This is a genomic window from Serratia sp. (in: enterobacteria) (genome assembly GCF_051654945.1).
GTDB lineage: Bacteria > Pseudomonadota > Gammaproteobacteria > Enterobacterales > Enterobacteriaceae > Chania.
Genome location: NZ_JBOFZA010000037.1, coordinates 173,014 through 222,517 on the forward strand (window position 1 = coordinate 173,014; position 49,504 = coordinate 222,517).

49 protein-coding genes (1 of these 49 cut by a window edge) are annotated in these 49,504 nt (G+C 55.7%); 36 read left to right on the forward strand and 13 right to left on the reverse strand.

Annotated features, from left to right (window positions below):
- Window positions 1-805: the 5' portion of a nitrite reductase large subunit NirB gene (nirB, locus tag ACRDCA_RS04400; RefSeq protein WP_438688455.1), read on the reverse strand. The gene continues 1,745 nt to the left of window position 1, outside the view; only the first 805 of its 2,550 coding nucleotides appear in the window; the start codon lies at window positions 803-805; the stop codon falls past the left edge of the window.
- Window positions 806-1,092: 287 nt separating this feature from the next.
- On the opposite strand from nirB, the gene ACRDCA_RS04405 reads away from it, so the two are divergent.
- Window positions 1,093-2,376 (forward strand): cytosine deaminase, encoded by a 1,284-nt coding sequence (locus tag ACRDCA_RS04405; RefSeq protein ID WP_438688456.1) that lies wholly within the window; start codon window positions 1,093-1,095, stop codon window positions 2,374-2,376.
- 54 nt (window positions 2,377-2,430) lie between these two features.
- Here the strand turns inward: ACRDCA_RS04405 and tsgA are convergent, their stop codons facing one another.
- Both tsgA and ACRDCA_RS04415 read right to left on the reverse strand, forming a co-directional pair.
- A complete protein-coding gene (gene tsgA, locus ACRDCA_RS04410) occupies window positions 2,431-3,615 on the reverse strand; it encodes an MFS transporter TsgA (RefSeq protein WP_438688457.1) in 1,185 nt (394 codons plus the stop codon).
- Between the two features lie 231 nt (window positions 3,616-3,846).
- Window positions 3,847-4,827, reverse strand: coding sequence for a LacI family DNA-binding transcriptional regulator (locus ACRDCA_RS04415; RefSeq protein ID WP_438688458.1), 981 nt, complete (start codon window positions 4,825-4,827; stop codon window positions 3,847-3,849).
- Between the two features lie 284 nt (window positions 4,828-5,111).
- Here ACRDCA_RS04415 and ppiA point away from each other — a divergent pair, with 284 nt between their 5' ends.
- The 6 genes from ppiA (at window position 5,112) to argD (ending at window position 12,241) form a co-directional block, all read left to right on the forward strand.
- Window positions 5,112-5,681: a peptidylprolyl isomerase A gene (gene ppiA / locus ACRDCA_RS04420; RefSeq protein ID WP_021181682.1), complete on the forward strand. Its 570-nt coding sequence runs from the start codon at window positions 5,112-5,114 to the stop codon at window positions 5,679-5,681.
- 166 nt (window positions 5,682-5,847) lie between these two features.
- Entirely contained in the window at window positions 5,848-7,533 is a 1,686-nt protein-coding gene (locus ACRDCA_RS04425; protein ID WP_438688459.1) for a LytS/YhcK type 5TM receptor domain-containing protein, read from the forward strand.
- The gene (btsR, locus tag ACRDCA_RS04430) at window positions 7,533-8,258 is read left to right on the forward strand and encodes a two-component system response regulator BtsR (protein ID WP_438688460.1); all 726 of its coding nucleotides are present in this window, start codon (window positions 7,533-7,535) and stop codon (window positions 8,256-8,258) included. The genes ACRDCA_RS04425 and btsR overlap by 1 nt, the downstream gene beginning before the upstream one ends.
- 175 nt (window positions 8,259-8,433) lie before the next feature.
- Window positions 8,434-9,963: a helicase HerA-like domain-containing protein gene (locus ACRDCA_RS04435; RefSeq protein ID WP_438688461.1), complete on the forward strand. Its 1,530-nt coding sequence runs from the start codon at window positions 8,434-8,436 to the stop codon at window positions 9,961-9,963.
- 390 nt (window positions 9,964-10,353) lie between these two features.
- Window positions 10,354-10,929 carry an aminodeoxychorismate synthase component II gene (locus ACRDCA_RS04440; protein ID WP_438688462.1) on the forward strand — a complete coding sequence of 192 codons (576 nt, stop codon included), beginning with the start codon at window positions 10,354-10,356 and terminating at the stop codon, window positions 10,927-10,929.
- A 94-nt stretch (window positions 10,930-11,023) separates the two neighbouring features.
- Window positions 11,024-12,241, forward strand: a complete 1,218-nt coding sequence (gene argD, locus ACRDCA_RS04445) for a bifunctional acetylornithine/succinyldiaminopimelate transaminase (protein WP_438688463.1) — start codon at window positions 11,024-11,026, stop codon at window positions 12,239-12,241.
- 32 nt (window positions 12,242-12,273) lie between these two features.
- Here the strand turns inward: argD and ACRDCA_RS04450 are convergent, their stop codons facing one another.
- Window positions 12,274-14,349 carry a YccS/YhfK family putative transporter gene (locus tag ACRDCA_RS04450; protein WP_438688464.1) on the reverse strand — a complete coding sequence of 692 codons (2,076 nt, stop codon included), beginning with the start codon at window positions 14,347-14,349 and terminating at the stop codon, window positions 12,274-12,276.
- A gap of 59 nt (window positions 14,350-14,408) precedes the next feature.
- Window positions 14,409-15,041: a cAMP-activated global transcriptional regulator CRP gene (crp, locus tag ACRDCA_RS04455; protein ID WP_005969523.1), complete on the reverse strand. Its 633-nt coding sequence runs from the start codon at window positions 15,039-15,041 to the stop codon at window positions 14,409-14,411.
- A 381-nt stretch (window positions 15,042-15,422) separates the two neighbouring features.
- Here crp and ACRDCA_RS04460 point away from each other — a divergent pair, with 381 nt between their 5' ends.
- The gene (locus ACRDCA_RS04460; protein WP_025122361.1) at window positions 15,423-15,830 is read left to right on the forward strand and encodes an OsmC family protein; all 408 of its coding nucleotides are present in this window, start codon (window positions 15,423-15,425) and stop codon (window positions 15,828-15,830) included.
- A gap of 2 nt (window positions 15,831-15,832) precedes the next feature.
- Here the strand turns inward: ACRDCA_RS04460 and ACRDCA_RS04465 are convergent, their stop codons facing one another.
- Window positions 15,833-16,741, reverse strand: coding sequence for a LysR substrate-binding domain-containing protein (locus ACRDCA_RS04465; protein WP_438688465.1), 909 nt, complete (start codon window positions 16,739-16,741; stop codon window positions 15,833-15,835).
- Window positions 16,742-16,933: 192 nt separating this feature from the next.
- Between ACRDCA_RS04465 and ACRDCA_RS04470 the strand changes: the two genes are divergently transcribed.
- A complete protein-coding gene (locus tag ACRDCA_RS04470; RefSeq protein ID WP_438688466.1) occupies window positions 16,934-18,124 on the forward strand; it encodes an MFS transporter in 1,191 nt (396 codons plus the stop codon).
- Window positions 18,125-18,135: 11 nt separating this feature from the next.
- A complete protein-coding gene (locus tag ACRDCA_RS04475) occupies window positions 18,136-19,308 on the forward strand; it encodes an amidohydrolase (RefSeq protein WP_438688467.1) in 1,173 nt (390 codons plus the stop codon).
- 39 nt (window positions 19,309-19,347) lie between these two features.
- Here ACRDCA_RS04475 and ACRDCA_RS04480 read toward each other — a convergent pair whose 3' ends face one another.
- From ACRDCA_RS04480 to ACRDCA_RS04490, 3 genes are all read right to left on the reverse strand, one after another.
- The gene (locus tag ACRDCA_RS04480; RefSeq protein ID WP_438688468.1) at window positions 19,348-20,217 is read right to left on the reverse strand and encodes a phosphoribulokinase; all 870 of its coding nucleotides are present in this window, start codon (window positions 20,215-20,217) and stop codon (window positions 19,348-19,350) included.
- A gap of 151 nt (window positions 20,218-20,368) precedes the next feature.
- Window positions 20,369-20,602, reverse strand: a complete 234-nt coding sequence (locus tag ACRDCA_RS04485) for a YheU family protein (RefSeq protein ID WP_024530813.1) — start codon at window positions 20,600-20,602, stop codon at window positions 20,369-20,371.
- Window positions 20,599-21,579: a hydrolase gene (locus ACRDCA_RS04490; RefSeq protein WP_438688469.1), complete on the reverse strand. Its 981-nt coding sequence runs from the start codon at window positions 21,577-21,579 to the stop codon at window positions 20,599-20,601. The genes ACRDCA_RS04485 and ACRDCA_RS04490 overlap by 4 nt, the downstream gene beginning before the upstream one ends.
- 117 nt (window positions 21,580-21,696) lie before the next feature.
- On the opposite strand from ACRDCA_RS04490, the gene ACRDCA_RS04495 reads away from it, so the two are divergent.
- The gene (locus ACRDCA_RS04495) at window positions 21,697-22,299 is read left to right on the forward strand and encodes a LysE family translocator (protein ID WP_438688470.1); all 603 of its coding nucleotides are present in this window, start codon (window positions 21,697-21,699) and stop codon (window positions 22,297-22,299) included.
- Between the two features lie 10 nt (window positions 22,300-22,309).
- Window positions 22,310-23,092, forward strand: coding sequence for a PhzF family phenazine biosynthesis protein (locus ACRDCA_RS04500; protein WP_438688471.1), 783 nt, complete (start codon window positions 22,310-22,312; stop codon window positions 23,090-23,092).
- Here the strand turns inward: ACRDCA_RS04500 and ACRDCA_RS04505 are convergent.
- Window positions 23,084-24,064, reverse strand: coding sequence for a LacI family DNA-binding transcriptional regulator (locus ACRDCA_RS04505; protein ID WP_438688472.1), 981 nt, complete (start codon window positions 24,062-24,064; stop codon window positions 23,084-23,086). The genes ACRDCA_RS04500 and ACRDCA_RS04505 overlap by 9 nt on opposite strands.
- 340 nt (window positions 24,065-24,404) lie before the next feature.
- On the opposite strand from ACRDCA_RS04505, the gene ACRDCA_RS04510 reads away from it, so the two are divergent.
- From ACRDCA_RS04510 to tauD, 9 genes are all read left to right on the forward strand, one after another.
- Window positions 24,405-25,322: a GNAT family N-acetyltransferase gene (locus ACRDCA_RS04510; protein ID WP_438688473.1), complete on the forward strand. Its 918-nt coding sequence runs from the start codon at window positions 24,405-24,407 to the stop codon at window positions 25,320-25,322.
- Window positions 25,323-25,369: 47 nt separating this feature from the next.
- Complete coding sequence (locus ACRDCA_RS04515) at window positions 25,370-26,632, forward strand: MFS transporter (RefSeq protein WP_438688474.1); 1,263 nt, start codon at window positions 25,370-25,372, stop codon at window positions 26,630-26,632.
- Window positions 26,625-27,701 (forward strand): Gfo/Idh/MocA family protein, encoded by a 1,077-nt coding sequence (locus ACRDCA_RS04520; RefSeq protein WP_438688475.1) that lies wholly within the window; start codon window positions 26,625-26,627, stop codon window positions 27,699-27,701. Before ACRDCA_RS04515 ends, ACRDCA_RS04520 begins: the two co-directional genes overlap by 8 nt.
- On the forward strand, window positions 27,698-28,762 hold the full coding sequence (locus ACRDCA_RS04525; RefSeq protein ID WP_438688476.1) for a sugar phosphate isomerase/epimerase family protein: 1,065 nt from the start codon (window positions 27,698-27,700) through the stop codon (window positions 28,760-28,762). Before ACRDCA_RS04520 ends, ACRDCA_RS04525 begins: the two co-directional genes overlap by 4 nt.
- Window positions 28,759-29,886 (forward strand): Gfo/Idh/MocA family protein, encoded by a 1,128-nt coding sequence (locus ACRDCA_RS04530; RefSeq protein ID WP_438688477.1) that lies wholly within the window; start codon window positions 28,759-28,761, stop codon window positions 29,884-29,886. The genes ACRDCA_RS04525 and ACRDCA_RS04530 overlap by 4 nt, the downstream gene beginning before the upstream one ends.
- 93 nt (window positions 29,887-29,979) lie before the next feature.
- Entirely contained in the window at window positions 29,980-30,975 is a 996-nt protein-coding gene (tauA, locus tag ACRDCA_RS04535) for a taurine ABC transporter substrate-binding protein (RefSeq protein ID WP_438688478.1), read from the forward strand.
- 10 nt (window positions 30,976-30,985) lie between these two features.
- Window positions 30,986-31,753, forward strand: coding sequence for a taurine ABC transporter ATP-binding subunit (gene tauB / locus ACRDCA_RS04540; protein WP_438688479.1), 768 nt, complete (start codon window positions 30,986-30,988; stop codon window positions 31,751-31,753).
- Window positions 31,750-32,583, forward strand: coding sequence for a taurine ABC transporter permease TauC (tauC, locus tag ACRDCA_RS04545; RefSeq protein WP_025122345.1), 834 nt, complete (start codon window positions 31,750-31,752; stop codon window positions 32,581-32,583). Before tauB ends, tauC begins: the two co-directional genes overlap by 4 nt.
- Window positions 32,580-33,428, forward strand: a complete 849-nt coding sequence (gene tauD, locus ACRDCA_RS04550; RefSeq protein WP_438688480.1) for a taurine dioxygenase — start codon at window positions 32,580-32,582, stop codon at window positions 33,426-33,428. Before tauC ends, tauD begins: the two co-directional genes overlap by 4 nt.
- A 3-nt stretch (window positions 33,429-33,431) precedes the next feature.
- Here tauD and ACRDCA_RS04555 read toward each other — a convergent pair whose 3' ends face one another.
- Entirely contained in the window at window positions 33,432-34,151 is a 720-nt protein-coding gene (locus tag ACRDCA_RS04555) for an NUDIX hydrolase (RefSeq protein ID WP_438688481.1), read from the reverse strand.
- 225 nt (window positions 34,152-34,376) lie between these two features.
- On the opposite strand from ACRDCA_RS04555, the gene prs reads away from it, so the two are divergent.
- Entirely contained in the window at window positions 34,377-35,237 is an 861-nt protein-coding gene (prs, locus tag ACRDCA_RS04560; RefSeq protein WP_438688482.1) for a ribose-phosphate diphosphokinase, read from the forward strand.
- A gap of 136 nt (window positions 35,238-35,373) precedes the next feature.
- Entirely contained in the window at window positions 35,374-36,861 is a 1,488-nt protein-coding gene (locus tag ACRDCA_RS04565; protein WP_438688483.1) for a nicotinate phosphoribosyltransferase, read from the forward strand.
- Between the two features lie 154 nt (window positions 36,862-37,015).
- Here ACRDCA_RS04565 and ACRDCA_RS04570 read toward each other — a convergent pair whose 3' ends face one another.
- Window positions 37,016-38,935, reverse strand: coding sequence for an ABC transporter ATP-binding protein (locus ACRDCA_RS04570; protein WP_438688484.1), 1,920 nt, complete (start codon window positions 38,933-38,935; stop codon window positions 37,016-37,018).
- Window positions 38,936-39,069: 134 nt separating this feature from the next.
- Between ACRDCA_RS04570 and kefG the strand changes: the two genes are divergently transcribed.
- From kefG to slyD, 4 genes are all read left to right on the forward strand, one after another.
- The gene (kefG, locus tag ACRDCA_RS04575) at window positions 39,070-39,624 is read left to right on the forward strand and encodes a glutathione-regulated potassium-efflux system ancillary protein KefG (protein WP_025122339.1); all 555 of its coding nucleotides are present in this window, start codon (window positions 39,070-39,072) and stop codon (window positions 39,622-39,624) included.
- Window positions 39,624-41,432: a glutathione-regulated potassium-efflux system protein KefB gene (gene kefB / locus ACRDCA_RS04580; RefSeq protein ID WP_438688485.1), complete on the forward strand. Its 1,809-nt coding sequence runs from the start codon at window positions 39,624-39,626 to the stop codon at window positions 41,430-41,432. Before kefG ends, kefB begins: the two co-directional genes overlap by 1 nt.
- Window positions 41,433-41,446: 14 nt before the next feature.
- A complete protein-coding gene (locus ACRDCA_RS04585) occupies window positions 41,447-41,650 on the forward strand; it encodes a YheV family putative zinc ribbon protein (RefSeq protein WP_438688497.1) in 204 nt (67 codons plus the stop codon).
- A 94-nt stretch (window positions 41,651-41,744) separates the two neighbouring features.
- The gene (slyD, locus tag ACRDCA_RS04590; protein ID WP_438688486.1) at window positions 41,745-42,332 is read left to right on the forward strand and encodes a peptidylprolyl isomerase; all 588 of its coding nucleotides are present in this window, start codon (window positions 41,745-41,747) and stop codon (window positions 42,330-42,332) included.
- Between the two features lie 45 nt (window positions 42,333-42,377).
- On the opposite strand, the gene ACRDCA_RS04595 is transcribed toward slyD, so the two are convergent.
- Window positions 42,378-42,605, reverse strand: coding sequence for a protein SlyX (locus ACRDCA_RS04595; RefSeq protein ID WP_438688487.1), 228 nt, complete (start codon window positions 42,603-42,605; stop codon window positions 42,378-42,380).
- A 317-nt stretch (window positions 42,606-42,922) separates the two neighbouring features.
- On the opposite strand from ACRDCA_RS04595, the gene fkpA reads away from it, so the two are divergent.
- The 9 genes from fkpA to ACRDCA_RS04640 form a co-directional block, all read left to right on the forward strand.
- Complete coding sequence (gene fkpA / locus ACRDCA_RS04600) at window positions 42,923-43,804, forward strand: FKBP-type peptidyl-prolyl cis-trans isomerase (RefSeq protein WP_438688488.1); 882 nt, start codon at window positions 42,923-42,925, stop codon at window positions 43,802-43,804.
- A gap of 326 nt (window positions 43,805-44,130) precedes the next feature.
- A complete protein-coding gene (locus ACRDCA_RS04605) occupies window positions 44,131-44,853 on the forward strand; it encodes a helix-turn-helix transcriptional regulator (RefSeq protein WP_025122333.1) in 723 nt (240 codons plus the stop codon).
- On the forward strand, window positions 44,853-45,242 hold the full coding sequence (tusD, locus tag ACRDCA_RS04610; RefSeq protein WP_438688489.1) for a sulfurtransferase complex subunit TusD: 390 nt from the start codon (window positions 44,853-44,855) through the stop codon (window positions 45,240-45,242). Before ACRDCA_RS04605 ends, tusD begins: the two co-directional genes overlap by 1 nt.
- A gap of 9 nt (window positions 45,243-45,251) precedes the next feature.
- Window positions 45,252-45,611: a sulfurtransferase complex subunit TusC gene (tusC, locus tag ACRDCA_RS04615; RefSeq protein WP_438688490.1), complete on the forward strand. Its 360-nt coding sequence runs from the start codon at window positions 45,252-45,254 to the stop codon at window positions 45,609-45,611.
- Between the two features lie 9 nt (window positions 45,612-45,620).
- Window positions 45,621-45,908: a sulfurtransferase complex subunit TusB gene (gene tusB, locus ACRDCA_RS04620; protein WP_438688491.1), complete on the forward strand. Its 288-nt coding sequence runs from the start codon at window positions 45,621-45,623 to the stop codon at window positions 45,906-45,908.
- Window positions 45,909-46,052: 144 nt separating this feature from the next.
- On the forward strand, window positions 46,053-46,427 hold the full coding sequence (gene rpsL, locus ACRDCA_RS04625) for a 30S ribosomal protein S12 (RefSeq protein WP_025122329.1): 375 nt from the start codon (window positions 46,053-46,055) through the stop codon (window positions 46,425-46,427).
- A gap of 97 nt (window positions 46,428-46,524) precedes the next feature.
- A complete protein-coding gene (rpsG, locus tag ACRDCA_RS04630; protein WP_021181637.1) occupies window positions 46,525-46,995 on the forward strand; it encodes a 30S ribosomal protein S7 in 471 nt (156 codons plus the stop codon).
- 95 nt (window positions 46,996-47,090) lie between these two features.
- The gene (gene fusA / locus ACRDCA_RS04635) at window positions 47,091-49,205 is read left to right on the forward strand and encodes an elongation factor G (RefSeq protein WP_218520202.1); all 2,115 of its coding nucleotides are present in this window, start codon (window positions 47,091-47,093) and stop codon (window positions 49,203-49,205) included.
- A 70-nt stretch (window positions 49,206-49,275) separates the two neighbouring features.
- On the forward strand, window positions 49,276-49,504 hold a 229-nt coding region (locus ACRDCA_RS04640), incomplete at its 3' end, for a GTP-binding protein (protein WP_239553314.1).

The following is a 49,504-nucleotide window of genomic DNA, read 5'->3' on the forward strand; positions in this document are numbered from 1 at the left end:
AGTTATCGTTAATGGCAATACCGCCGCGAGGGGCAGTTGCCAGCCCGCATTGGTGAGCCAGTTTGTCCTGCGGGCGGATGCCGGTAGAGAAGACGATGAAATCAACTTCCAGCTCGCTGCCATCGGCAAAGTGCATCGTTTTACGCGCGCTTTTGCCACCGTTGACGATCTCGGTGGTGTTTTTGCCAGTGTGGACTTTGACGCCCATGCGTTCGATCTTGCGGCGCAGCTGGTCGCCACCCATCGGATCGAGCTGTTCTGCCATCAGCATCGGTGCAAACTCAATAACGTGGGTTTCCACGCCCAGGCTTTTCAGTGCGCCAGCCGCCTCCAGGCCGAGCAGGCCACCGCCCACCACCGCGCCGCGTTTACTGCGACGGGCGCAGGATTCGATGGCGTTGAGATCTTCTATGGTGCGATAAACGAAGCAGTCCTGGGTTTCTGAGCCTTTGATTGGCGGGATCCACGGATAGGACCCGGTTGCCATAATCAGCTTGTCGTAATACACCGTGCGGCCGGTATTGGAGTGGATCACTTTCTCGGCGCGGTTAATGGTGATTGCGCGTTCACCTACCAGCACTTTTACGCCCTGTTTTTCGTAGAAGCCTTCGCGAACCAGCGAAAGCTCTTCGGCAGTGTGGTGTGAGAAATAGGAGGAGAGATGCACGCGGTCATAGGCGATGCGCGGTTCTTCGCAAAAGATGGTGATCTCAAACTGATCTTTGTCTGCCTTTTCCAGCAGATCTTCGATAAAGCGGTGGCCGACCATACCATTGCCGATGACCGCGAGTTGGACTCTGCTCATTATTGCCTCAAAATTCTGATTTCCTGCCTGTACCTTATTCCTCCCGGAAGGCAGTTTATTGATACAGGTCAAGCTAGCCCCTATATACCTCTAAGGTGGTATATATATGATTTTTATCGATATTTGATAAGTTGCGGTTTTTACTCAACTTTAGCTGAATCGAGCCAGTTTTTGAAAAAAGTACGCCTTGCGGAGTAGTGAGAGGGAGGAAAGCCGAGCGGTGACTTTGTCTGCCCACCGTTGCCCAGTATGATGAACAAAATGGTGAGCCGAACAGAGGTAAAGCAATGGCGAACAATCCGGTCAAGTTTATCGATAACCTGCGCCTGAGCGGGCATGAAGGGCGATGGCAGATGGCCATTGAGCAGGGGCGGATCGCGCATCTTATTCCACAGCCGGAGGGGCTGGAGTGGCGTAGCGACGTGTTGGATGCCGAGGGGGGCCTGGCGTTGCCGCCGTTTATCGAGCCACATATCCACCTGGATACCACGCAAACCGCTGGTCAACCCGCCTGGAACCAGTCCGGTACGCTGTTTGAAGGCATTGAACGTTGGGCGGAGCGCAAGGCACTGCTCACACATGAAGACGTCAAGCAACGCGCCTGGCAGACGCTGAAATGGCAAATCGCCAACGGCGTACAGCATGTGCGCACCCACGTCGACGTGTCCGATCCCACACTGACGGCGCTGCGTGCCATGCTGGAGGTCAGGCAGGAGGTTGCTCCCTGGATCACGCTACAGATCGTGGCCTTCCCACAGGAAGGGATCATGTCGTATCCCAATGGGGAAGCCTTGCTGGAGGAGGCGTTACGGCTCGGAGCCGATGTGGTTGGTGCTATCCCGCATTTTGAATTCACCCGTGAATATGGCGTGGAATCGTTGCACAAGGCCTTCGCCTTGGCGCAGAAATATGATCGGCTGGTGGATGTTCACTGTGACGAGATTGACGATGAGCAATCCCGCTTTGTGGAAACCGTAGCCGCGTTGGCGCTGAAGCTGGAGATGGGTACCAAGGTTACCGCCAGCCACACCACCGCAATGCATTCCTACAACGGGGCTTATACTTCGCGGCTGTTCCGCCTGTTGAAAATGTCTGGTATCAACTTCGTTGCCAACCCGTTGGTGAATATTCACCTGCAAGGGCGTTTTGATACTTACCCTAAACGACGCGGAATCACCCGGGTGAAGGAGATGCTGGCGGCGGACATTAACGTCTGTTTCGGCCATGACGACGTCTTCGACCCTTGGTATCCGCTGGGCACCGCCAATATGTTGCAGGTACTGCATATGGGGCTTCACGTCTGCCAACTGATGGGGTATGGCCAGATTGATGACGGCTTGAAGCTGATCACTACCCACAGTGCACGAACCCTGGACCTGACGGATTACGGTTTACGCGCAGGTAATAGCGCCGACTTGGTTATTCTCCCGGCAGACAGCGGCTTTGATGCGGTGCGCCGTCAGACACCGGTGCGTTATTCAATCCGAGCGGGGGCGGTCATCGCCGCAACTCAACCTGCGCAAACCACGCTGTATCTGACGCAGGAAGAACAGGTCGATTTCCGGCGCTAGGTATAAAAAAAGGGTTCTGCATTGGCAGAACCCTGATGTTGCCGCTATCAGCAATTAGTGCGTAGCATGCCCGTGGCTGCGGTGCTTGGTAACAAAACCGAGCAGCAGACACATCACAAATACCGCCAGATACAGGCCGTTGGCCGTAGTCAGTGCAGCATGAACTCCGCTGTTGGCCACGATCGGGCCGGTGACCACGAAGGTCAGCATGGTACCGATGGTGCCGCAGGTCAGGATAAAGTTGACCAGTTTCGGTGAGGAAACCTTGGTCTGCTGCGAACCGAGCGTGATCAGCGTGGTGTAGATCGCGCTGGAGACAAAGCCCAGAGCCATGATGTAGTAGCTCAGCAGCGCTGGGTTGTTGGTGCTGATAAACAGATACATGGCAAGGGTTGCCAGCGCGGCCAGCACGGTGACGATGCGTTGCAGGTCAAAGAAACGCAGCACGAAGCTGAACACCCACATGCCGATCATGTATGAAGTCCAGAAATTACTGACTACGCTGCCTGCCTGGTCGATATTCATGCCGAAGGTTTTGGTGGCGTATTCCGGCACCCATTGGATAAAGCCCAACTGGCCAAGGATGTAGCACAGCGCGGCGATGGCCAGGAACAGCACGCCGATGCCCCATTTCTCTTTCACTACCGGCTCGTTGCTTTCTTTCCCTTTTTTGCCCAGTACCGGGAATTCGGAGCACAGCGTCAGCACGAAGATGGCCAGGTACAGCACCCCGATACAGGCGTAAACCCAGTACCAGCCGATGCTGCGCGCCAGCAGCATTGCGGCGACGATCGGGAAGATCATTCCGGCCATGCTAAAGAAGGAGTCGGTAAACAGCAGGCGTGAACCACGTTGGCGGCCCGCATACATATGGGTGATCAGGAAGGTACCGATCGACATGGTGATACCGCTGACCACGCCGAGCACAAACATGCACAACGAGAACAGAGTCAGGCTTTTGCCTACCATCAGCCCGGCGATCGCCAGCAGCATCAGGATAAAGCCAAAGATCAGCTGACGTTTCAGCGGAATGATTTCCATCAACCAGGCGTTGAGGAAAATTGAAATCAAAATACCCGCGTTAAGGAAGGTAAAGGTATTGCTCATACTGGAAACCGGCAGATTGAAATACTCTGCGATGTTTCCCATCACCATCCCTGTGACGATCACTAATGCACCGGTCAGCGCATAAGCGAAGAAGCTGATCCAGGTTAGCCGGATGCGGTTGCTGTCATTCATGTATAAGGCCTGATTATCGTCGTTGTGGTTTATACCCTTGGGATCCCGGCCGAAACCTGAATAGCCGTAGGGTTTAAAGTTGGCATAAGGCCGCCGATCCTTCCTGTGGTAAACATGGAAAAATCGTGTTCAGGCCACCAGGAGGCGGATCCTAGCATAGACAACGGGAGTTTTTGTGATGTATATCGACATTTTGATGCAAGGAGTGAGAGGTTGTTAGATTTTATGTGATCAGTTACCAGGTGTGGCGATCGAATCGCGTTGGACGATGGTGGGATCAAAGCTCACCGGAGCAGTAAGCGGATCGATTAGCAAACGTGCGGCATGTTGCGCCATCTCGGTAATCGGGAAATGCAAGCTGGTGAGCGCCGGGCGGACAAAAGGCGCTCGCTCGCCGCTGTCATAACAGATCAACGAAATATCCTGTGGTACGCGCAGATGGCGTTCATTAATCGCCAGCAAGGCACCTATCGCCATTTCCTCGTTGCAGCAGTAAATCGCCGTAGGCAGCGCTTTGCTGCGTAACAGCTGGTCAGCGCACTGGTAGCCGCTCTCCAGGTCATAAACTCCTTCCGGGCAGCCTACCGGTTGCAGGTTGGCGGTCTGCATGGCATTGAGGAATCCTTGTAATCGCAGTTGGCTGGAGGCACGCTGGGTTGGGCCGCTGATACAGGCAATGCGCCGATGGCCGGCATCGATCAACCGCCGGGTGGCGAGCTGGCTGGCGTAAACGTGATCGAAGGTGACGCAACGATCTTCCAGGCCGGGAACCAGGCGATCCAGCAGCACAAAGGGGCGCGGTTCGGCGGCCAACTGACGCAGACGATCGTCGCTGAGGCAGCGCACGTGCAGGATCAAACCGTCGCAACGCAGGCTGAACAGACGTTGGATGGCTAGCAGTTCGTTCTCTGCGCTGTTACGGCCTTGGGTCACCAGCAGCTGTTTACCGTTGGACTCGGCTTCGGTTTGAATGCAATCCATCAGGGCACCAAAGAAGCCGCCACGGTACGAGGTGGTGACCAGGCCCAGGGTATTGCTTTGGCTGGATGCCAATGCCCTGGCTGCCGGGTTGGGGGTGTAGCCCAGTTCGGCCACCGCCCGTTTGACCTTTTCACGGGTGGCCGCTTTGACCTTGTTGTCGCCGTTGACCACGCGTGACACAGTCGCGCGGGATACGCCCGCGATGGCCGCAACATCTTCCAGTGTCACCATTTTCCTGCTCCTTATTCCGGGCCGATCCCCAAACTTGCCCAGATTACAGGGAATAAGCGAGTCCGGCGAGCCGAACCCGGCGATCCGTGAAACTGTGGTAAATAATGCGTGATCGGCTTGGCAAAAATAAGCTCGGGGATCATACTGTCGACAGGAAAAAGTCGGGCGCAGTAAGAAACGTCCGGCAATTGAGTAAATATAGGTAAATGGCTGGCGCTACCGGGCACAGCTCTTTAGAATCAAAGCGCTTTCCGTTGTTTGTATCTCAAAGAAAGGACCCGTTCATGTTCAAACGTACTTTAGTGACCTTCGTAGCGCTGTGTTCCCTGACAGCCATGGCACCTGCTGCATTAGCCGCCGGTGAAACCCACGTCATGCTGACCACCTCGGCAGGGAATATCGAATTGGCGCTCGACAGTCAGAAGGCACCGGTCTCAACCAAGAACTTTATTGACTACGTGAACAGCGGTTACTACAACAACACCGTTTTCCACCGCGTGATCCCGGGTTTCATGGTTCAGGGCGGCGGTTTCACTGCGGATATGCAGCAGAAAACCACCAATGCACCGATCAAGAACGAAGCCGACAACGGCTTGCGTAACCTGCGTGGCACCATTTCCATGGCGCGTACCGCCGATAAAGACAGCGCCACCAGCCAGTTCTTCCTGAACGTGGCAGACAATGCTTTCCTCGATCACGGCCAACGTGATTTTGGTTACGCGGTATTTGGCAAGATCGTCAAAGGGATGGACGTGGTAGATAAAATCTCTCAGGTACCTACCGGCAACGTCGGTCCTTACCAGAATGTCCCGAGCAAGCCGATCGTGATCCTGTCAGCCAAAGTGCTGCCTTAATGCGATCGAGCCGGTCCCTGCCTGGGGGCCGGTCTGCTTTTCCCTCTCGAAGCTTTGCCTGCATCACTGTTTTTTTCGCCCCCACGTGATTTAATTGCCCGCCTATAACCAGACCGGATACCCGGCACTTTTCGATCGCCCTTGTTGTTCAGGATGAGCTGCTGTTATGTACGAATTTAACCAGGTGTTACTGCTGCTACAGCAGATGTGCGTGTATCTCGTCATTGCCTATCTGCTGAGCAAGACGCCGCTGTTTATTCCGCTGATGCAGGTGACTATTCGCCTGCCGCACAAGCTGTTGTGCTACGTCATTTTCTCGGTGTTCTGCATTATGGGCACCTACTTTGGCCTGCATATTCAAGACTCCATTGCCAATACCCGTGCTATCGGTGCCGTCTTGGGCGGGCTGCTGGGCGGGCCTTCCGTCGGTTTCCTGGTTGGCCTGACGGGAGGGCTGCATCGCTATACTCTGGGTGGCATGACCGATGTGGCCTGCGCGATTTCAACCGTGGCCGAAGGGCTGGTCGGGGGCATCGTACATAGCATTGCCATGCGGCGTGGGCGTATCGATCTGCTGTTCAACCCGCTGTTTGTTGCCGGCATTGCGCTGGTGGCCGAAGTGCTGCAAATGGCGATTATCCTGATCGTTGCGCGCCCGTTCCCTGAGGCGGTGCTGCTGGTGGAGCATATCGTCCTGCCGATGCTGATCGCCAATACCATTGGGGCCGCCATGTTTATGCAGATCCTGTTGGATCGGCGGGCAATGTTTGAGAAATACACCAGCGCCTTCTCCTCCAAGGCGCTGAAGATCGCCGAACGCACCGAAGGTATCCTGCGCCAGGGCTTTGACCAGGAAAACAGCATGAAGGTGGCGCGGGTGATCTATCAGGAACTGGGCATTGGTGCCGTGGCGATCACCGACCGCGACAAGCTACTGGCCTTTATCGGCATCGGAGACGATCACCATCTGGCGGGCACGCCGATTTCCTCAGTCCACTCCCATCGCGCCATTGACAACAACGAGGTGGTGTATGCCGATGGCAACGAACTTTCCTACTGTTGTTCCATTAATGCCAACTGCAAGCTTGGTTCCACGTTGGTGATCCCTTTGCGTGGCGAGAATCAGCGGGTGATCGGCACCATCAAGCTGTACGAACCCAAAACCAAACTGTTCAGCACCATCAACCGTACGCTGGGCGAAGGGATCGCCAGCCTGCTGTCGGCGCAAATCATGGCTGGGCAATACGAGCGCCATAAACAGTTGCTGGCACAGTCGGAAATCAAGCTGCTGCATGCCCAGGTGAATCCACATTTTCTGTTCAATGCACTGAATACGCTGGTGGCGGTGATCCGTCGCGATGGCGATCGGGCCTGCGAACTGGTGCAGTATCTATCGACCTTTTTCCGCAAAAACCTCAAGCGCTCCGACGATGAGGTGAGCTTGGCGGATGAGATCGAGCACGTGAACGCCTATCTGCAAATCGAGAAGGCCCGCTTTGCCGATCGGCTGGAGATTACGGTTTCACTGCCGGAAGAGCTGCTGTCGGTGCGTTTACCGGCTTTCTCACTACAGCCGATTGTGGAAAATGCCATTAAGCACGGTACTTCACATCTGTTGGGGATTGGCCGTGTCGATATTGGTGCGCGGCTGGAAGGCGATCATTTGCTGTTGCAGGTGACGGATAATGCCGGACTGTTTCGCCAACAGACCGGTGGCAGTGGCTTGGGGATGAACCTGGTCGATCGGCGGATCCGTGTGCGCTATGGTGAGGATTATGGCGTGCAGGTCACCTGTGAGCCTGAAGCCTATACTTGCATCACCCTTAATGTTCCTCTGGCGAGGGCTGCCTGATGTTGCGCGTACTGATTGTTGATGACGAACCCTTTGCCCGCGATAACCTGCGCCACCTGCTGGAAGAGGAACAGGGCGTCACCATTATTGGTGAATGTGCCAACGCCATTGAGGCCATCAGCCAAATCCACCGTCTGCAACCGGACGTGGTGTTTCTGGATATCCAGATGCCGCGCATCAGCGGGTTGGAGATGGTCGGTATGCTCGACCCGAACCGGATGCCCTATATCGTGTTTCTGACGGCTTATGACGAATACGCGGTGCAGGCCTTCGAACAGCATGCGTTCGATTACCTGTTGAAACCGGCAGAGCCAAACCGGCTGAATAAAACCCTGCAACGCCTGCATCAGCGCCGTGCCCCGCAGAATATTGCGGCCCTGGAAGAAAGTGCGGGTTACCTGAAATACATTCCCTGTACCGGCCATAGCCGGATTTACCTGCTGCGCTTTGATGAGGTGATCGCCATTCGCTCACGCTCAACCGGGGTATATGTCGTACGCAATAACGGCATGGAGTGCTTTACCGAGCTCACGCTGCGTACGCTGGAAAGCCGTACCCCGCTGGTGCGCTGCCATCGGCAATATCTGGTTAACCTTGAGCAGGTCAAAGAGATCCGTTTTGAGGAAAGTGGCACGGCGGAAATGATTATGTCGGTGGGCGAACCGGTGCCGGTCAGCCGCCGTTATCTGAAATCGTTGAAAGAAGAGCTGGGGTTACGCGGTTAAGGTTACGCCACAGATTGACTCCCATGTCTGATATCGGCTCCGCATCAGCTCCCTCCCCGTGGAGAGGGTTGGGGTGAAGGGGCTTTTTGTTTGTCCTTGACGGGCTTTCATGGCGCTTATAGCCTTGTTGATATCAACGGGCGCATTCGCGCCGTACAGGGTTATAGGAACTCAGATGAGCGAAGCACGGATTATTGCCAAAGCGATGAAAGACGGGAAACCGGTGCAGGATCTGGTTATTTTGCCTGCCTTGGCCAACCGCCACGGTTTGATCACCGGGGCAACCGGTACGGGTAAAACGGTTACCCTGCAAAAGATGGCCGAGCAGTTCTCGCGCATCGGCGTTCCGGTATTCCTGGCAGATGTTAAAGGCGACCTATCGGGCATTGCGACCGAAGGGATTCCTTCCGAGAAATTGCAGGCCCGGCTAGCCGCCATTGGCGTTACCGACTGGCAACCCCAGGCCTGTTCCATGATCCCCTGGGATATTTTTGGCGAAAAAGGTCATCCCATCCGCGCCACTATTTCCGATCTTGGCCCGCTGCTGCTTGGCCGCTTGCTGGATCTGAACGAGGTGCAGAGCGGTGTGCTGCAACTGGTGTTCAAAATCGCCGATGACAACGCGTTACTGCTGTTGGATATGAAAGACCTGCGGGCGATGGTGCAGTTCGTCGGGGATAACGCCAAACAGTTCCAAACCCAGTACGGCAACATCTCCTCGGCTTCGGTCGGGGCGATCCAGCGCGGCTTGCTGACGCTGGAACAGCAGGGTGCCAACCAGTTCTTTGGCGAGCCGATGCTGGATATTCATGATTTGATGAAAACCGACGCCAACGGGCATGGCATCATCAACCTGCTGGCGGCGGATAAGTTGATCAATCAGCCGAAGCTGTATGCAGTATTTTTGCTGTGGTTGCTGGCGGAGTTGTTTGAACACCTACCGGAAGTCGGTGACCCGGAACAGCCTAAGCTGGTGTTTTTCTTTGACGAGGCGCACCTGCTGTTTAACGATGCCCCACCGGCCTTGCTGACCAAAATTGAACAGGTGGTACGCCTGATCCGCTCCAAAGGGGTGGGTATCTACTTTGTTACCCAGAACCCATTGGACATTCCTGACAGTGTTCTAGGTCAGTTGGGTAACCGTGTCCAGCACGCGCTGCGGGCCTTTACGCCTCGCGATCAGAAAGCGGTGAAGGCGGCGGCACAAACCATGCGCGCCAATCCAGACTTTGATGCGGAAACGGCAATCACCGAATTAGGCGTGGGCGAGGCGCTGGTTTCCTTCCTCGATGAGAAAGGACGGCCGAACGTGGTGGAGCGTGCGATGGTGATCGCACCGGAATCGAAAATGGGTATGTTGGGGGCCGAAGGGATGAACAGCGCCATCAATAAATCCCCGCTCTATGGCCGCTACGAAGATATGGTGGATCGCGAATCTGCCTATGAAAAGCTGGCCGCAGGTGGTTTTGCTACCGTGGGGACGCCACAGCCTGGGCAACCGGCGCAGAAACCGGCCGCAGGGCAAGAGAGCGGCGGTGGTGGTTTGCTGGGCGGATTGAACGAGATCCTGTTCGGCTCTACCGGCCCGCGCGGTGGCAAGCACGACGGCATTGTACAGACCGCTGCCAAGAGCATGGCTCGCGACCTGGGCCGCCAGATCCTGCGTGGCGTGTTAGGCTCAATCATGGGTGGCCGCAAGAAGTAGGCCTGCGATTCATCATGTGGGGTTCAGTTCACGTGCAGCGCCCACTTAGCTACACCGCCAATTTCGCAGACAGTGTCTGCGAAATTGGTTTTGAACTCGTTTATTGAATGACTCTCGTGAAGCCCTCGTGCTTCACCCAGCAGCTGAATATCATGAAGTGTCGAGCAAGGCTTTCTAGCAATCGCCCCCTCACCCCAGCCCTCTCCCACTGTAACGACTGGAGTCTCATGGGCATTTGCTTGAGGGAGAGGGAGCGAGCCCAGAGGCGAAGTCGGGTGCTGGGGGGAATCTGTAGCACGGTATGCCTAGGGGTATTGCTTATTTCATCGCTTAACTCAAGATCCTGGCTCTTTATCGCTATTTTAATAATATCAATATATTAGGTTTTTCATGCTGCTGCTGATCGATAACTACGACTCTTTTACCTATAACCTCTATCAGTACTTCTGCGAACTGGGTGCCGAAGTGCTGGTGAAGCGTAACGATGAACTGCAACTGGCCGATATCGAGCGGCTGGCACCGCAACATCTGGTGATCTCCCCCGGCCCCTGCACGCCGAATGAGGCGGGTATCTCATTGGCCGCCATTCGCCATTTTGCTGGCAAGCTGCCGATCCTTGGGGTCTGCCTCGGGCATCAGGCGTTGGGTCAGGCGTTTGGTGCCGACGTGGTTCGTGCCCGCGAGGTGATGCACGGCAAAACCTCGGCCATTCGACATAACAATCTTGGCGTGTTCAATGGATTGAATAATCCGCTGACCGTCACTCGCTATCATTCCCTGATCCTGGACGCCGCTACCTTACCGGATTGCTTTGAGGTAACGGCCTGGAGCGAGCGTGACGGCCAGCGCGATGAGATCATGGGCATCCGCCACCGGACGCTGGCGCTGGAAGGCGTGCAGTTCCACCCGGAAAGCATTCTCAGCGAGCAAGGGCATCAGTTGCTGGATAATTTCCTGCGAAGTTAGCCATTAGCGGCTATTTAGGCTTGCTCTTGATTGGTTTTTTATGCATATTTTGTGATTATATTTTCACTTGATAGCTAGCCGTCTGGAGCCACTAATGACCGAAAAAACCGCAGTCACCCGCAGCACTTTTGATCAGGTTATCCTGCCTGTTTATGCACCCGCTCAGTTTGTGCCGGTGAAGGGCAAGGGGAGCCGCGTATGGGATCAGCAAGGGAAAGAATATATCGACTTCTCTGGTGGCATCGCGGTGACTGCGTTAGGGCACTGCCATCCGGCCCTGGTCGAGGCGTTAAAGCAGCAAGGTGAAACCTTATGGCATACCAGCAACGTGTTCACCAATGAGCCCGCGCTGCGTTTGGCCAGCAAACTGATCGACGCCACCTTCGCCGACCGGGTGTTTTTCGCCAACTCGGGTGCGGAGGCCAACGAAGCGGCTTTCAAGCTGGCTCGTCATTACGCCATCACCCGTCATAGCCCGTATAAAACCAAGATCATCGCGTTTAATAACGCCTTCCATGGTCGCACGTTGTTCACCGTCTCCGTGGGCGGGCAGCCAAAATACTCCGACGGTTTTGGGCCGAAACCGGCTGACATCGTACACGTCCCCTTCAACGACCTGGCCGCAGTGAAAGCAGTAATGGACGATCACACCTGTGCGGTGGTGATGGAACCTATTCAGGGTGAAGGGGGCATTACCGCCGCCGATCCTGTTTTCCTCAAGGGCGTACGTGAGCTCTGTGATCAACATCAGGCGCTGCTGGTGTTTGATGAAGTACAAAGCGGCATGGGCCGCAGCGGCAAGCTGTTTGCCTATATGCATTACGGCATTACGCCAGACATCCTCACCACTGCCAAAGCGTTGGGCGGCGGTTTCCCGGTGAGTGCCATGCTGACTACCGAAGAGATCGCTTCGGTGATGCAGGTCGGCACTCACGGCACCACTTACGGCGGCAACCCACTGGCCTGTGCGGTGGCAGAGGCGGCGTTGGACGTGATCAATACGCCGGAGGTGCTAAGCGGTATTGAGCAGCGCCGCGGGCTGTTTGTTCAGGCTTTGCAGGCAATCGCTCAGAAATACGATGTTTTCAGCGATATTCGCGGCATGGGGCTGCTGATTGGTGCGGAGCTCAAGGCTGGTTATCACGGCAAAGCGCGCGATTTCCTTACTGCCGCCGCCGCGCGCGGTTTGATGATCCTCAACGCCGGGCCGAACGTGATCCGCTTTGCCCCTTCACTGGTGGTGGAGTTGAAAGATATCGAAGAGGGGATGGCGTTGTTCGAGCTGGCCGTACAGGACGTGATTAACGGCTAATCAAGCTGGCGGGGCTGCGGCCCTGCCAAGCTTCAGCTATCCCGCAGTTTGCGCTTGAGCCAGATGCCGTGATGCGGGCGCTGGCGCCAGGCCAGTGAAGAGATGGTATGCATCACTGCCAGATGGGAAAGAATACGCCGCAGGTGGCGCTCCATCTCGGTGACCGGCATATCCGGGTGCAGATCCGGTGGCTGCATGATGCTGTTGCTGGTACTCGGGCCGTCATATTCCAACCGCTGCTGACAGCTCTGCAAGGCGATTTCACAGGTTTGCAGATACTCCTGAGCCAGCTTCGGCGTCAACATATAGTGCTCGCGGGCCAGAATAGTCATCGCGTTCAGGTGTTCAACCACAAACTGGTTGTGGGTGATCCACAGCCGCATATCCGCCAGATAATTCGATTCAAACCCCGGTTCCTGCATCGCCTGATTAAATGAGGTAAACAGGGCGTTATGCGCCTGATTGACCTGCATACGTGCGTAGGCCAGTTCACTGGGGTCCGGTTCCTGCTCTTCCAGCAATAAGCGCAAGGCCGTCTGATCGTTCTCCAGCGCCTGATGGGCGTTTTTACGTAGCAGACCGCTCTGCCACTGTGGCCATAGCCAGATCGTGCCGCCAAACACCAGTACGCAGCCAATTAGGGTATCGATCAGGCGTGGGACCAGGAAGTGGGTGCCATTCAGCGCCAGAAGTTGCAAGGTGTAGACGGCCGTCACGGTAAAGCCCATCACCGCCAGCCCGTAGTTTTTGCGCAGGATCAGATAGGCCGCCAGGGTAATCGCCAACATGATGCTCAGCGTCACGTTCTCTGGCATCTGTAGTTGCAACAGCCCGGCGGCAATCACCAATCCCGCCAGGGTGCCAAGGGCACGGTGCTGGATCCGCACCCGCGTAGCGTTATAGCCGTTCTGGCTGACCAGCATGATGGTCAGCAGGATCCAATAGGGCTTCGGCAGATTGAACAGCATCCCCAGGCTGCTGCCTGCCGCCAAAATGACGCCCAATCTGGCGGCGTTGCGCAGGGCGTTGGATTTGAACGACAGATAGCTGACCACCGCAGGCCAGAACGGCAGCCGAGACTGATTAGCCATCAGGTTGCGGCGGTACAGCGGGTGCTGGGTACGCAGCAGGCGTGCGATGCGGCTGAAGTGGTAATAACAGAATTGCCCGACCGGGTTATCGGCATGCTGGGAGGCAACTTTTTCCAGCGCCGCCAGCTCATTCTTCATGCTGAAACGCGCAGAGTGCCGGTGATAGAGAATATCGTCGGCCACCACCCGCAGTCGCGTGGCGATCACCTGAGCGTTACGGCGGATAATCGCTTCGGCCTGGCTTTGCTCCACCAGCTTCTGCACTTCTTCCGGTAAATGCAGGCTGACGGTGATGTGTTCTTGTAGGTCGAGCGCCACCTGAAATATGCGCTGCAGGCGCTTTTGCTCCAGATTATCGGCATGGGGCAGGAAATTCAGCTGTTGGTATAGCAGGCTGATCAGATCCATCACTTTTTGTTGGCGTTGCAACAGCGGCGGCAGGGCGGTTTCGGGATCGGTATGCTGGGTCAGCAAGGTATATTTGGCTTCAAAATAGTCGGCTAACTGCAGATACAGTTGGCTCAGGGATTCGCGCATCGGCTGCTCTTTCCACAGCTTGAACCAGAACCAGGTAAATAGCCCGTACCAGGCCGTGCCGACGATATACAGCAACGGGGCATGCCAAATGGGTACGGTGCCTACCATGCTGAGGGAAAAGATGGCGGCCACCAGAGCGGCTGGCAGCAGGCGCGCATGTAGCGGGCTGATCTCACCGCTAACGCCAAGCAGCAGCGCCATACCCAGCATCAGCAAGGGTAGCGGCAGATCCCACAGCAGGGCTTGTTGCAGCAGCAGGCTGCTGAGGGCAAATAAGGAACCGCCCACGACCAGGCGTTTGAAAAAGCGTTTGTGTGGCGTATCCAGCCCGGCGATGTTGCAGCAGGCAGGGACCAACGAGAACAGCATACCGAGTTGCAGGTTGCCAATCAGCAGGCCAAACGCCACCGGCAGGCACAACACCAGCGTCTGCCGCAGTGCGTAGTTGACTTCCGGGTGGTAGATCAGGCGGCGCCACATGGTTGTTGGCTGTTCAGTTGGTAAAGAAACGGCGCATGGCTGCGCCGTTTCTTAGGGGATTAACGCGTACCGTACACGACAATGGTTTTGCCGTGCGCGGAGATCAAATTCTGATCTTCGAGCATTTTCAAAATACGACCGACGGTTTCACGTGAGCAACCGACGATTTGGCCAATTTCCTGGCGGGTGATTTTGATCTGCATGCCGTCAGGGTGAGTCATGGCATCAGGCTGTTTTGCCAGGTTCAGCAAGGTCTGTGCAATGCGGCCGGTAACGTCAAGGAAGGCGAGGTTACCCACTTTCTCTGAGGTGACTTGCAGGCGGTTGGCCATCTGTGCGGACAGGCGCATCAGGATATCCGGATTAACCTGGATCAACTGGCGGAATTTCTTGTAGGAAATTTCAGCCACTTCACAGGCAGTTTTGGCCCGAACCCAGGCGCTACGCTCCTGGCCTTCTTCAAATAATCCAAGCTCGCCGATGAAATCCCCCTGGTTAAGGTAGGACAGGATCATCTCTTTGCCTTCTTCATCTTTAATCAGCACCGCGACGGAGCCTTTAACGATGTAGTAAAGCGTTTCGGCTTTTTCACCTTGGTGAATCAGCGTACTCTTCGATGGATATTTGTGGATATGGCAATGAGACAGGAACCATTCGAGAGTCGGGTCTGTTTGCGGTTTGCCGAGAACCATTCGCTATTATCCTCTGTTGTTATCGCTGCCTTGTATCACAGGGGTCAGAGTTCCCTGTAAAACGTGCTTATAGCCTGGTGTTTTAATTGTGGCTATCAACAGGTTTTGAGGCGTGTTATAGAAATACGCTTGTGCTCTAGCATATTAACTTGCGGGGAGTGCTGCAAGCTACATTCTGTTAACATACCAATATAGGGGCCTTTCCTTGGACGTATCCCTGAAATCGGTGACCTGGAAAGAGTTATTGCGGCTCTGTTTGTAGCACAGAGTGAGGCGGGTGTCTTGTGTTGTCTCGCTTCAGCATGATTAGCGTCAGGTTCCGTTGCCAGAATGTATGCGAAAGCGTACCCTGTTTTTAAGAAATTAACCGGAGTATGTAAAATGCAGGCAAGAGTTAAGTGGGTAGAAGGGCTGACTTTCCTGGGTGAGTCTGCGTCCGGCCATCAGGTGTTGATGGATGGCAATGCGGGCGATAAAGCGCCAAGCCCGATGGAAATGGTGTTGATGTCCGTCGGCGGCTGTAGTGCCATCGATGTGGTGTCGATCCTGCAAAAAGGGCGTAACGATGTGCGTGATTGCGAGGTGAAGTTAACCTCGGAGCGTCGTGAAGAAGCGCCACGTCTGTTTACCCATATCAACCTGCATTTTATCGTCACCGGTAAAGGGCTTACCGATAAGATCGTGGAACGCGCGGTCGACCTTTCTGCCGAGAAATACTGTTCCGTTTCCCTGATGCTGAGCAAGGCCGCCAGCGTCACCCACAGCTTTGAAATCCGCGAAGTCGCCTGATCCTACCAAGGGTAGCGCAGGCAGTGGGCGCGCAACAAATCAAGAAATCGCCGCGCCGTCACGGTTAGCGGCGATTTTTGTGAATACAGCACGCAATATTGCGCCTGCGGCAGCGTATCGATAGGCAAGGTCACCAGCCGATGCTGTAAATGGAATGGAGCACTCATCGCTCGTGCCACAATAGTCAGATAATCCGCCTCCAGAACCATATTCAACCCGCAGGTCACCGAATCCGAGCGAATGGGCGAACGGCTCAATTGCTGATAGAAGGTGCCTAACACCGCGCGCAGTTGCTGGTAATAACCCATATCGGTTTCCGGTAACAGCCACTTGGCCTCACGCAACTCGTCCAATGAGGTTGCCTGCGCCAAGGGATGTCCCTGACGCGCGATAATGCAAAAAGAGGCGCTGAACAGCGGCTCACGCACCAAATCCTCCAGCGGCAGCTCCGGGCTGACGGTTCCCACGGCAAAATCCAGGCGGCCTTCGCGTAAGGCTGGCAGCAGGGTAGAAAGCTGCGCTTCGCGGATCAGCAGGTTGGCCTGCGGAAACGGCTGTTTAAAGGCTTCGACCAGTTCGGGTAAGACCGTCAGTGCCAGTAACGAAGAGCAGCCGATGGCGACGTTGCCTTGCGAATGTTGATTCAACTGCTGGATCTCGTCGGCGGCACGTTGCAACTCTTCCAGGATCAACTGCATGCGCAGGGCGAAGGTACGGCCGGTTTCGGTGAGCGTCATCCCCTGGCTGCTGCGAATGATCAACTGGGTTTCCAGGATCTGCTCCAGTTCGCGGATGGTGCGGCTCACCGCTGGCTGAGACTGCTCCAGAGCGCGTGCGGCCCCACGAATACTGCCGCTGCGGATCACCTGCTGGAAGACCTTCAGCTGTTGTAACTTCGGTAAATAGCGCATCCCTACCCCTATCAGTAAAAAGTATCACCCCTTACAAAATTGTATCTTATGCCGCCCGGCAAAAGGCGATAATTTCAGCATGTTGTTATAAGTGACTGTTATTAAAACTATAAAGTGACCTGGATCACATTATTCAATTACGCCTGCCAGGTGGGTAGGCAACCTGGGTGATAACTTAAAGGAATATCGGCGATGAAAAATCGTTCACTAATGATTTTTTTGCTGTTTGTGGGTTATGTCGTGGTGTACATCGATAAAACCGTAATGGGTTTTGCACTGTTGCCGATCGAACGCGAGTTCAATCTACAGCCTGAACAACTGGGTTACATTACCGGGATGTTTTTCCTGGCGTACTCTCTGTTCCAGATCCCCGCAGGCTGGCTCAACGACCGCTTTGGGTTCAAGAAAGTCTTGTGCAGTTCGTTACTGCTGCTGGGGGGATTTGCCCTGTGCTTCGGCATTCTGGGGTTCGGCCTGGGCCTGCTGGTGACGTTCCGCTTCCTGTCCGGTATTGGTCACTCCGGCTATCCGTGTTCCTGCGCCAAGGCCGTGGTGGCGAATTTCCCTCTGGAACAACGCACCTTCGCACAGTCAATTCTGCTGTCTTCCGCCGGGTTGGCGATGACCGTCGGGCCGTTGGTCACGGTTTACTGCCTGGATCACATCGGCTGGCGCGGTTCGTTCTCTGCGCTTGGCCTGTTGGCCTTCGCCATTGCCGCCTGCATCCTGTGGCTGGTACCCAATCCGCCACAGGCGGCGCCCGCTAAAGCCGGGGCAGCAGCGGCGAACTATAAGGCTCTGCTGAAGAATCCAATCGTGCTGCTGCTGTTTGTGGCGATCTTTTGCATCAACATCCCGTCGTACGGCCTGATGGCCTGGCTGCCGAAGTTCCTGGTGCAGCAGCGGGGGATGCCGATTGACGTTTCCAGCATGGTGGTCGCCGCAGGCGGGCTAGGTATCTGGATCTCCTCACTCGGTACCGGCTGGCTGGTGGGGCGCTACCTGCAAGGGCGTGAGCCGCTGGTGATCTTTTTCAGCTCCTTGCTGAGCGCACTGTGCATCTGGTTGGTATTTACCAGCGAATCGGCGCTGGCGGCCAGCCTGTTCCTGTTCCTCGGCTACATCTTCCTGATGGCGTCGTTCGTCACGGTGTTTACCCTGCCGATGAAGCGCCTGCCTACAGAAGTGATGGGGGCAGCGATGGGGTTGATTAACACCGGCGGCACCTTGGGCGGCTTTGTGGCCCCTATCGCCATGGGGTATCTGATCACTATCAGTCACGACTATATGACGACGTTTATCTTTTTGGCACTGGCTATGGTGGTTTCCGGGCTGGTGATCCTGCCATTGGCGGCTAAAGCACGCCAACCGGCACTGAATTAAGGAGTAGGAAAATGAACATTGAACAACTGATCGCCGGTGTGGAACAGCAGGTCTTAGAGTGGCGCCGCCATCTGCATGCCAATCCAGAGTTGTCATTTCAAGAAGCGCAGACGGCAGATTACATTGCTGCACAACTGGCTAACCTTGGCCCATTAACGATTTCCCGCCCTACGCCAAATAGCGTTGTCGCCGATTTGCAGGGGGCAGCGCCAGGGCCGTGCTACGCATTGCGCGCTGATATCGACGCCTTGCCGATCCAGGAAGAAAGCGACGAGCCGTTCTGTTCGACCCGGCCAGGGGTGATGCATGCCTGCGGTCATGATGCCCACAGTGCGATGCTGTTAGGCGCGGCCAGCGTGTTGTGCCAGCTTCAGGCGCAGTTGCAGGGCTCCGTACGTTTTATCTTCCAGCATGCCGAAGAAGTGCCACCGGGCGGTGCCCAGCAGTTGGTCGATCTGGATGTTCTGAATGGCGTGAAGATGATCTTTGGCCTGCATGTCATGCCCAACTTTCCTACCGGCGAGGTAGGGATGAAGCAAGGGGTGTTCAGCGGCTCCAGCGATAACTTCGATATCGTGTTGCAAGGCAAGGGTGGGCACGGCTCGATGCCGCATTTGTGCATCGATCCCGTACCGATTGGTGCAGAGATCGTCAGTGCATTGCAGCAGGTGGTCGCGCGTAAGCTGGATCCGTTAAATGCCCCGGTACTGACGGTGGCAACTTTCCAGGCGGGCGACAGCTATAACGTCATCCCGGACAGCGCGCGGTTAGCAGGAACACTGCGCACTCATAATCAGGAAGTCCGCGAGCGGGTGCCCCTGCTGGTGGAGCAAACCGTCGCCGGCATCAGTCAGGCGCACGGGGCCAGCTACAAGGTTGACTGGACGCGTGGCTATACCATTGGCAATAACCATCCCGATGCCTGCGCCATTGCGCGCGAGGTCGTGGCCGAGGCCGTGGGGCCACAGGCACTGCGGGAGTTAACTAGCGCGATGTTTGGCAGCGAGGATTTCTCTTCCTATCAGGAGAAGGTGCCGGGGTGCTTCCTGTTTATCGGCAGCGGTAACGAGGCGATCGGTGCCACCTATGGCGTGCACAACCCCCGCTTTAAACTGGATGAGGCGGCAATGCAGATCGGGGTGAAACTGCATGTTGGTTTTATCCGCCACCTGTTGATGCGCTAACCCATACCGGGGCGCGGTTGATTGCCGCGCCCAATTGCTTTACTCGATCTTCTTGCCTTCCATCAGCCGCTGCACCAGAGGTGCCATGATCAACTCCATCGCCAGCCCCATCTTGCCGCCCGGCACTACCAGCGTATTGATATGCGAGATAAACGATCCTTGCAGCATCGCCAGCAAATAGGGGAAATCGATCTGATCCAGACCACGGAAGTGGATCACCACCAGGCTTTCGTCCAGCGAGGGGATCGCCTTGGCGGCAAACGGATTGGAAGTGTCCACCGTTGGGACGCGCTGGAAGTTGATATGGGTGCGTGAGAACTGTGGCGTGATGTAGCTGATATAGTCCTCCATCGAACGCACCACCGAGTCCATCACCGCCTCGCGGGAATGGCCACGCTCGCCGGTATCGCGAACCAGTTTCTGGATCCACTCCAGGTTGACGATCGGCACCACGCCAACCAGCAGATCGACATGTTTGGCCACATCGATCTGGTCGGCCACGACGCCACCGTGCAGCCCTTCGTAGAACAGCACGTCGGTGGGGGCGGGCAATGGTTCCCAAGGCGTGAACGTGCCAGGTACCTGGTTGTAAGGCACTGCCTCGTCGTAAGTATGCAGATATTTACGCGAGCGGCCGGTGCCATTTTTACCGTATTCGATAAAGCTTTGCTCCAGCAGGCCAAAATCGTTGGCCTCCGGGCCGAAGTAGCTGATATGGCGGCCCATATCGCGAGCCTTACGGATTGCCGCATCCATTTCCGGCCGGGTGTAACGGTGGAAGCTGTCGCCTTCCAACTGGGCCGATCGCAGGTTCAACTGCTGAAAAATCTTGCGGAATGCCAGGCTGGTGGTGGTGGTGCCGGCTCCGCTGGAACCGGTCACCGCGATAACGGGATGTTTGGCAGACATGATCGAGGGTCACTCCGTATTAAATGCGCAGACTCAGAATGTGATTTTTAGTGTGACTGATGCCCTTTCGCCCAAGGCGAAATTGTGCGCGTTGGTTTGCAATACTGCATTGTTACCTGATTTTTTCCCTCAGTCATAGCGCGAAATAACGCTAAATTTCTTCCTGCCCGGCGCGGATCTGCCCGCGTGGCATGATGTTGACGGTTTCATGTAACTCTGACCACACCAGCACCACCTCACCGCTTTTCAACTGGCGGCGCACGTCGTCGACCTTCTGTTCCAGCGAACGTTCGTGCTCGCCGTAGTCGGTGCCTTCGCGTAACACAAAGGATTCGATCAGGCTGTTGAGGGTCTCTTGTTCAATGTCTTGCCAGGGAATAATCACTTGGTGGGTTCCAAAAAAGGAGAAAGCCAGGCTGGGATACGTTGCTCCAGCCACATTTGTGGTTTTTTCAAGGTGCCGCCGACAAAGCCGACGTGGCCACCGCACTCCGTCAGCTGGTATTCGATATTTGACGGCAGGCTGCTGAGATCGGGGATCACCGCGTCGGTCATAAACGGATCGTCTTTGGCGTGAATGATCAGCAACGGCGTCGTGATCTGCGGCAACAGCGGCAGGGCACTGCAACGGCGATAATAATCGACTGCATCGCTGAAGCCGTGAATGCGCGAGGTGATCACATCATCAAACTCACGGATACGGCGCAGCTTGCTCAATTGCAACAGATCCAGCGGTAACGAGCCAGGGTAATACAGCAATTTACGAGTGGCATTTTGCTTGAGTTGGCCCAGCAGATAACGTTGATAAACGCGTGAGAATCCTTGCTCCATGCGCAGCGAGCAAGGCTCTAACATTAGCGGGGCGGAAACGACCACCGCCGCCTGTAGCAGGCTATCATTGCCCTGCTGGGCCAGATAATAGGCCAACATGTTGCCGCCAAGGGAAATGCCCACCGCTGCCGTTGGCACCTCGCCAAAGCTGTCACGCAGCCAACGCAGGAAAAAGCGGGCATCTTCCGTTTCGCCGGAGTGATAGATGCGCTGCTTGCGATTGGGCACGCCGCTGCAACCCCGGAAATGCATCACTACGCCTAACCAGCCTTGCTCGCGCCAGGCATTGAGCAACCCATGTGCATAAGGGCTGTAGAAATTGCCCTCTAACCCATGAAACAGCACTACGCGGGGTTTATCGCGCGCCAGTTGCGGATCTTCACTCCAGGCCAGATCGACAAAATCGCCGTCGGGCAACTCCAGCCGCTGCCAATGCGGTTGCAGTAGCACGCGGCGGCGTACCAGCCGAGGCAGCAAGGTTTGCAGGTGCGGATTGCTGGCCCCGGTCAGGGGGCGAAAAGATTCATACATAGTGAATAAAATTCTTGTTGGTGGCTATTGTGTGATCGGAACCGCACTGTTAGCTTCAAACTCATGTATTAGCAATCATACTGCAAAAAAGTCATTTGGGTGAGGAGCACCCGCTTCATGGAACTGAGTTTATTTCTTTCAATGCTAGGCTTCCTGTGGGTGGCCGCGATCACCCCTGGCCCCAACAATATGTTGCTCACCACTTCCGGTGCCAATTTTGGCTTTATGCGCTCGTTGTGGTTGATGATTGGCATCATGCTGGGTATGCAGAGTATTTTGGTGCTGGTGGCGTTTGGCGTTGGCGGGTTGATCCTGATTTATCCTTCCTTGCACCTGATCCTGAAAATCCTTGGTAGCCTCTATCTGCTGTGGCTGGCGTGGAAAGTGGCGACGGCCGCTTATGAAAAGCTGGAAACCGACGCAGCGCCGCCGAAGCCGGTACGCCTGCATCAAGGCTGGCTGTTGCAGTTCCTCAACCCCAAGGCCTGGCTGATGGCGCTGGGGGCCGTGGCGAGTTTTAGCCTGGCGGGGGATAAATACAACCACTCCATTCTGGCAATCGCCTTCGGTATTTTTGCCGTCAATATTGTGGCCGGGATCATCTGGCTGGGTTTTGGTACGGTGATTGGCCGCTTGCTGCGCAGCAAGCGGGCCTGGATTATCTTTAACGTATCAATGGGGCTGTTAACCGCAGCCTGTGTATTACTGATTTGGCATTAAGGGAACGCTAATGGCCGAGAACTATTTTCACGTTGATGCCTTCATTGGTGAAGGGCTACGGGGCAATCCGGCGGGAGTGTATCTGCTGAAACTGCCGTTGGAGACGGCGCAGATGCAGGCCATTGCCAACGAGCTGAACCTGCCGGAAACCAGCTTTGTCTGGCCGGATGGCGATATGTATGCGATCCGCTGGTTCACGCCTACGCGCGAAGTGGATCTCTGCGGGCATGCTACCTTGGCTGCGGCGCATGTGCTGTTAAACGTGGTGAATCCGGCCCTGAGCGATATCCGTTTTCGTTCCGCCAGCGGTGAACTGTACGTCAAACGCGATGCGGCCGATGGTGAACGGCTGATCCTGGATTTCCCTTCCCGTCCGGCGCAGAAAGTCGCTGAGCCGGCGCAGTTGGCCGCTTTGCTTGGGGTGCAACCGCTGGAAGTGTGGCAGGCCCAGTCGCTGATGGTGGTATTGGCGGATGAGGCACAGGTCAGGGCGGTACAGCCGGCGATTGCCGAGCTGATCGACCACCTCGGCTACGGCGTGATCGTCACGGCACCGGGTGATGAAGTGGATTTTGTCTCGCGCTACTTCTCACTGGATCGCAGCGAAGATCCGGTAACCGGCTCAACTCACTGCATAATGATGCCTTACTGGACGGCACGTCTTGGCCGTCAGGCGTTACATGCCAAACAGCTGTCAGCACGCGGTGGTGAGTTGTTCTGCGAGCTGCAAGGGGAACGCACGTTGCTGGGCGGCTACGCACGTATCTTCCTGCGCGGCACGCTTTCAGGTTGAGCTCCGTTCCAGCAGTTGCCAATCCAGCACGTCGTGGCAGGGGGGCAACTGCTGGCCCTGAATTTTCTCCAGCAGCAGTTGCACGCTGCGGGTGCCGAACTGATGCATCGGTTGTACGATGGTGGTCAGTGGCGGCGTGGTGATGCTGCCAAACGGCACGCCGTCAAACCCCATTACCGCGATATCTTCTGGAATGCGCAGCCCTTGCTGGTGCAAGGTGCTCATCGCGCCGCCGGCGATCACGTCCGAAATGGCAAATACCGCATCTGGCCGTGTCCCTGCTGCCAACAAATTGCTCATGGCCTGTGCGCCAGCGGCATAGTCCAGCCCTTCGACGTATTCCACCTGGCAATACACCAACCCTAAATCGGCCAGCGCCTGCCGGTAGCCCTGTTCACGTTGTTGTGAGTACAGATAACGCATGTCGCCGTTAATCAACGCGATGCGTTGGCGGCCCTTGGCGGCCAGATGATGCACCCCAGCCATGGCGGCCTGATGGTTATCGATGGTAACGGAAGAGGCGCGGAATTCGGTATCCCCCTCGCCGCATTGCACCCAGGGGAAATCACCGATCATGGCGGTCAGCCCTGGTAAGCAACTGATGGCATCCATGGTGATCACCCCATCAACCACTTTGCCACTTAACAGGCTGAGATAGGCGGATTCGCGGGTCGGGTTAGATTCCGAATTGCACAACAGAATATGGTAGCCGTGGCGTTCGGCTTCTTCTTCAATACCGCGTACCACCATGGAGCAGAAGGGGTTGGTGATATTGGATACCAGCACCAGCAACATCCCGCTGCGGGCAGTACGCAACTGGCGGGCCAGCAGGTTGGGTTGATAGTCACAGGCGCGGATCGCCGCCAGGACTTTATCGCGAGTGGCCGGTTTGACGATCTGTTGGTCATTTAATACCCGTGAGACGGTGGCCGCTGAGACGCCAGCGATCTTTGCCACCTTTGCTATCGACATGGTTTGCTTTTCCTTCTGCTCGTTTGCCTCGCCGTGGGGCGCTGCATGCTGTGCCCGTTTCACCGCATATTGTATCAACCCAGACAATCAATAGATTAGCGTAGGTTGAACATGTTTAACCCCGGCACATTTAGCATCATAACCAATTTGGCATCAATTTGATCCCGGCGGACAATTTGTGACGCCGATTACAAATTCATCTTCTGCCTGCTTTTATCTACCTTAATCCGGTTGCTGAAAAAAAGAAATCGATTACATTTTATTCATTGCTGAAATGTAATCGATTTCATTTTGCTTTTTCACGGAAATCCTCAAGTAGTGATGTGATTGGAGGTGGCAGATGGAAATACAACTTCAGGTAGCCCAGGCGCAGGATCGCAGCGAGATTGCCGCCCTGATCCATGGCTCAACCAATGCCTGGTATCGGCAGCACGGAATGGGGGACATCTTCTCCGCCGGAGCGGAAAGCTGTGGCCTGTTTGTCGATGTTTACCAGCAGTTGGATGCCGGCCACCACTGGATTGCGCGTGATGAACAAGGGGCGATCTGCGGTTCCTGCTTTTTCCACCCGCGTGAAACCCATCTGGGGCTGGGCATCATGAATGTGCATCCCGATTATTTTGGCCGGGGGATTGCCCGCCGTCTGTTGGCCAAGGCCGACGAACTGGCTGGCGATTTACCGGTTCGATTGCTGTCCAGCGCGCTGAATCTGGATTCCTATTCGCTCTACCAGCGCGGGGGATTTACCCCGTATGCCCTCTATCAGGATATGGCGATCCCGGTGCCGAGCCAGGGATTGGAATTGCCACGGCTGACGCGCGGCCAGGTGCGGGCCGCCCGGCTCGACGATCTGCCCGCCATCCTACAACTGGAACGCGAGTTGCTGGGCATCGAACGCCAACGCGATATCGCTTATTTCCTCAATGACACCAGCGGACTGTGGCGGGTGGCCGTCTGGGAGTTGGACGGTCGCATCGGCGGTTATCTGGCCTCGGTGGCACACCCGGCTTCCCGCATGTTGGGGCCGGGCTGCTGCCATGGCGAGGAGATCGCCCTCGAACTGCTCGGCTGGATGTTGGATCACCATCATCGAGGTGCCACACCAGTGGTCTTGGTGCCGACACCATGCTCCGCGCTTAGCCAGGCTGTGCTGCGGTGGGGGGGCCGAATTTGTGAATTACATATCGCGCAGGTGAAAGGCCAGGCGCAACCACCCGGCGGCGTAGTGATGCCGTCCTTTTTGCCGGAAAGCGGTTAGCACCGGCGTCGTTGCTGTATCCAACCACCAACACCGATGGGGGAGTTATGCAAACAGATAGCCTGGCCCTGGGGGCCAAAAGCACCACGTTTAAATGGGTGGTGCCGCGGCTGGCACTGATGATGTTCCTGCAATTTTTTGTCTGGGGAGCCTGGTATGTCACGCTCGGGGTGGTGATGGGTAAGTACGGGCTGAGCGCAATCATTGGCGATGCCTATTCCACCGGGCCAATCGCTTCGATCCTGTCGCCATTTGTGTTGGGGATGGTAGTCGACCGCTTCTTTGCCTCGCAGAAGGTGTTGGCCGTGCTGCACCTGGTTGGGGCCGGTCTGCTGTGGATGATGCCCGGCTTTTTTGCCGAGGGGCAGGGCAGCGGGCTGTTGTGGATCATCTTTGGCTATATGCTGTGCTACATGCCCACCATTGCCCTGAGCAACAACGTGGCATTTTACAGCCTGAGCAATAGCGAGAAAGCCTTCCCCGTCGTGCGGGCGTTCGGCACCTTTGGCTGGATTGTCGCCGGCCTGATCGTCGGCAGTAGCGGCATGTCGGACAGTACCGATATCTTCACCCTGGCGGCGGTGGCCTCGTTGGTATTGGCTATTTACAGTTTTACGCTGCCTCATACCCCGGCTCCGGAACGCGGCAAGCCAGTAAAAATGCGCGATCTACTGTGTGCCGACGCCTTCGCGATGCTCAAACAGCGGCATTTCCTGGTGTTTATCATCTGCGCAATGCTGATCTCGATCCCGCTGGCGGCTTATTACGCCTATGCCGCGCCGTTCGTTGCCGCAGCCGGTTTCACCAACGTAGGTGGCGTGATGTCGTTGGGGCAGATGTCCGAGCTGTTCTTCATGCTGTTGATCCCGTTCCTGTTTGCCCGTCTGGGTATCAAGTACATGCTGATGATCGGCATGCTTTCCTGGTTCTTGCGTTACGTGATGTTCGCGCTGGGCATTACCGAAGAAATGCGCTGGATGATCTACCTCGGCATCATCTTGCATGGCATGTGTTATGACTTCTTCTTCGTCATCGGCTTTATCTATACCGATAAGGTGGCGGGTGACAAGGTGAAGGGTCAGGCACAAAGCCTGCTGGTGCTGTTCACCTACGGCATAGGGATGCTGATCGGCTCACAAATCAGCGGTGCACTGTTTAACCAGATGGTGACAGGGGAAGGGGCTGCGGCGTTGCCGCAATGGCAGCACTTCTGGTGGTACCCGGCGTTCGGTGCATTAGCGATCGCCGCGCTGTTCTTCTTCACCTTCAACTACCGGGATACGCCAGCAGGGGAGAAACGCGATGGCTGATTTACGCGTGCTGGTGGTGGGCTGCGGCAATATGGGGGCGTCCCATGCCGAGGCTTACCACGCTATGGAAGGGGTAGAAATTTGTGGGCTGGTAGCACGGGGGGAGTCGCGTGAGGTGCTTAATCAACGCTTGGGCGGCGGTTATCCCACCTTCAGTGATTTTGAGCTGGCGCTGGCGCAAACCCGGCCAGATGCCGTTTGCCTGACCACCTATCCAGATACCCATGAAGCATACGCCTTGGCGGCTTTGGCTGCGGGATGTCACCTGTTTATCGAGAAACCGCTCGCTACCACGGTCGCCGGGGCCGTACGGGTGATCGCCGCAGCCAGGCAGGCACAGCGGCAGGTAGTGGTGGGCTATATTCTGCGCCATCACCCTTCCTGGCAGCAGTTTGTCGAACTGGCTCGGGGCCTGGGTAAACCCTTGGTGATGCGGATGAACCTCAACCAGCAAAGCCATGGGCAGATGTGGAATGTGCATCGCAACCTGATGCAGTCATTGTCACCCATCGTCGATTGCGGCGTACATTATCTGGATGTGATGTGCCAGATGGCCCAGGCCGAACCGATCAGCGTCAGCGCTATCGGCGCCCGGCTGACCGACGACTTGCCCCAGGGCATGTATAACTACGGCCAGCTACAGGTGCGCTTTGCCGATGGGTCGGTCGGTTGGTATGAAGCGGGCTGGGGGCCGATGATCAGTGAAACGGCCTACTTTGTGAAAGACGTCATCGGGCCACGCGGGGCGGTTTCGATCGTAGCCCGCCATCAGGAAAGGGCTTCCGACGATGTCGGAGGGCATACCAAAACCGAATCATTGCGCGTGCATTACGCCGATCTGGACGATGAGAACCGCTTTAGGCGGCCAGATCGCTGGATCGATTGCCAGGATGAACCGGACCATTTAGCGCTGTGCCTGAGTGAGCAGCGTTACTTTTTACAGGCCATCCGTGAAGAGTTGGACCTCCATCAGCATCTTCAGGATGCGTTGAACAGCTTGCGGGTGGTTTTGGCGGCGGACGAAGCGGTGCGCAGCCAACGCACAGTGGTATTAGGGAGAGACGAATGAAGACGATGCAGGGGCCGGGACTATTTTTAGCGCAGTTTATCGCCGAGCAGGCCCCGTTTAATACTTTGGATGATCTGGCGGAGTGGGCCGCCGGGCTGGGCTTCACCAGCGTACAGATCCCCACGCTGGCACCGGCTATCTTCGATCTGGCACTGGCAGCACGCAGTCAGGATTATTGCGATGAGATTATCGCCCGGCTTGGGCGGCACGGTATTACCCTCAGCGAGCTGTCGACGCATCTGCAAGGGCAGTTGGTCGCCGTCCATCCGGCCTACGATCTAGCCTTCGATGGGTTTGCTCCGCCAGAAGTCCGGGGCAAACCTCAGCTGCGGCAAGCCTGGGCAACGGAACAATTGTTGTTGGCGGCACAGGCTTCGCAGCACTTGGGGCTAACGGCGCATGCGACTTTCTCCGGGGCGTTGGCGTGGCCCTACTTCTACCCGTGGCCACCGCATAATGCGTTACTGCTGGAAGAGGCTTTCGAACAGTTGGCTCTGCGCTGGCTGCCGATCCTGGACGCCTTTGATCGGGCTGGCGTAGATCTGTGCTATGAACTGCATCCGGGAGAGGACCTACATGACGGCGTGACCTTTGAGCGCTTCCTGGGCAAGGTCGGCAATCATCCCCGCTGCCATATTCTCTACGATCCCAGCCATCTGCATTTGCAGCAGATGGATTATCTGGGCTTTATCGATTGCTATCACCAACGTATCCGCGCGTTTCACGTCAAGGATGCGGAGTATCGTCCCAGCGCGCGCAGCGGAGTGTATGGCGGATACCAGCCGTGGCCAGAAAGGCCGGGGCGTTTTCGTTCACTGGGGGATGGGCAAATCGACTTCCCGGCTATTTTCAGCAAGCTGACGCAGTACGGTTTCCCCGGCGTCGCCACGTTGGAATGGGAATGCTGTATCAAGTCACCGGAGGCTGGGGCACGTGAAGGGGCGGCGTTTATCGCCCGCCATATTATTCCGGTGGCGGACCGGGCCTTTGATGATTTTGCCGTCGTGGCTACCGACCGGGCGCAGGTGAGAGCGATGTTGGGCGTGGAGGACGCATTATGAGATTGAAGCTGGGAATGGTGGGCGGCGGTGAAGGCGCGTTTATCGGTGCCGTGCATCGGCTGGCGGCGCGGATGGATGATGAGTTCGAACTGGTCGCCGGCGCGTTTTCTTCCGATCGGCAAAACTGCCTACGCACCGGGGCGTTACTGCATTTGCAGCCGGAGCGTTGTTACGCCGATTTCAACCAGATGGCACTGGCTGAAGCGGCGCGTGAAGATGGAATTGATGTTGTCGCGATCGTGACCCCGAATTATTTGCATGCTCCGGTAGCCAGCGCCTTTCTCAACGCCGGGATTGATGTGATCTGCGATAAGCCGCTATGCAATTCTTATACGGAAGCGTTGCAGTTGGCCGAGACCGTGCGCCAAAGCGGCAGACAACTGATCCTGACCCATAACTACAGCGCTTACCCGTTGGTGCGTGAGGCGCGCAGCCGGGTGTTGGCGGGGGAGTTGGGCGAGGTTCGCTTCGTCGAGGTGGAGTATTTGCAGCAATGGTTGGCAAAACCCCTGGAACTGACCGACAACAAGCAGGCGGGTTGGCGTGCCCAGCCGGAAAAGGCCGGTGCAGGCTGCATCGGTGATGTGGGCACTCACGCCTGGCAACTGGCAGAGTTTGTCTGCGGCATGTTGCCTGAGGCGATCAGCGCTGAGCTGTCGTCATTTATCGCGGGGCGCAGGCTGGACGACGACGTACGGGTGCAGATGCGTTATGCCAATGGGGCCAAAGGTCGCCTCTGGGCCAGTCAGGTGGCCTGTGGGCATGAGAATGGCCTGAAACTACGGGTCTACGGCAGTGAGGGCAGCCTGGAGTTCTGCCAGGAAAACCCCAACCAGCTTTGGATACGGCCCTTCGACGCACCTGCTTATTGCATTACCCGCGCCTCGGCATTTCAGCACGTAGAAAATCGCCTGCTGGCCCGCGTGCCTGCGGGGCATCCGGAAGGTTATCTGGAAGGGTTCGGTCAGATTTACCGTGAAGCGGCCCGCTGTTTACGTGATGGCCCTGCGGCGGCACCGCTGTTACCGGGGATTGAAACCGGCGTGCAAGGGATGGCGTTTATTGATGCCGCCCAGCGCAGCAGTGCCGCAGGGGGCGAGTGGGTGGCGTTTATATCGCCATAAGTAATAAAGAAGATTTTTTTATTCTTTTATTGCCGAGCACCGCTCAGATAAAACTGTAGCTCACAGCACAGAATTTTATCAACGGAGCGGATCATGGCGAGCAAACTTTTCTCTTTACGCAGTGCAGTCTTGTTGGCTTTAGCGCTCGGTGCGGCCAGTGCCCAGGCAGTGGACGTTACCGTGGCGTACCAGACCTCCGCCGAACCGGCCAAGGTGGCGCAGGCGGAAAACAGCTTTGCCAAACAATCTGGCGCGACCGTGGACTGGCGCAAGTTTGACAGCGGTTCCAGCGTGCTACGTGCGTTGGCCTCTGGCGACGTGCAGATTGGTAATATCGGCTCCAGCCCGCTGGCCGTGGCGGCCAGTCAGAAGCTCCCTATCGAAGTATTCCTGATTGCCTCGCAGCTCGGCAGTTCCGAAGCGCTGGTGGTGAAAAAGGATATCAAGTCTCCGCAGGATCTGATCGGTAAGCGCATTGCCGTGCCGTTTATTTCCACCACTCACTACAGCCTGCTGGCCTCCCTGAAACACTGGGGCATCAAACCTGAACAGGTACAAATCCTCAACCTGCAACCGCCAGCCATTGCGGCGGCCTGGCAGCGTGGGGATATCGACGGGGCATACGTCTGGGCACCGGTGGTCAATGAGCTAGCCAAGCAAGGCAAGGTGTTGACCGACTCCGAGCAGGTTGGCCAGTGGGGTTCACCAACGCTGGACGTATGGGTCGTGCGTAAAGACTTTGCCGAGAAGCATCCAGACGTGGTCACCGCGTTTGCCGCCAGCGCCCTGAAAGCGCAGAAAGCCTATCTGGCGCAGCCGGAGCAGTGGCTGAAAGACTCAAGCAATCTCAGCACCCTGGCTCGTCTGAGTGGAGTGCCGCCGGAGCAGGTGCCGGAACTGGTGAAGGGTAACCGTTATCTGCCGGTCGCCGATCAGATCACCCAATTAGGCCAGCCGGTGGATAAAGCCATTCGCGATACCGCCGAGTTCCTTAAGCAACAAGGCAAGATCCCGCAGGTAGACAATGACTACAGCGCCTATGTGACCGACCGCTTTGTCAAACAGGTGCAGGCTGCGCCGCAGTCGTAAGGGGGCCGCAATGCTAAACGTTAACCATCTATCGGCTGAGTATCAGGGGCGTGCGGCGCTGCGCGACGTGTCGTTCCAGATCGCCAGCGGGCAATTGGTGGTGGTGCTGGGGCCTTCGGGCTGCGGCAAAACCACGCTGCTGAATCTGATCGCCGGATTTATTGAGCCAACGGCAGGCCGCATTACGCTGGATGACGTCCCCGTTAAAGGCCCGGGCGCCGAACGGGGCGTGGTGTTCCAGCACGAAGGTTTGCTGCCGTGGCGCAACGTGGTGGATAACGTGGAGTTTGGCTTGCAGCTGGCTGGGGTGGCGAAGGCGCAACGCCGCAAGGTCGCGCAGCAGATGTTGCAACGCGTTGGGCTGACCGGCTATGAGCAACATTTTATCTGGCAGCTTTCTGGCGGGATGCGTCAACGGGTGGGCATTGCTCGCGCCTTGGCTGCTGACCCTCGGTTGTTGCTGCTGGATGAGCCTTTTGGCGCACTGGACGCGTTTACTCGCGAGCAGATGCAGGAACTGCTGTTAAACATCTGGCGCGATACCGGCAAGCAGGTGTTGCTGATCACCCATGACATTGAAGAAGCGGTGTTCCTGGCCAGTGAGCTATTACTGCTTTCCCCAGGGCCAGGGCAGGTGGTAGAGCGGTTATCGCTGAACTTTGGCCAGCGTTATGCCGCCGGCGAGCCTTGCCGCTCGATCAAATCCGATCCTGAGTTTATCGCTCAGCGTGAATACGTGTTGGGCCGGGTATTCCAACAGCGCGAGGCCTTGCTATGAGCCTGCATTCCGTTCTGAAAGCCGCAGTGCCCTCCGCAGTGCGGCAGTCTCGCTTTACGTTGCCGCGTAGTCTTAAGCTGAGCGCTGCAACCTTACTGACCTTGTTGGCGATCTGGTGGGCGGTAACCGCATTAAACCTGATCAGCCCGCTGTTCTTGCCTGCACCGCAGCAGGTATTGCATCAGCTACTCGTGATTTCCAGCCCGCAAGGCTTTATGGACGCTACGTTATGGCAGCACCTGGCCGCCAGTTTGGGCCGCATTCTGGTGGCATTGCTGGCCGCGGTAGTGATTGGTGTCCCGGTAGGTATTGCGATGGGGTTGAGTGAGACGGTACGTGGCTTGCTCGATCCGCTGATTGAAATTTATCGCCCGGTGCCGCCGTTGGCCTACCTGCCGTTGATGGTGATCTGGTTTGGCATTGGTGAAACCTCGAAAATCCTGCTGATCTATCTGGCGATTTTTGCTCCGGTAACGCTTTCGACCGTAGCGGGTGTACGCAGTGTGGCGCAGGTGCGCATTCGTGCCGCACAGGCTTTGGGCGCCAACCGCTGGCAGCTGTTGCGCTTTGTGGTGTTGCCAAGCGCACTGCCGGAAATCCTGACCGGCATCCGCATTGGGCTGGGTGTCGGTTGGTCTACGCTGGTGGCCGCCGAACTGATTGCCGCTACGCGCGGTCTGGGATTTATGGTGCAGTCCGCCGGTGAGTTTTTGGCGACCGACGTGGTGATCGCCGGTATCAGCGTGATTGCGATAATCGCATTTGGTCTGGAGCTGGGGCTACGTGCCCTGCAGCGCCGGTTGACCCCTTGGCATGGAGTTCAGCAATGAACGAACGTTTAGCAATTACCCCGTTGGGGCCTTTTATCGGCGCGCTGGTGGAGAACGTCAATCTGGCGCGGCCACTGGGCGATGGCCAGTTTGAGCAGCTTTATCACGCCTTGCTCAAGCATCAGGTGCTGTTCCTGCGCGATCAGCCGATCACGCCGTTACAGCAGCGCGAGCTGGCAGGACGCTTTGGCGATCTGCATATTCACCCGGTGTATCCGCATGCTCCCGATGTGGAGGAGATCATCGTGCTGGATACCCATGACGATAATCCGCCGGATAACGATAACTGGCATACCGACGTGACCTTTATTGAAAACCCGCCGCAGGGGGCGATTTTAGCCGCCAAGCAACTGCCGACGACCGGTGGCGATACGCTGTGGGCCAGCGGGATTGCCGCTTATGAGGCGTTGTCCGACCCCTTCAAACGGCTGCTGGCCGGGTTGCAGGCGGAACATGACTTCACCAAGTCATTCCCCGAATATAAACATCGCGGTAGTGAGGAAGAGCATCAGCGCTGGCAGTTGGCCGTGCAGAAGAATCCGCCGTTGTTGCACCCGGTGATCCGCACCCATCCGGTGACCGGCAAGCAGGCGCTGTTCGTCAATGAAGGATTTACTACGCGAATTGTGGGGCTGGCAGCGAAAGAGAGCGATGCCCTGCTAGGCTTCCTGTTTGCACATATCACCAAGCCGGAGTTTCAGGTGCGCTGGCGCTGGCAGGCCAACGATATCGCCATCTGGGATAACCGCGTGACGCAGCATTACGCCAATGCGGATTACCTGCCGCAGCGGCGCATTATGCACCGTGCGACCATTCTGGGGGATAAGCCGTTTTATCGCGCCTGAGGATCACTCCACCATCAGGTTTCTGGAAAAGTTGATCATATCCACACCCGCTTTCTTGCGATACAGGCGTGCCTTGCGTGCGCCTGTTGCCACTCTCTCGCCGGTTTCTTCAAACATCTCCGAAGCGTCGAAACGCCGCATCAGGCTTTTGCGCTGCACGCTATGCGACAAGATGATCTCAATCACTTCCTGTAACTGGGAAAGTGTGAACTCCGCTGGCAGGCAATAGACCGGCAGCATGGAGTAAGCGGTTTTTTGCCGTAATCGCTGCAGCGCCGCTGCCACGATCGTTTGATGATCGAAAGCCAGCTGTTGCGTTTGCAGGCTGTCCATCGGCATCCAGGCTACGTCATTCACATCGGCGATATGCGGCTGGCAATCGGCATGGGCGATCAGGGCAAAGTAGACCGTCGTCAGGCTCCAGCCGCGCGGATCCCTTTCCGGGCCAGAAAAGCTTTCCAACTGCGCCAGATAAGGCGGCACCACGCCAGTTTTTTCCCTCAGTTTGCGTTCGGCGGTTGCTTGCGTTGAGGCATCGCGCTGCAAATCGATAAATCCGCCGGGCAATCCCCATTGATCGCGGAAAGGGTGGTTGGCGCGCTTGGCTAACAGCACGCACAGCCGCCCGTTGTGCACGGTAAACAGCACGCTGTCGACGGTGACGATCGGGGAGGGGAAGAGGCGCGGATCGTAATTTTTGAGGTACTCGGCTTGGGTGGTCATGCAGGCGCTCGGCTAAAAAGGTCTTTGAGACAATATAACAACTGACGCTAGCGAATGATAATGATTAAACGGCCCGCCGCGAAGGGGCGCTGCATGCTGCGCCCGTTCAGATAAACAAGGAGTTAAACGGTTTGTTTGCGATTGATGCATGTTTCGCTTGCTAATAAATGTCTCTTGGACAATTATACAAATGTCTTAGGGACATTAATTGATGGGGAGAGGAGTATGAGCGCACAGTTGCAGTTGTTTTTGAACGACATGGAAGTGAAGGTTGCAACCGGCAAGTTTCCTGATGGGGCGGTATATGCCCGATTTGAACAGCCTGAAACGACCGGGATATCACAGATGCGTATACGTGCCAGCGCAATGCGCAGCATGGATGACTTCATGTTACTGGCACAGCTCACGCAGGCGGTGCGTCACCAATTCCTGATCAAAGAAAGCCTGCTCGAACTGCCGTATCTGCCTTATGCCCGTCAGGATCGCCATATGGCCCCTGGTGACAGTTTCGCACTAAAAGTATTTGGTCAGTTACTCAACACGCTGGCGTTTGACCGTGTGACGGTGCTGGATCCGCACAGCGAAGTCGCGGCGGCGGTCATCAACAACATGCACATCATTACCCAGCAACAGTGCATGCAGCACAGCAGCAAATTGGCCAGTTTGTTGACCCAGCAGCAGCTATTTCTGATGGCACCAGATGCCGGAGCACTGAAAAAAATCCACGCGGTGGCGGCCCATTTTGGCATTGCACAATACGGCATCATGACCAAACACCGCGACGTGTTAAGCGGCGACCTGACAGGATTCGAGCTGCTGGCTGGCGATGTGCAGGGTAAAGATGTGCTGATTGTGGATGACCTGTGCGACGGCGGCGGCACCTTTATTGGCTCGGCTCAGGTATTGCGTCAGGCGGGGGCGCGTACGGTCAGCCTGTATGTCACCCACGGGGTGTTCTCCAAAGGGACTGCGGCCTTGCTGAACCAAGGCATCGATAACCTCTACACCACCACCTCCTATGCTACGGTGGAATTGGCTGAGCAACGTGTTGAACTGATTGATATTGAATCTATTTATACCCTATGAATTTCAAGCTGCAGCTAGGCGACAAGCTCACACATCCCCAGGAGCTTACTTTAGTAAGTGACTGGGGGGGGGTGAGTGCAGGTAACAACGCTGCAGCTTGAAAGGCGACGGGTATACGCTCATTAAGGAACCCACTATGTTGACTAACCCAATTCTGGCGATTGATGGCTACAAAGTCTCACACCGCGAGCAGTATCCGCAGGGCACCACGCGGGTTTACTCCAACTTCACACCGCGCAGCGATCGGTTCTTTGCCTCACCACTGCCGGACGGCAAACTGGTGTTCTTTGGATTGCAGGGCTTCTTGCAGTGGTTCATGGTGGATTTATTTAATCAGCAGTTCTTTGCTCAACCGGAAGAGCAGGTGGTGGGTGAGTATAAGACGCTGATGGACAGCTACATCGGTCAGGATCGGGTTTGCGTGGAGCATATTCGCGCCCTGCACCGGCTGGGGTATTTGCCACTGCATATCAAAGGGTTGGATGAAGGCAGCAAGGTGCAGATGAAGGTGCCGGTGCTGACCATCACCAATACCGTCGAGGAGTTCTTCTGGCTGGTCAACTATCTGGAAACGGTGATCTCGGCTGAACTGTGGAAGGCTTCCACCAACGCCACCATTGCCCACCATTACCGCAAGATTTGCCAGCAGTGGGCGGCGAAAACTTGTGACGATGTGGCACACCTGGATTTCCAATGCCACGACTTCTCCTTCCGTGGCCTGTCGGGCATGCATGATGTTGCGCAGTCTGGCACCGGGCATCTGCTCAGCTTCAAGGGAACCGACAATATTCCTTCCGTGCTATATGCGCAGCGGTATTACCCAACTGCCGCCGATTACTTTGTGGCTGGCAGCATCCCAGCTACCGAGCATAGCGTGATGTGCATGGGCGAGCAGGCGACGGAGATCGAAACGTTCCGCCGGCTGATTGAAGACCTCTATCCGAACGGGCTGGTGTCCATAGTGTCGGATACTTGGGATTACTGGCAGGTGCTGACGCAGTTTACTCGCGAGCTACATGACAAAATCATGGCACGTGATGGCCGAGTGGTGTTCCGCCCAGACAGTGGCGACCCGGTAGCGATCCTTTGTGGGACCGGTGACGACAGTGATAGAAGTGAACAACGCAGTGCCGAAGAGAAAGGCTCGGTGGAAGTGCTGTGGGAAATCTTTGGCGGCACGGTGAACAGTAAGGGTTACAAGGTGTTGGATCCCCATGTTGGGCTGATCTACGGCGATTCGATCACGCTGGAACGCGCGCAGGAAATCCTTCGACGGCTGGAAGCGAAAGGGTTTGCCAGCTCTAACGTGGTGTTTGGCGTCGGTTCTTTCACCTACCAATACCACACCCGCGATACCTTCGGTTTCGCGATGAAGGCCACCTATGGCGAGGTGAACGGGGTTGGGCGCACCATCTTCAAACAGCCGAAGACCGACAGCGGCCTAAAGCAGTCTGCACGGGGTTTGTTGCGGGTGATCCGCGATGGGGAAGGGGAATATCAACTGCTGGATAATCAGGATTGGCAGCAGGAACAGCAGGGTGAACTGAAAACGCGCTTTCTGGATGGCAAACTCTATCACCAGGACACACTGGAGCAAATCCGCCAGCGTCTTTCATGTGCGTAGCATTACCCTCTCCCACTCACAGGGAGAGGGGGCCGTACGGAGTCGAAATCAGGTACGGAAGCCAATTTGTAGCAGGGGGGATGTAAAGGATGAATATTGTCGTTGAGTTGTGGCACATTCGGCCCCCTCTCCTTTTGGGAGAGGGGGCATTAACTCAACTCTCTGCATCAAACGCCTGGGTCAGCGTTTCCAGCTGTTCCTGAGCGTCCAGCCAGGTCATTTCCGTCTCTTCCAGAGCGGATTTGGCCTGGCTTTGCTTTTGCAGGCAGGCGGTCAGATCGGCTTTGCGACTGTTGTCGTACAGCGCCGAGTCTGCCAACTGTTCTTCCACCGCGGCCAATTCGGCCCCCAGCTTATCCATCTGCTGTTCCAGCTTGGCGATCTGCTTACGCAGGGGCTGGGTTTGCGTACGGAATTCGGCTTCACGGCGCTTTTGGTCTTTACGGGCCTGGGCGCTGTTGCCGTTATACTGTTTCGGTGCGGCATCCTGCTGTGCCTGCTGCTTTTGCAGATCGCTCAGCCACTGCTGATAATCGTCCAGATCGCCCTCGAACTGCTCTACCTGGCCATCGTGCACCAGATACAAATCGTCGGTGGTGGAACGCAGCAGGTGACGGTCGTGCGAAACGACCACCAAGGCCCCTTCGAAGTCGATCAACGCTTCGGTCAGCGCCTGGCGCATATCCAGATCCAGGTGGTTGGTTGGTTCATCGAGCAGCAGCAGGTTAGGACGCTGCCAGACGATCAACGCCAGCACCAGCCGCGCTTTTTCACCGCCGGAGAAACGTTCGGTGATCTCGGTGACCTTGTCGCCCTGGAAACCGAAACCGCCCAGGTAATCCCGTAACTGCTGTTCCAACACGCGAGGTGCGATACGGCTCAGATGCTGAAGTGGTGACTCATCGGCCCGCAGGAACTCCAACTGATGCTGAGCGAAGTAACCCAGTTTAATGCCTTTCGCCAGCCCGATTTCCCCGCTGAGCGGTTCCAGGGTGCCGGCCAGCATTTTGATCAGCGTTGATTTACCGGCACCGTTGCGCCCCAGCAGGCCGATACGTGAACCGGGCACCAGGTTGAGCTTGATCGACTGCAAAATTACCTTGTCGCCATAGCCCGCGCTGACTTTTTCCATCCGCAACAGCGGGTTTGGCAGGCTTTCCGGTTGGCGGAAGCTGAACGTGAATGGGTTATCGACGTGCGCCGGGGCAATCAGCTCCATCCGCTCCAGCATTTTGATGCGGCTCTGCGCCTGTTTGGCCTTGGTGGCCTGGGCGCGGAAACGGTCAATGTAGCTTTGCAGGTGTGCGACTTTTTCCTGTTGGCTCTGATACAACGATTGCTGCTGTGCCAGTTTGGTCACGCGCTGGCGCTCGAAGGACGAGTAGTTGCCGGTGTATTCGTTGATGGTCTCATTTTCGATGTGCAGGATTTTATCGACGATAGGGTCGAGGAAATCGCGGTCATGCGAAATCAGTACCAGTGTGCCGGGGTAACCTTTCAGCCAGCGTTCCAGCCAGATCACCGCATCCAGATCCAGGTGGTTGGTCGGTTCATCCAGCAACAGCAGGTCGGAACGGCAAACCAAAGCCTGTGCCAGGTTGAGGCGCATGCGCCAACCGCCCGAGAAGGCACGCACCGGGCTTTGCAGCTGTTCGTTGGAAAAGCCTAAACCGTGCAACAGGCTGGCGGCCCGGGAACGAATGGTCCAGGCATCCAGAGCGTCGAGCTTACCGTGCAGCGTGGCGATGGCGTGGCCGTCATCCTTATCGTTGGCCAGCTGCAATTCGGCCTCCAACTGGCGGAATTCGCGATCTCCATCGATAACATACTCAATGGCGGGCACGTCCAGTGCCGGCGTTTCCTGATTCACCCAGGCCAGCGCCCAGTTGTTAGGGAAGGTGTAGCTGCCACCGTCTGCGGCAATCTCACCTTTCAACAGGGCCAGCAGCGTGGACTTCCCACAGCCGTTCTTACCCACCAGGCCGACCTTCTGACCTGGATTAACCGTCGCCGTGGCGTTGTCCAACAGGACGCGGGTGCCGCGTCGGATTTGTAGCGAGGAGAAAACAATCATAAAGCGCCGTTTGTTCAGAGTATGTTAAATTGAATGGAGTTTACGTTAACAGGACGCCTACGGGTCCTATTATTAGTCTTTGCGTTGCATGGTAACGGAAATCCGCCACCCTGACGACGCTTTGGAGGGGAATGATGTCACAGCCGCCGAAGGTTTTGCTGCTGTATGCCCATCCGGAATCCCAGGACTCGGTAGCAAACCGGGTTTTGTTACAACCGGCACAGCAGTTGGAAAATGTCACCGTGCACGATTTATACGCGCACTATCCGGATTTTTTTATTGATATCCATCACGAGCAACAGCTGCTGCGCGACCATCAGGTTATTGTTTTTCAACATCCCTTATACACTTATAGCTGCCCGGCCTTGCTCAAAGAGTGGTTGGACCGTGTGCTGTCCCGTGGGTTTGCCAGCGGGATGGGCGGCAATGCGTTGGCAGGCAAATACTGGCGCTCGGTGATCACCACCGGGGAGCCGGAAGGTGCCTATCGCACCGGGGGTTATAATCGCTATCCCATCGAGGATATTCTGCGCCCTTTTGAGTTGACTGCGGCCATGTGCCATATGCACTGGCTGACACCCATCCTCGTCTACTGGGCGCGCCGCCAGAAACCGGAAGTGCTGAGCAGCCATGCCAGCGCCTATGGCGATTGGTTGCGTAACCCGTTACCGCATACCGGGAGGCACTAATGGAAGGTTCCGCATTATTAACCGCCATCCTGCTGTTCCTGTTTGCCGCGGTGGTGACGGTGCCGATTGCCCGCCGTCTGGGGATTGGGGCCGTTTTAGGCTATCTGATCGCCGGGATCGCCATCGGCCCGTGGGGATTGGGATTTATCCGCGACGTGGATGAAATTCTGCACTTCTCCGAATTGGGCGTGGTATTCCTGATGTTTATCATCGGGCTGGAACTGAATCCGGCCAAACTGTGGGAGCTGCGCCGTTCAATCTTTGGCGTCGGTGCCGGGCAGGTATTGGTTACGGCGGCAGTGCTCGGCGCGTTGCTGTACTTCAGTCATTTTGCCTGGCAGGCGGCGGTGATTGGCGGCATTGGCCTGGCCATGTCATCGACGGCCATGGCGCTGCAACTGATGCGTGAAAAGGGCATGAACCGCAACGAAGGGGGCCAGCTAGGTTTCTCGGTGCTGCTGTTCCAGGATATGGCGGTGATCCCGGCGTTGGCGTTGATTCCTATTCTGGCCGGGGGCGCAGGCTCCAGTGACGATTGGGCGGAGATCGGCATGAAGGTGGCGGCCTTTGGCGGCATGCTGATCGGTGGCCGCTTTCTGTTACGCCCGCTGTTCCGCTATATCGCCTCATCGGGTGTACGCGAAATCTTTACGGCCGCTGCGCTATTGGTGGTGCTGGGGGCCGCGCTGTTTATGGATGCCCTTGGCCTGTCGATGGCGCTGGGGACCTTTATCGCCGGGGTGCTGCTGGCAGAGAGTGAATATCGCCATGAGCTGGAAATCGCCATTGAGCCTTTCAAGGGATTGCTGCTCGGGCTGTTCTTCATTTCGGTAGGCATGGCACTGAATATGGGCGTGTTGTATACCCATCTGCTGGAAGTGCTGCTCGGCGTGGTGATCCTGGTGGCGGTGAAATCCGGTGTGCTCTACTCGCTGGCGCGGATCTTTGGCCTGCGGCGTTCGGTACGCATGCAGTTTTCCGGGGTGCTGAGCCAGGGTGGGGAATTTGCCTTCGTGCTGTTCTCGGCGGCCTCTACGCAACACATAATAGATAACGATCAACTGGCTTTGCTGCTGGTGGTGGTGACGCTGTCGATGATGACCACGCCGCTGCTGATGCAAATTATCGATCGCATTCTGGTCCGGCGCTATAACGCCAAAGGTGAGGATGAAGAAGCGCCTTACGTGGAGGATGACGATCCGCAGGTGATTATCGTCGGCTTTGGTCGTTTCGGGCAGGTGATTGGCCGTTTACTGATGGCCAACAAGAAACGTATCACCGTGCTTGAGCGGGACGTGAGCGCGGTCGGCGTACTGCGTCGTTATGGTTACAAGGTTTATTATGGGGACGCCACCGAGCTGGAGTTATTGCGGGCTGCCGGGGCAGAAAAGGCCAAATCTATCGTCATTACCTGTAATGAACCGGAAGATACCATGGCCATCGTCCATTTATGCCAGCAGCATTTCCCCAACCTGTCTATCTTGGCTCGAGCGCGGGGACGTGTGGAAGCGCATGAGCTGCTACAGGCCGGGGTGAAACAGTTTAGCCGCGAAACCTTCTCCAGCGCCCTGGAGCTGGGGCGTAAGGCGTTAACGGAGTTGGGCATGCATCCGCATCAGGCTTATCGCGCTCAGCAGCATTTTCGCCGGCTGGATATGCGTATGCTGCGTGAGCTGATGCCGCCGCACCTCGGGGATGTGGCCCAGATATCCCGCGTGAAGGAAGCCCGGCGCGAGCTGGAAGAACTTTTCCACCGCGAAATGCAAAAAGAAAAACGGCAGTTTGACGGCTGGGATGAATACGAATAATGGGGAGCAAAATGATGTCTGCAACACGTAAAAGATTTATCGCCGGGGCGGTTTGTCCAGCCTGTAAGGCTATGGATACGCTGGCAGTTTGGCGTGAAGACCAGGTCGAGGTAGTGGAGTGCGTCAAGTGTGGCCACCATCAGCGCCAGACCGAGCAACAGGTAGAAAAACACGTGCGCCCGCAGGAGCAGGTGATCGGTATTTTTAATCCGGAGTAGCGTTATCTGCCGTGATTTTTTATGCTGAAGGGTACAGCGCTGGAGATTTCCGCTACAATCTCCACCGATTTAGTTTCCAACGGTAGGAGATATCATGAAAGTAACAAAAGACTTGGTAGTCAGCCTGGCATACCAAGTACGTACAGAAGACGGTGTTTTGGTTGATGAGTCTCCGGTGAGTGCACCGTTGGACTATCTGCACGGGCATGGCTCTCTGATCGCAGGTCTGGAAAAAGCACTCGAAGATCACGAAGCGGGCGATCGTTTCGATGTTCATGTAGCCGCTAACGAAGCTTACGGCAACTACGACGAAAATCTGGTGCAGCGCGTTCCTAAAGACGTCTTCATGGGCGTTGATGAACTGCAGGTCGGCATGCGCTTCCTGGCTGATACCGATCAGGGCCCGGTTCCGGTTGAAATCACCGAAGTTGATGGTGACCACGTTGTGGTTGATGGTAACCACATGCTGGCTGGCCAAGACCTGAACTTCCACGTAGAAGTTGTGGCGATCCGCGAAGCGACCGAAGAAGAACTGGCCCATGGCCACGTTCACGGCGAGCACGATCATCACCACGAACACGGTGAAGGCTGCTGCGGCGGCCATGGCCACGATCACGATCATGACCATGAACACGGCAAGAAAGGCGGCTGTGGTGGCAACGGTGGTTGCGGCTGCCACTAATCCTGGCACGGTAACTGCAACAAAAGGTCGCTTCGGCGGCCTTTTTTAATAATGGGGCGGCGGAGTCTCTTCCGACTGGGAGGCGATCATCGAAGGTTGGCTGGCGCGCAGTTTGTCGGTCAGCAGGCGCAGATGCTCCTGTATTTTCAGCATTTCGAGCTGATGCTGCACCACGGTTTGATTCAGTTCCTCAATCGTCACTTCCTGAAAGGCCTGACGGCTCTCCAACTCTTCCAACCGTTGCAACAGGTTCTCGTCGTTTTTTTCGTGCATGATGTTACCTCTGGCACTGTTAAATCCGGAATTCTGGCACTATGTTATCAGTAGCGGTCGGCTTTGTGCCTGCCAATTTCGGCGAGCGGTTTTTCAGCGCCGCAAGGCGGGCAAACCCATCCGCAAGTTCGTTTAATAAATATTTTAATTATCAATGCTATAGTTGATGCTCTTGAACTTTGCCAGCGTAAAGGGGTCACATCTTGACGTGATTGGTTACCTGTGTGACTGTTTTGTTTTGTTTCAGGCAGCTATAGTAGCCCGGTTAACTTACTTAATGATGGTTTGAGGCACCGCTTCAGACACTGGAGAAATGGATGAAATCTTTGTTTAAAGTCACGCTTCTGGCAACCACTATGGCACTTGCTCTGAATGCGACCCACGTTATGGCTGAAGATGCGGCCAAACCTGCTGATGCAGCTACCGTTACCACTACCGGCGAAGTGGCTCCAGCTGCAGCTGAAGCGGCCAAGCCTGCAGAAGCACCAAGCACCGGCAAGTTTAAAAACGACGATGAGCAGGCTGCTTACGCACTGGGCGCTTCTCTCGGCCGTTACATGGAAAACTCGCTGAAAGAACAAGAAAAGCTGGGCATCAAGCTGGATAAAGATCAGCTGATCGCCGGTGTTCAGGATGCGTTTGCCAACCAAAGCAAGCTGAATGACTCCGACATCGAAAAAACCCTGCAAGGTTTTGAAGCGCGCGTGAAGGCTTCCGCTCAGGCGAAGATGGAGCAGGACGCGAAAGAAAACGAAGCGAAAGGCGCGAAATACGCTGAAACCTTTGCCAAAGAAAAAGGCGCCAAGAAAACCGAATCTGGTCTGCTGTACAAAGTAGAGAAAGAAGGTACCGGTGAAGCACCGAAAGACAGCGATACCGTTGTGGTGAACTACAAAGGGACTCTGACCGACGGCACCGTATTCGACAACTCCTACGATCGTGGCGAGCCATTGTCATTCCGTCTGGACGGCGTGATCCCAGGCTGGACCGAAGGTCTGAAACACATCAAGAAAGGCGGCAAGATCAAGCTGGTTATCCCACCGGCACTGGCCTACGGCAAAAATGGTGTTCCAGGGATCCCTGCCAACTCCACGCTGGTGTTTGATGTTGAACTGCTGGATGTGAAACCGGCAGCCAAGGCTGACGACAAAACAGAAAAAGCGGCTGAAGAAGCTCCAGCAGACGCTAAAGCCAAATAAGTCCGAGATTTTCCCAACCGCCGCGAATGTTCTTCGCGGCGGTTGTCATTTCTGCCCGCTCAATTCTGCAAAATTTCCCGCAACTTTACTCCCTGCCTTTACTGATTGCTTGACGCCTGCCGGGCATCGGGCTTAACGTCAATATCACGCGCAAATGTAAGGACTAGGATCTGGCCGTTTTGCTAGACTCTGGGTCTGAACTTATGAATCATGCGCCTGCCCCTTAGGGCGTGTACCTAAAACTGCTCCCGGCTGCGATAGCCACCTGCATGAGCCGTTTTAGTTGCGTCCCCTGGCACAGGCGATCTATGTAGGTGGTATCTTCGATGTCGAATTCGCTTTTATCCAGCGAAGCCAGCGAACTTGATTTGCTGAATGAGCGTCCGTTTAGTCAGACGGACCATGAAATCCTGAAGTCGTATGAAGTCGTCGTCGATGGGCTGGCGATGCTGATTGGTGCGCACTGCGAAATCGTGCTGCACTCTCTGGAAGATCTGAAATGCTCCGCCGTGCGTATCGCCAATGGCGAGCACACCGGGCGGAAAATCGGTTCGCCTATCACCGATCTGGCGCTGCGGATGCTGCACGATATGGCCGGCGAGGACAGCAGCGTCTCCAAAGCCTACTTCACCCGTGCCAAAAGCGGCGTGTTGATGAAATCGGTGACGATTGCCATCCGTAACCGCGAGCAGCGGGTGATCGGCCTGTTGTGTATCAACATGAACCTCGATGTGCCGTTCTCGCAGATCATCCAGACCTTTATGCCGCCGGAAACGCAGGAGGTGGCCTCTTCGGTCAACTTTGCTTCCTCGGTTGATGACCTGGTGGCGCAGACTCTGGAGTTCACCATCGAAGAAGTGAATGCCGATCGCAACGTGTCCAATAATGCCAAAAATCGTCAGATTGTCCTTAACCTGTACGAGAAAGGCATTTTCGATATCAAGGATGCGATTAACCAGGTTGCCGACCGCCTGAATATCTCCAAACATACCGTCTACCTGTATATCCGCCAGTTCAAAAGCGGCGATCTGTTGGGTAACGAGCGCTGATGCTTAACTACTGTCTACTGGTCACTGGCCCGGCTTACGGGACTCAGCAAGCGAGCAGCGCCTGGCAGTTCGCCCAGGCGCTGCTGGCGGCAGGTCACCGCATTACCAGCGTGTTCTTCTATCGTGAAGGCGTGCTGAATGCCAACCAACTGACCTCACCGGCCAGTGATGAATTTGATCTGGTGCGGGCGTGGGTTGACTTGGCACAGCAACACAGCGTGGAACTTAATGTCTGTGTGGCCGCCGCATTACGTCGTGGCGTGACCGATGAGCAGGAAGCTGCCCAGTTGGCGTTAGCGGCAGCTAACCTGCAACCAGGGTTTACCCTCAGCGGTCTGGGCTCATTGGCGGAAGCGGCGCTGAGCAACGATCGCCTGGTGCAGTTTTAAGTGAGCAAGATGAAACGAGTTGCGTTTGTTTTTACCCAAGGGCCACATGGCAATGCGGCAGGCAGGGAAGGGCTGGATGCGGTGCTGGCGACGTCGGCACTGAGCGAAGACATCGGCGTGTTCTTTATCGGTGATGGCGTGCTGCAACTGCTAACGGGTCAACGGCCCGAAAAGATCCTGGCCCGCAATTACATTGCCACCTTTGGGGTATTGCCGCTGTATGACGTTGAAAACTGCTATCTCTGCGAAACGGCCATCCGCGAACGTGGCCTGCAACAGGTCACCGACTGGGTGCTGAAGGCCGAAGTGCTGCCGGCAGATATGCTACGCCAGAAACTGGCGGCCTATGATGTGGTCATGACTTTCTAGGATATTCTGATGTTGTATACCCTTAGCCACTCCCCAACCCGTTGCGACCTGCCTGCGCTGTTAAGGCTCACCACAGAAGGCGACGCTCTGTTGCTGCTGCAAGACGGCGTACTGGCTGGTCTGGCCGGTAGCGCCAGCCTTGATTTATTGCTTAATGCCCCCATATCCCTTTATGCGCTGCAGGACGATCTGGATGCCAGAGGCCTGTCTGGTCATTTTTCACACAAAATCACCTTGATCGGTTATACTGATTTCGTTACGTTAACCGAGAATCACCACAGTCAAATGGCATGGTAATGCGTGTGATGTTGTATATTTCTTGACACCTCTACTAGTCAGCCATAAAATTCTGCGTCCTCGTACTTTGCCAGTAGTGCATACGGGGGGATTTATCACATGTTTACGAAGCATCAAATGAAGCAAAACCCAGGAGCTTTTTGAATGGCAACGATTAACCAGCTGGTTCGCAAACCACGCTCTGTGAAGGCTGCTAAAAGCAACGTTCCAGCGCTGGAAGCTTGCCCGCAGAAACGTGGTGTATGTACCCGCGTATATACCACCACCCCTAAGAAACCAAACTCAGCACTGCGTAAAGTTTGCCGTGTGCGTTTGACCAACGGTTTCGAAGTGACTTCCTACATCGGTGGTGAAGGTCACAACCTGCAGGAACACTCCGTGATCCTGATCCGTGGCGGTCGTGTAAAAGACCTGCCAGGTGTGCGTTACCACACCGTCCGTGGTGCACTTGACTGCTCCGGCGTTAAAGACCGTAAGCAATCTCGTTCCAAGTACGGCGTGAAGAAGCCAAAGGCTTAATGGTTCTCCGTTAAGTAAGGCCAAACATTTTCACTTAAATGTCAAAATAAACTCGTAGAGTTTTGGACAACCCTGAAATTTTCAACGGAGTATTTCCATGCCACGTCGTCGCGTAATTGGCCAACGTAAAATCCTGCCAGATCCTAAGTTCGGATCCGAGCTGTTGGCTAAATTTGTAAACATTCTGATGGTAGATGGTAAGAAATCTACTGCAGAAGCAATCGTCTATACCGCGCTGGAGACCCTGGCTCAGCGTTCTGGTAAAGGTCACCTGGAAGCTTTCGAAGTCGCTCTCGACAACGTGCGCCCGACTGTAGAAGTTAAGTCTCGCCGCGTTGGTGGTTCTACTTACCAGGTACCAGTTGAAGTTCGTCCGGTTCGTCGTAATGCCCTGGCAATGCGTTGGATCGTTGATGCCGCTCGTAAACGTGGTGATAAATCCATGGCTCTGCGCCTGGCGAACGAACTCTCTGATGCAGCAGAAAACAAAGGTTCTGCTGTTAAGAAGCGTGAAGACGTTCACCGTATGGCAGAAGCCAACAAGGCGTTCGCCCACTACCGCTGGTAATCCATGCAGTAGTTATGCTAACCAAGCGGGCGCTTCAAGAAGCCAACCCGCTTGGCTTAACTAAACTTGAACGCCTAAGGCAATAGAGGAATCAAATGGCTCGTACAACACCCATTGAGCGCTACCGCAATATCGGTATCAGTGCTCACATCGACGCCGGTAAGACCACAACTACCGAACGTATCCTGTTCTACACCGGTGTAAACCACAAAATCGGTGAAGTTCATGACGGCGCCGCCACCATGGACTGGATGGAACAAGAGCAGGAGCGTGGTATTACCATTACTTCTGCAGCGACAACTGCTTTCTGGTCTGGTATGGCCAAGCAGTTTGAGCCGCACCGTGTAAACATCATCGACACCCCAGGGCACGTTGACTTCACCATCGAAGTAGAACGTTCCATGCGTGTTCTTGATGGCGCGGTAATGGTTTACTGTGCTGTTGGTGGTGTTCAGCCACAGTCTGAGACCGTATGGCGTCAGGCTAACAAATATAAAGTGCCACGCATCGCGTTCGTTAACAAAATGGACCGTATGGGTGCCAACTTCCTGAAAGTTGTTGGTCAGCTTAAATCTCGCCTGGGCGCGAATCCAGTGCCATTGCAACTGGCTATCGGCGCAGAAGAGAAATTCACCGGTGTTGTTGACCTGGTGAAAATGAAAGCGATCAACTGGAACGAAGCTGATGCAGGCGTGACCTTCGAATACGAAGAGATCCCAGCTGACATGCAGGAACTGGCTGCTGAATGGCACCAGAATCTGGTTGAGTCTGCTGCTGAAGCGTCAGATGAGCTGATGGACAAATACCTGGGCGGCGAAGAGCTGACCGAGGAAGAAATCAAGAAAGCTCTGCGTCAGCGCGTGCTGAACAACGAAGTGATCCTGGTAACCTGTGGTTCAGCCTTTAAAAACAAAGGCGTACAGGCAATGCTGGATGCGGTTGTCGAATACCTGCCGGCACCAAATGACGTTGAAGCTATCAACGGTATTCTGGACGACGGTAAAGACACCCCGGCTGTGCGTCATTCTGATGACTCTGAGCCGTTCTCGGCACTGGCGTTCAAAATCGCTACCGACCCATTCGTGGGTAACCTGACGTTCTTCCGTGTGTACTCTGGCGTGGTTAACTCCGGCGACACCGTTCTGAACTCCGTTAAGGCCGCGCGTGAGCGTCTGGGCCGTATCGTTCAGATGCACGCTAACAAGCGTGAAGAGATCAAAGAAGTTCGTGCTGGCGACATCGCTGCGGCTATCGGTCTGAAAGACGTAACTACCGGTGACACTCTGTGTGATCCTGCTAGCCCGATCATTCTGGAGCGTATGGAGTTCCCTGAGCCGGTAATCTCCGTTGCGGTAGAACCAAAAACCAAAGCTGACCAGGAAAAAATGGGTCTGGCTCTGGGCCGTCTGGCGAAGGAAGATCCATCATTCCGCGTATGGACTGACGAAGAATCAGGTCAGACCATCATCGCAGGTATGGGTGAGCTTCACCTGGATATCCTGGTTGACCGTATGCGTCGTGAATTCAACGTTGAAGCGAACGTGGGTAAACCACAGGTTGCTTACCGTGAAGCGATTCGTGCGAAAGTTACTGACATCGAAGGTAAACACGCCAAGCAGTCTGGTGGTCGTGGTCAGTATGGTCATGTTGTTATCGACATGTACCCACTGGAGCCGGGCTCAAATCCGAAAGGCTATGAGTTCATCAATGACATCAAGGGTGGTGTGATCCCAACGGAATACATCCCTGCCATTGATAAAGGTCTCCAAGAGCAGCTTAAGTCTGGTCCACTGGCCGGTTACCCGGTAGTTGATCTCGGTGTGCGTCTGCATTTCGGTTCTTTCCACGATGTTGACTCCTCCGAATTGGCGTTTAAACTGGCCGCGTCTATCGCCTTTAAAGATGGCTTTAAGAAAGCGAAACCTGTTTTGCTTGAGCCTATCATGAAGGTTGAAGTTGAAACGCCGGAAGAGAACACTGGTGACGTCATCGGTGACCTTAGCCGTCGTCGTGGTCAACTGAAAGGTCAGGAATCCAACGCTACTGGCGTTCAGATTCACGCTGAAGTTCCGTTGTCCGAGATGTTTGGATACGCAACTCAACTGCGTTCTCTGACCAAAGGCCGTGCTTCTTACTCCATGGAGTTCCTGAAGTACGATGATGCGCCGAACAACGTCGCTCAGGCCGTTATTGAAGCCCGTGGTAAATAAGCTTCGGGTTTAACACATTGATCAGTGCTCTCTCCATGAGGGGGGAGCATAAGAGTTAAGGAATATAGCCGTGTCTAAAGAAAAATTTGAACGTTCCAAACCGCACGTTAACGTTGGTACTATCGGCCACGTTGACCACGGTAAAACTACCCTGACCGCTGCAATCACTACCGTTCTGGCTAAAACCTACGGTGGTTCTGCACGTGCTTTCGACCAGATCGATAACGCGCCAGAAGAAAAAGCTCGTGGTATCACCATCAACACTTCACACGTTGAATATGACACCCCGACTCGTCACT

Excerpts from the sequence above, each read along its gene's own strand:
- ACRDCA_RS04405 (WP_438688456.1), top strand. The coding sequence starts at position 1,093 with ATGGCGAACAATCCGGTCAAGTTTATCGATAACCTGCGCCTGAGCGGG.
- tsgA (WP_438688457.1), bottom strand. The coding sequence starts at position 3,615 with ATGAATGACAGCAACCGCATCCGGCTAACCTGGATCAGCTTCTTCGCT.
- ACRDCA_RS04415 (WP_438688458.1), bottom strand. The coding sequence starts at position 4,827 with ATGGTGACACTGGAAGATGTTGCGGCCATCGCGGGCGTATCCCGCGCG.
- ppiA (WP_021181682.1), top strand. The coding sequence starts at position 5,112 with ATGTTCAAACGTACTTTAGTGACCTTCGTAGCGCTGTGTTCCCTGACA.
- ACRDCA_RS04425 (WP_438688459.1), top strand. The coding sequence starts at position 5,848 with ATGTACGAATTTAACCAGGTGTTACTGCTGCTACAGCAGATGTGCGTG.
- btsR (WP_438688460.1), top strand. The coding sequence starts at position 7,533 with ATGTTGCGCGTACTGATTGTTGATGACGAACCCTTTGCCCGCGATAAC.
- ACRDCA_RS04435 (WP_438688461.1), top strand. The coding sequence starts at position 8,434 with ATGAGCGAAGCACGGATTATTGCCAAAGCGATGAAAGACGGGAAACCG.
- ACRDCA_RS04440 (WP_438688462.1), top strand. The coding sequence starts at position 10,354 with ATGCTGCTGCTGATCGATAACTACGACTCTTTTACCTATAACCTCTAT.
- argD (WP_438688463.1), top strand. The coding sequence starts at position 11,024 with ATGACCGAAAAAACCGCAGTCACCCGCAGCACTTTTGATCAGGTTATC.
- ACRDCA_RS04450 (WP_438688464.1), bottom strand. The coding sequence starts at position 14,349 with ATGTGGCGCCGCCTGATCTACCACCCGGAAGTCAACTACGCACTGCGG.
- crp (WP_005969523.1), bottom strand. The coding sequence starts at position 15,041 with ATGGTTCTCGGCAAACCGCAAACAGACCCGACTCTCGAATGGTTCCTG.
- ACRDCA_RS04460 (WP_025122361.1), top strand. The coding sequence starts at position 15,423 with ATGCAGGCAAGAGTTAAGTGGGTAGAAGGGCTGACTTTCCTGGGTGAG.
- ACRDCA_RS04465 (WP_438688465.1), bottom strand. The coding sequence starts at position 16,741 with ATGCGCTATTTACCGAAGTTACAACAGCTGAAGGTCTTCCAGCAGGTG.
- ACRDCA_RS04470 (WP_438688466.1), top strand. The coding sequence starts at position 16,934 with ATGAAAAATCGTTCACTAATGATTTTTTTGCTGTTTGTGGGTTATGTC.
- ACRDCA_RS04475 (WP_438688467.1), top strand. The coding sequence starts at position 18,136 with ATGAACATTGAACAACTGATCGCCGGTGTGGAACAGCAGGTCTTAGAG.
- ACRDCA_RS04480 (WP_438688468.1), bottom strand. The coding sequence starts at position 20,217 with ATGTCTGCCAAACATCCCGTTATCGCGGTGACCGGTTCCAGCGGAGCC.
- ACRDCA_RS04490 (WP_438688469.1), bottom strand. The coding sequence starts at position 21,579 with ATGTATGAATCTTTTCGCCCCCTGACCGGGGCCAGCAATCCGCACCTG.
- ACRDCA_RS04495 (WP_438688470.1), top strand. The coding sequence starts at position 21,697 with ATGGAACTGAGTTTATTTCTTTCAATGCTAGGCTTCCTGTGGGTGGCC.
- ACRDCA_RS04500 (WP_438688471.1), top strand. The coding sequence starts at position 22,310 with ATGGCCGAGAACTATTTTCACGTTGATGCCTTCATTGGTGAAGGGCTA.
- ACRDCA_RS04505 (WP_438688472.1), bottom strand. The coding sequence starts at position 24,064 with ATGTCGATAGCAAAGGTGGCAAAGATCGCTGGCGTCTCAGCGGCCACC.
- ACRDCA_RS04510 (WP_438688473.1), top strand. The coding sequence starts at position 24,405 with ATGGAAATACAACTTCAGGTAGCCCAGGCGCAGGATCGCAGCGAGATT.
- ACRDCA_RS04515 (WP_438688474.1), top strand. The coding sequence starts at position 25,370 with ATGCAAACAGATAGCCTGGCCCTGGGGGCCAAAAGCACCACGTTTAAA.
- ACRDCA_RS04520 (WP_438688475.1), top strand. The coding sequence starts at position 26,625 with ATGGCTGATTTACGCGTGCTGGTGGTGGGCTGCGGCAATATGGGGGCG.
- ACRDCA_RS04525 (WP_438688476.1), top strand. The coding sequence starts at position 27,698 with ATGAAGACGATGCAGGGGCCGGGACTATTTTTAGCGCAGTTTATCGCC.
- ACRDCA_RS04530 (WP_438688477.1), top strand. The coding sequence starts at position 28,759 with ATGAGATTGAAGCTGGGAATGGTGGGCGGCGGTGAAGGCGCGTTTATC.
- tauA (WP_438688478.1), top strand. The coding sequence starts at position 29,980 with ATGGCGAGCAAACTTTTCTCTTTACGCAGTGCAGTCTTGTTGGCTTTA.
- tauB (WP_438688479.1), top strand. The coding sequence starts at position 30,986 with ATGCTAAACGTTAACCATCTATCGGCTGAGTATCAGGGGCGTGCGGCG.
- tauC (WP_025122345.1), top strand. The coding sequence starts at position 31,750 with ATGAGCCTGCATTCCGTTCTGAAAGCCGCAGTGCCCTCCGCAGTGCGG.
- tauD (WP_438688480.1), top strand. The coding sequence starts at position 32,580 with ATGAACGAACGTTTAGCAATTACCCCGTTGGGGCCTTTTATCGGCGCG.
- ACRDCA_RS04555 (WP_438688481.1), bottom strand. The coding sequence starts at position 34,151 with ATGACCACCCAAGCCGAGTACCTCAAAAATTACGATCCGCGCCTCTTC.
- prs (WP_438688482.1), top strand. The coding sequence starts at position 34,377 with ATGAGCGCACAGTTGCAGTTGTTTTTGAACGACATGGAAGTGAAGGTT.
- ACRDCA_RS04565 (WP_438688483.1), top strand. The coding sequence starts at position 35,374 with ATGTTGACTAACCCAATTCTGGCGATTGATGGCTACAAAGTCTCACAC.
- ACRDCA_RS04570 (WP_438688484.1), bottom strand. The coding sequence starts at position 38,935 with ATGATTGTTTTCTCCTCGCTACAAATCCGACGCGGCACCCGCGTCCTG.
- kefG (WP_025122339.1), top strand. The coding sequence starts at position 39,070 with ATGTCACAGCCGCCGAAGGTTTTGCTGCTGTATGCCCATCCGGAATCC.
- kefB (WP_438688485.1), top strand. The coding sequence starts at position 39,624 with ATGGAAGGTTCCGCATTATTAACCGCCATCCTGCTGTTCCTGTTTGCC.
- ACRDCA_RS04585 (WP_438688497.1), top strand. The coding sequence starts at position 41,447 with ATGTCTGCAACACGTAAAAGATTTATCGCCGGGGCGGTTTGTCCAGCC.
- slyD (WP_438688486.1), top strand. The coding sequence starts at position 41,745 with ATGAAAGTAACAAAAGACTTGGTAGTCAGCCTGGCATACCAAGTACGT.
- ACRDCA_RS04595 (WP_438688487.1), bottom strand. The coding sequence starts at position 42,605 with ATGCACGAAAAAAACGACGAGAACCTGTTGCAACGGTTGGAAGAGTTG.
- fkpA (WP_438688488.1), top strand. The coding sequence starts at position 42,923 with ATGAAATCTTTGTTTAAAGTCACGCTTCTGGCAACCACTATGGCACTT.
- ACRDCA_RS04605 (WP_025122333.1), top strand. The coding sequence starts at position 44,131 with ATGTCGAATTCGCTTTTATCCAGCGAAGCCAGCGAACTTGATTTGCTG.
- tusD (WP_438688489.1), top strand. The coding sequence starts at position 44,853 with ATGCTTAACTACTGTCTACTGGTCACTGGCCCGGCTTACGGGACTCAG.
- tusC (WP_438688490.1), top strand. The coding sequence starts at position 45,252 with ATGAAACGAGTTGCGTTTGTTTTTACCCAAGGGCCACATGGCAATGCG.
- tusB (WP_438688491.1), top strand. The coding sequence starts at position 45,621 with ATGTTGTATACCCTTAGCCACTCCCCAACCCGTTGCGACCTGCCTGCG.
- rpsL (WP_025122329.1), top strand. The coding sequence starts at position 46,053 with ATGGCAACGATTAACCAGCTGGTTCGCAAACCACGCTCTGTGAAGGCT.
- rpsG (WP_021181637.1), top strand. The coding sequence starts at position 46,525 with ATGCCACGTCGTCGCGTAATTGGCCAACGTAAAATCCTGCCAGATCCT.
- fusA (WP_218520202.1), top strand. The coding sequence starts at position 47,091 with ATGGCTCGTACAACACCCATTGAGCGCTACCGCAATATCGGTATCAGT.